The organism is Wenxinia marina DSM 24838 (assembly GCF_000379485.1).
Classification (GTDB): domain Bacteria; phylum Pseudomonadota; class Alphaproteobacteria; order Rhodobacterales; family Rhodobacteraceae; genus Wenxinia; species Wenxinia marina.
Genome location: NZ_KB902313.1, coordinates 108,729 through 166,399 on the forward strand (window position 1 = coordinate 108,729; position 57,671 = coordinate 166,399).

Annotated in this window: 43 protein-coding genes and 1 tRNA gene (2 of these 44 cut by a window edge); 21 read left to right on the forward strand and 23 right to left on the reverse strand. The window is 72.5% G+C overall.

What is annotated here, in order from left to right; genetic code table 11:
• The 3 genes in view from A37W_RS0117775 to A37W_RS0117785 are tightly spaced (each overlapping or abutting the next) and all read left to right on the forward strand, a layout consistent with a single transcriptional unit that may run on beyond the window.
• A protein-coding gene (locus A37W_RS0117775) for an acyltransferase family protein (protein WP_018304401.1) crosses the window boundary here: on the forward strand, window positions 1-1,707 show its 3' portion. The gene continues 399 nt to the left of window position 1, outside the view; 1,707 of the gene's 2,106 nt are visible here — the last part of the coding sequence; the start codon falls outside the window, past its left edge; its stop codon occupies window positions 1,705-1,707.
• Window positions 1,704-3,254, forward strand: a complete 1,551-nt coding sequence (locus tag A37W_RS0117780; RefSeq protein ID WP_018304402.1) for a GMC oxidoreductase — start codon at window positions 1,704-1,706, stop codon at window positions 3,252-3,254. The genes A37W_RS0117775 and A37W_RS0117780 overlap by 4 nt, the downstream gene beginning before the upstream one ends.
• Complete coding sequence (locus tag A37W_RS0117785) at window positions 3,251-4,003, forward strand: SDR family NAD(P)-dependent oxidoreductase (RefSeq protein ID WP_018304403.1); 753 nt, start codon at window positions 3,251-3,253, stop codon at window positions 4,001-4,003. The genes A37W_RS0117780 and A37W_RS0117785 overlap by 4 nt, the downstream gene beginning before the upstream one ends.
• Window positions 4,004-4,076: 73 nt before the next feature.
• On the opposite strand, the gene A37W_RS0117790 is transcribed toward A37W_RS0117785, so the two are convergent.
• On the reverse strand, window positions 4,077-4,829 hold the full coding sequence (locus A37W_RS0117790; RefSeq protein ID WP_018304404.1) for a WecB/TagA/CpsF family glycosyltransferase: 753 nt from the start codon (window positions 4,827-4,829) through the stop codon (window positions 4,077-4,079).
• 148 nt (window positions 4,830-4,977) lie between these two features.
• Between A37W_RS0117790 and A37W_RS0117795 the strand changes: the two genes are divergently transcribed.
• The 6 genes from A37W_RS0117795 (at window position 4,978) to A37W_RS22380 (ending at window position 12,417) form a co-directional block, all read left to right on the forward strand.
• Window positions 4,978-6,114, forward strand: coding sequence for a Gfo/Idh/MocA family protein (locus tag A37W_RS0117795; RefSeq protein WP_026198584.1), 1,137 nt, complete (start codon window positions 4,978-4,980; stop codon window positions 6,112-6,114).
• Complete coding sequence (locus A37W_RS24060; protein WP_018304406.1) at window positions 6,102-7,034, forward strand: NAD-dependent epimerase/dehydratase family protein; 933 nt, start codon at window positions 6,102-6,104, stop codon at window positions 7,032-7,034. Before A37W_RS0117795 ends, A37W_RS24060 begins: the two co-directional genes overlap by 13 nt.
• Window positions 7,034-8,287, forward strand: a complete 1,254-nt coding sequence (locus A37W_RS0117805; RefSeq protein ID WP_018304407.1) for a glycosyltransferase family 4 protein — start codon at window positions 7,034-7,036, stop codon at window positions 8,285-8,287. The genes A37W_RS24060 and A37W_RS0117805 overlap by 1 nt, the downstream gene beginning before the upstream one ends.
• Complete coding sequence (locus tag A37W_RS0117810; RefSeq protein ID WP_018304408.1) at window positions 8,284-9,327, forward strand: glycosyltransferase family 2 protein; 1,044 nt, start codon at window positions 8,284-8,286, stop codon at window positions 9,325-9,327. Before A37W_RS0117805 ends, A37W_RS0117810 begins: the two co-directional genes overlap by 4 nt.
• A gap of 2 nt (window positions 9,328-9,329) precedes the next feature.
• Window positions 9,330-11,414 (forward strand): NAD-dependent epimerase/dehydratase family protein, encoded by a 2,085-nt coding sequence (locus A37W_RS0117815; protein ID WP_018304409.1) that lies wholly within the window; start codon window positions 9,330-9,332, stop codon window positions 11,412-11,414.
• Window positions 11,415-11,499: 85 nt separating this feature from the next.
• The gene (locus A37W_RS22380; protein WP_156169111.1) at window positions 11,500-12,417 is read left to right on the forward strand and encodes a CpsD/CapB family tyrosine-protein kinase; all 918 of its coding nucleotides are present in this window, start codon (window positions 11,500-11,502) and stop codon (window positions 12,415-12,417) included.
• Between the two features lie 4 nt (window positions 12,418-12,421).
• Here A37W_RS22380 and A37W_RS22385 read toward each other — a convergent pair whose 3' ends face one another.
• The 7 genes from A37W_RS22385 to A37W_RS0117855 all read right to left on the reverse strand — a co-directional run bounded on the left by A37W_RS22385 (window position 12,422) and on the right by A37W_RS0117855 (window position 28,926).
• Window positions 12,422-13,741 carry a GumC domain-containing protein gene (locus A37W_RS22385; RefSeq protein WP_018304411.1) on the reverse strand — a complete coding sequence of 440 codons (1,320 nt, stop codon included), beginning with the start codon at window positions 13,739-13,741 and terminating at the stop codon, window positions 12,422-12,424.
• Between the two features lie 210 nt (window positions 13,742-13,951).
• Entirely contained in the window at window positions 13,952-14,590 is a 639-nt protein-coding gene (locus A37W_RS0117830; protein WP_018304412.1) for a 4'-phosphopantetheinyl transferase family protein, read from the reverse strand.
• Window positions 14,587-19,317, reverse strand: coding sequence for a MupA/Atu3671 family FMN-dependent luciferase-like monooxygenase (locus tag A37W_RS0117835; RefSeq protein WP_018304413.1), 4,731 nt, complete (start codon window positions 19,315-19,317; stop codon window positions 14,587-14,589). Before A37W_RS0117835 ends, A37W_RS0117830 begins: the two co-directional genes overlap by 4 nt.
• Before the next feature lie 4 nt (window positions 19,318-19,321).
• The gene (locus A37W_RS0117840; RefSeq protein ID WP_018304414.1) at window positions 19,322-20,302 is read right to left on the reverse strand and encodes a glycosyltransferase; all 981 of its coding nucleotides are present in this window, start codon (window positions 20,300-20,302) and stop codon (window positions 19,322-19,324) included.
• Between the two features lie 2 nt (window positions 20,303-20,304).
• Window positions 20,305-26,637 carry a type I polyketide synthase gene (locus tag A37W_RS0117845; protein ID WP_018304415.1) on the reverse strand — a complete coding sequence of 2,111 codons (6,333 nt, stop codon included), beginning with the start codon at window positions 26,635-26,637 and terminating at the stop codon, window positions 20,305-20,307.
• A 109-nt stretch (window positions 26,638-26,746) separates the two neighbouring features.
• Window positions 26,747-28,108 (reverse strand): oligosaccharide flippase family protein, encoded by a 1,362-nt coding sequence (locus tag A37W_RS0117850; RefSeq protein WP_026198586.1) that lies wholly within the window; start codon window positions 28,106-28,108, stop codon window positions 26,747-26,749.
• Window positions 28,105-28,926: a glycosyltransferase gene (locus A37W_RS0117855; protein WP_018304417.1), complete on the reverse strand. Its 822-nt coding sequence runs from the start codon at window positions 28,924-28,926 to the stop codon at window positions 28,105-28,107. Before A37W_RS0117855 ends, A37W_RS0117850 begins: the two co-directional genes overlap by 4 nt.
• 116 nt (window positions 28,927-29,042) lie before the next feature.
• Between A37W_RS0117855 and epsE the strand changes: the two genes are divergently transcribed.
• The gene (gene epsE, locus A37W_RS0117860) at window positions 29,043-30,242 is read left to right on the forward strand and encodes an exopolysaccharide biosynthesis GT4 family glycosyltransferase EpsE (protein WP_018304418.1); all 1,200 of its coding nucleotides are present in this window, start codon (window positions 29,043-29,045) and stop codon (window positions 30,240-30,242) included.
• Between the two features lie 143 nt (window positions 30,243-30,385).
• Here epsE and A37W_RS23595 read toward each other — a convergent pair whose 3' ends face one another.
• Entirely contained in the window at window positions 30,386-33,205 is a 2,820-nt protein-coding gene (locus A37W_RS23595) for a hypothetical protein (protein ID WP_018304419.1), read from the reverse strand.
• Between the two features lie 291 nt (window positions 33,206-33,496).
• Complete coding sequence (locus A37W_RS0117870; protein ID WP_018304420.1) at window positions 33,497-34,879, reverse strand: hypothetical protein; 1,383 nt, start codon at window positions 34,877-34,879, stop codon at window positions 33,497-33,499.
• A gap of 182 nt (window positions 34,880-35,061) precedes the next feature.
• On the opposite strand from A37W_RS0117870, the gene A37W_RS0117875 reads away from it, so the two are divergent.
• On the forward strand, window positions 35,062-36,294 hold the full coding sequence (locus tag A37W_RS0117875) for a glycosyltransferase family 4 protein (protein WP_018304421.1): 1,233 nt from the start codon (window positions 35,062-35,064) through the stop codon (window positions 36,292-36,294).
• Here the strand turns inward: A37W_RS0117875 and A37W_RS0117880 are convergent.
• Complete coding sequence (locus A37W_RS0117880; protein ID WP_047772166.1) at window positions 36,248-36,901, reverse strand: sugar transferase; 654 nt, start codon at window positions 36,899-36,901, stop codon at window positions 36,248-36,250. The genes A37W_RS0117875 and A37W_RS0117880 overlap by 47 nt on opposite strands.
• A gap of 947 nt (window positions 36,902-37,848) precedes the next feature.
• Here A37W_RS0117880 and leuC point away from each other — a divergent pair.
• Window positions 37,849-39,264, forward strand: a complete 1,416-nt coding sequence (gene leuC / locus A37W_RS0117885; RefSeq protein ID WP_018304423.1) for a 3-isopropylmalate dehydratase large subunit — start codon at window positions 37,849-37,851, stop codon at window positions 39,262-39,264.
• On the opposite strand, the gene A37W_RS0117890 is transcribed toward leuC, so the two are convergent.
• Complete coding sequence (locus A37W_RS0117890; RefSeq protein ID WP_018304424.1) at window positions 39,261-40,547, reverse strand: glycosyltransferase; 1,287 nt, start codon at window positions 40,545-40,547, stop codon at window positions 39,261-39,263. The genes leuC and A37W_RS0117890 overlap by 4 nt on opposite strands.
• 182 nt (window positions 40,548-40,729) lie before the next feature.
• Here A37W_RS0117890 and A37W_RS22395 point away from each other — a divergent pair, with 182 nt between their 5' ends.
• The 3 genes from A37W_RS22395 (at window position 40,730) to A37W_RS0117910 (ending at window position 43,224) form a co-directional block, all read left to right on the forward strand.
• A complete protein-coding gene (locus A37W_RS22395) occupies window positions 40,730-41,440 on the forward strand; it encodes a polysaccharide deacetylase family protein (RefSeq protein WP_018304425.1) in 711 nt (236 codons plus the stop codon).
• A gap of 12 nt (window positions 41,441-41,452) precedes the next feature.
• Complete coding sequence (gene leuD, locus A37W_RS0117905) at window positions 41,453-42,058, forward strand: 3-isopropylmalate dehydratase small subunit (protein ID WP_018304426.1); 606 nt, start codon at window positions 41,453-41,455, stop codon at window positions 42,056-42,058.
• A 332-nt stretch (window positions 42,059-42,390) separates the two neighbouring features.
• Entirely contained in the window at window positions 42,391-43,224 is an 834-nt protein-coding gene (locus A37W_RS0117910) for a hypothetical protein (protein ID WP_018304427.1), read from the forward strand.
• On the opposite strand, the gene A37W_RS24065 is transcribed toward A37W_RS0117910, so the two are convergent.
• Entirely contained in the window at window positions 43,215-43,520 is a 306-nt protein-coding gene (locus tag A37W_RS24065; protein ID WP_156169115.1) for a hypothetical protein, read from the reverse strand. The two genes, A37W_RS0117910 and A37W_RS24065, sit on opposite strands and share 10 nt — an antisense overlap.
• Between A37W_RS24065 and A37W_RS0117915 the strand changes: the two genes are divergently transcribed.
• The 4 genes from A37W_RS0117915 (at window position 43,413) to A37W_RS0117930 (ending at window position 46,900) form a co-directional block, all read left to right on the forward strand.
• Window positions 43,413-44,300 carry an endonuclease/exonuclease/phosphatase family protein gene (locus tag A37W_RS0117915; protein ID WP_373286031.1) on the forward strand — a complete coding sequence of 296 codons (888 nt, stop codon included), beginning with the start codon at window positions 43,413-43,415 and terminating at the stop codon, window positions 44,298-44,300. The genes A37W_RS24065 and A37W_RS0117915 overlap by 108 nt on opposite strands.
• 237 nt (window positions 44,301-44,537) lie before the next feature.
• A complete protein-coding gene (gene leuB, locus A37W_RS0117920) occupies window positions 44,538-45,644 on the forward strand; it encodes a 3-isopropylmalate dehydrogenase (protein ID WP_018304429.1) in 1,107 nt (368 codons plus the stop codon).
• A 146-nt stretch (window positions 45,645-45,790) separates the two neighbouring features.
• Window positions 45,791-46,777 (forward strand): DMT family transporter, encoded by a 987-nt coding sequence (locus tag A37W_RS0117925; protein WP_018304430.1) that lies wholly within the window; start codon window positions 45,791-45,793, stop codon window positions 46,775-46,777.
• Window positions 46,778-46,823: 46 nt separating this feature from the next.
• Window positions 46,824-46,900: transfer RNA gene (locus A37W_RS0117930), tRNA-Pro, on the forward strand.
• 23 nt (window positions 46,901-46,923) lie between these two features.
• On the opposite strand, the gene A37W_RS22400 is transcribed toward A37W_RS0117930, so the two are convergent.
• The 9 genes from A37W_RS22400 to ccoN all read right to left on the reverse strand — a co-directional run bounded on the left by A37W_RS22400 (window position 46,924) and on the right by ccoN (window position 55,763).
• Window positions 46,924-47,529, reverse strand: a complete 606-nt coding sequence (locus tag A37W_RS22400) for an MliC family protein (protein WP_018304431.1) — start codon at window positions 47,527-47,529, stop codon at window positions 46,924-46,926.
• Between the two features lie 65 nt (window positions 47,530-47,594).
• Complete coding sequence (gene ccoS / locus A37W_RS0117940; RefSeq protein ID WP_018304432.1) at window positions 47,595-47,753, reverse strand: cbb3-type cytochrome oxidase assembly protein CcoS; 159 nt, start codon at window positions 47,751-47,753, stop codon at window positions 47,595-47,597.
• A complete protein-coding gene (locus tag A37W_RS0117945; RefSeq protein WP_018304433.1) occupies window positions 47,750-49,933 on the reverse strand; it encodes a heavy metal translocating P-type ATPase in 2,184 nt (727 codons plus the stop codon). Before A37W_RS0117945 ends, ccoS begins: the two co-directional genes overlap by 4 nt.
• Window positions 49,930-50,400, reverse strand: a complete 471-nt coding sequence (locus A37W_RS0117950; protein WP_018304434.1) for a FixH family protein — start codon at window positions 50,398-50,400, stop codon at window positions 49,930-49,932. Before A37W_RS0117950 ends, A37W_RS0117945 begins: the two co-directional genes overlap by 4 nt.
• On the reverse strand, window positions 50,397-51,938 hold the full coding sequence (locus A37W_RS0117955) for an RdxA/RdxB/FixG family protein (RefSeq protein WP_018304435.1): 1,542 nt from the start codon (window positions 51,936-51,938) through the stop codon (window positions 50,397-50,399). Before A37W_RS0117955 ends, A37W_RS0117950 begins: the two co-directional genes overlap by 4 nt.
• 336 nt (window positions 51,939-52,274) lie before the next feature.
• Window positions 52,275-53,168 (reverse strand): cytochrome-c oxidase, cbb3-type subunit III, encoded by an 894-nt coding sequence (gene ccoP, locus A37W_RS0117960; protein ID WP_018304436.1) that lies wholly within the window; start codon window positions 53,166-53,168, stop codon window positions 52,275-52,277.
• Window positions 53,165-53,359, reverse strand: coding sequence for a CcoQ/FixQ family Cbb3-type cytochrome c oxidase assembly chaperone (locus tag A37W_RS0117965; protein WP_018304437.1), 195 nt, complete (start codon window positions 53,357-53,359; stop codon window positions 53,165-53,167). The genes ccoP and A37W_RS0117965 overlap by 4 nt, the downstream gene beginning before the upstream one ends.
• Before the next feature lie 10 nt (window positions 53,360-53,369).
• Entirely contained in the window at window positions 53,370-54,137 is a 768-nt protein-coding gene (ccoO, locus tag A37W_RS0117970) for a cytochrome-c oxidase, cbb3-type subunit II (protein WP_047772169.1), read from the reverse strand.
• A 33-nt stretch (window positions 54,138-54,170) separates the two neighbouring features.
• Window positions 54,171-55,763: a cytochrome-c oxidase, cbb3-type subunit I gene (gene ccoN / locus A37W_RS0117975; RefSeq protein WP_018304439.1), complete on the reverse strand. Its 1,593-nt coding sequence runs from the start codon at window positions 55,761-55,763 to the stop codon at window positions 54,171-54,173.
• A 190-nt stretch (window positions 55,764-55,953) separates the two neighbouring features.
• Here ccoN and A37W_RS0117980 point away from each other — a divergent pair, with 190 nt between their 5' ends.
• Window positions 55,954-56,796, forward strand: coding sequence for a universal stress protein (locus A37W_RS0117980; protein WP_018304440.1), 843 nt, complete (start codon window positions 55,954-55,956; stop codon window positions 56,794-56,796).
• Between the two features lie 15 nt (window positions 56,797-56,811).
• Here the strand turns inward: A37W_RS0117980 and fnrL are convergent, their stop codons facing one another.
• A complete protein-coding gene (fnrL, locus tag A37W_RS0117985) occupies window positions 56,812-57,552 on the reverse strand; it encodes a transcriptional regulator FnrL (RefSeq protein WP_018304441.1) in 741 nt (246 codons plus the stop codon).
• Between the two features lie 61 nt (window positions 57,553-57,613).
• Between fnrL and hemN the strand changes: the two genes are divergently transcribed.
• On the forward strand, window positions 57,614-57,671 hold the start of the coding sequence (gene hemN, locus A37W_RS0117990) for an oxygen-independent coproporphyrinogen III oxidase (RefSeq protein WP_018304442.1). Its footprint extends 1,298 nt past the window's final position; the window shows 58 of its 1,356 coding nt (coding positions 1-58); its start codon is at window positions 57,614-57,616; the stop codon falls past the right edge of the window.

Here is a 57,671-nt window from a genome sequence, read left to right on the forward strand (position 1 = left end):
TGGCGAAGCGCCGGCTACTTCGACACCGGCTCGGAGTCGAAGGTCCTTCTGCACACCTGGTCGCTGTCGGTGGAGGAGCAGTTCTACCTGGTCCTGCCCGTCACCCTGCTCGCGCTCTGGTGGCTCGGCACTCGATTTCCGCGCGGAAATCGTGCACGGACATCGCGCGATGTCCGTGGCCCCGTCCTCGCGACCCTCGCCCTCCTCTGGACCGCATCCCTCCTCGCCTGCATCGCCCTCACCCCGTCGGAGCCGGTCGCCACGTTCTTCCTCTTCCCGTTCCGCGCGTGGGAGCTGCTGACCGGCGTCCTTCTCGCCATCCACATCCACACCCGCGGCGCCCCGCGCCTGCACCCCGCCCTCCCCTGGGCCGGACTCGCCCTGATCCTCGCCGGCGTCCTGCTGATCCGCGCCGACGGCTTCCCCGGCTGGCAGGCGCTGCTGCCGACGATCGGCACCGCGCTGGTCCTCGCGGCCACCGGCCCGCACCCCGTGCTGCGGGCGCTCGCCCACCCCGTGCCGGTCTTCGTCGGGCTGATCTCCTACTCGCTGTACCTCTGGCACTGGCCGGTCCTGATCCTGTCCCGCTACTGGCGCGACGGCTATTCCGGCCCGGCCGAGGCCGCCGCGTGGCTCGCCCTCGCGATCCTCCTCGCGATCCTGTCCTGGGCCTTCGTCGAGCGCCCCGTGCGACGCGCCCGGGCACTCGGCACGCCCGCGCTCCTGTCCGGCGCCGTCCTCGCGGGCGGCGCGGCGCTTGGCCTCGGCGGACTCGCCTACGTCACCGACGGCCTGCCGGTGCGATTCGGCCCGGACGTCCGGCCCCACATCCTCGCCAGCCAGGACTTCCTGCAGGACTGGTCCCGCTGCACGGTCTCGGACGAGGGGCCCCTCGCCGGGATCGAGACCTGCGCCCTCGGCCCGCAGGGGCCGCCGGAGGTCGTCGTCTGGGGCGACAGCCACCTGCGCGCGCTGATGGACGGCCTCGCCCTCGCCGCGGTCGAGGAGGAGACGCCGGGCCTGCTGATCTGGCACGCCGGCTGCCCGCCGCTGTTCGGCCTCACCAAGACCGAGAGCGCGGCCACCCCGGCCGAGGACGCCGCCTGCGCCACGGCCAACGCCCGGATGCTGGACGGGCTGGGCACCCTCGCCCCCGGCCGGCTCCTCCTCGTCGGGCGGTGGTCGTACTACGCCGAAGGCGCGGGCGTGGGCCGAGACGCGCACAACACCATCGATCTCGGCGCCCGAGGCATCCCGCCGGGTGAGAGCCCCGACCAGGCCGCGCTGTTCGGCGTCGCGCTCGGCGACACGGTCGCGACGCTGCGCGAGATGGGCTGGGACGTCTGGCTGTTCCGGCAGGTGCCCGAGATCGCGGACTACGACAGCCGCGACGTCGCCCGCCGCCTCGCCCACGGCCGGATGAGCGCGGCCGAGGCCTCCGCCCTCACCTTCGCCAATCCCGAGCGGCTGGCGAGCCGTGTCGCCCGGGCCGAGGCGGCGATCATGCCGCTCGTCACGTCGGGCGCGGTGACGCTCATCGATCCGTGGCCCGACCTCTGCCCCGAGCGCTGCGGCGCCCTGCAGGCGGGCGAGGGCCTCTATTTCGACAACAACCACCTCACCAACGCCGGCGCCCTGCGCCTGCGCGACCTGTTCCGCCCGTTCCTCGACGGCGGCGCCGGCAACGGCACCGGGGCGTCGGAGTGACCGAGGCGCTGGACGCCGACTGGGACGTCATCGTCATCGGCACCGGCATCGGCGGCGGCACAGCCGGCCGCGCGCTGGCCGAGGCGGGGCGGCGCGTGCTGTTCCTCGAGGCCGGGCGCGCGGGCCACCGCCGCGAGGAGACGCGGATCGACGCCGCGGCGATCGATCCGGTCGCCCGCGCGGTCCGCGGCCTCTGGCCCGATCCCCTGTCGGTCACGCTGGACGGCGAGACGGCGGACGCCTTCGCCCCGCTCGGCGCCGGCATCGGCGGCAGCTCGGTCTTCTACGCCGCGACGCTGGAAGCGCCCGAGCCGCACGACGTCGAGGACCGCCCCGGCCGGCCGCATCCGACCGGCGGCTGGCCGATCTCCTGGGCCGACCTCGCGCCCGACCTCGCCCGGGCCCGCGCCCTCTACCACGTCCACGGCACGGCCGATCCGCTGTCGGAGCACGCGCCGGACCTGCCCGCGCCGCCGCCCCTCGCCCCCGGCGAGCGGGCGCTCGCCGACCGCCTGACCGCCGCCGGCCTGCACCCCTACCGGCTGCACGCCGCGCTGCGCTACCTGTCCGGCTGTACCGAGTGCCTTGGCCGCAAGTGCCCGCGCGACTGCAAGATGGACGGCCGCTCCGCCGGGGTGGAGCCGGCGCTCGCCACCGGCCGCGCGGCAATCGTGACCGGCGCCGAGGTGACGCGCCTGATCGCGGACGGCGACCGGGTGACGGGCGTGGAGCTGCGGCATGGGGGAGCCTCCCGCACGCTTGCCGCGCCGCAGATCGTCCTCGCCGCCGGGGCGTTGAACTCGCCCCGCCTGATGCTGGCCTCGGCGCAGGAGGGCTGGCCGGACGGCCTCGGCAACCGGCACGGCCATGTCGGGCGCGGCCTGATGTTCCACCTGAACGAGACCTTCGCCCTGTGGCCCGGCCGCGCCGCCGCCTTCGACGGCCCGTCCAAGGCGATCGGCTTCCGCGACCTCTACTTCGCCGAAGGACAGCGCCTGGGCATGGTGCAGGCGATGGGCATCGACGTCGGCTACGGAGAGATCCTGCACGTCCTGCGCCAGCGCCTCGCCCGCTCGCCGCTGCGCCGCCTTCCCGCCGCCGGGGAACTCGCGCGCCTGCCCGCCGCCGCAGCCGCCCGGGCGATGGGCACCGCCAAGGTCTTCGTCGGTCTGCTGGAGGATCTGCCCGACCCCGGCAACCGCGTCCGGTCCGACCCTGCCCGCCCCGACCGGATTGCCATCGAGTACCGCGTGACGGATGAGCTCAAGGCGCGCCGGACCCTGTTCCGCCGCCTGATCCGCCAGCGCCTGAAGGGCGAGCGCATCGCCTTCCTCTCGCACCGGCCCGAGCCGAACCTCGGCCATCCCTGCGGGACGCTGCGCATGGCCCACCGCGCCGAAGAGGGCGTGACGGACGGCGCCGGCCGGGTCCACGGCCTGCGCAACCTCGCCGTCGCGGACGCCTCGCTGTTCCCGACCTCCATGGGGGTGAACCCCAGCCTCACCATCGCCGTGCTCGCCCTGCGCGTCGCCAGGGGGATCACATGACGGACCTGACCGACGGGATCGCCATCGTCACCGGCGCCGGCCGCGGCCTCGGCCGGGCGCTGGCGCTGGAGCTGGCCCGCCGCGGCGTCCGCGTCGGTGCGCTCGGCCGCGATCCTGCCGCGCTGGACGCCCTCGCCGGAGAGTCCGAAGGCATCCTGCCCCTGATCGCCGACGTCGCCGACCCCGCCGCCGTCGCCGCCGCGTTCGCACAAGCGCGCGCCCACGGCCCCGTCCGCATCCTCGTCAACAACGCCGCGGCCTATCCGCGGCGCGACATCCTCGACGAGAGCGCCGACAGCTTCATGGCGACCGTCGCCACCAACCTCGGCGGCACCGTCGCCTGCACCCGCGAGGCGCTGGCGGACATGACGGACGCCGGTGTGGGCCGCATTCTCAACGTCGCGACCTTCGCCGACGTCGCGCCGCTGCCTGCCAGCGCCGCCTACGCGGTGTCGAAGGGCGCCGCGCGCATCTTCACGCGTGCCCTCGTCGCCGACCTCGGCGACCGCTTTCCCGGGATCGTGGTCAGCGACTGGATGCCGGGCATGCTCGCCACCTCGATGGGCATCGCGGACGGCCTCGACCCCGCTATCGCCGCCCGCTGGGGCGCGGCGCTGGCACTCTGGCACGACCGCTCGTTGAACGGCACGGTGTGGGAGATGGACCGAGAGCTGCCCCCGCCCCGCTCGCTGAAGCGCCGGCTCGCCGACCGCGTGACCCTGCGCCGGGTGGAGGCGCGCCGCCTGTAGGAAGAGGCGCATCCCGCCCGGACCGACCGTCGGGCGCCGGCGCATCGGACTCTAGGCGCGGGTCTTGCCGCCCCTACGACACCCGCCGCCACAACGCCCGCGCCGCAAGCCCCGGCAGCGCCAGCGCCGAGGCGGCGTAGCGGCCGGCCAGCCGCGCCGGATTCGTCGACATCCGCCACAGCCACTCCATCGCCAGCGCCCGCACCCACGCCGGCGCCCGCCGCTGCGCCCCGGCGAGGAAGTCGAGCCCCGCTCCGATCGAGGCGAAGCCCATCTCGGGCGCCAGATGCCGACCGAGGGCTGCCAGCCTCTCCTGCCGCGGCGCGCCCAGCGCAAGGAGCGCCAGCCGCGCCCCCGACTCCCGCGCCTCCGCCAGCACCCGCTCGGCCGCGGGGCCGTCCGGCTCGAACCCCATCGGCGGTGAAATCCGGACCGCGATCTCCAGCCCCGGCGCCTGGCGCACCAGCGCCTCGCCCGCCCGCGCCAGCGCGTCGGGCGTCGTTCCGATCAGCGCCACCGGCGCCCCGGCCGCGGCCGCCTCGCGCACCAGCGGCACCACGAGATCCGCCCCGGTGACGAGGCCGACGGGCCGCCCGGCCATCCGCGACAGCCACACAACGGGATTGCCGTCGGCGGTAACGAAATCCTGCGCCGCATAGGCCTGGCGGAAGGCGGCATCGCGCCGCAGCTTCACGAGGTGGTCGAGGTTCAGGGTCGCGATCGCGAATCCCTGCCGCGCACGCAGACGGCGGGCCACCGCCGCCATGAGCGACGCCCGGTCCCTGACGTTCACGACGACGTTGCCGTCGCCCACCGAGAAATCCACCTGGCCATCCCCCCGGACATGCCTCGTCCGATGGAAGCCCCCGCCCCTGCCTTGCCGCAAGGGGGTAGCTGGCGCTAGGGCCCTAGTGGGGACAAACTGTTGCCACGCTCCCATGGTGAACGGGCGCAGCAAGGCAAGGACAGGGCAGATGTCGGCAGGAGCCAGTCCGGAAACGGGGCAGGTGGCGCTCGTGGGTTGCGGCTTCGTGGCCGATCTCTACATGCGCGCGCTGCGCCTCTATTCCGGTGTCCGCGTGGTCGGCGCTTGGGACCGCGACCCGCAGCGCCTTGCTGCGTTCTGCGGCCACTGGGGGGTGCCGGCTTTGGAGGGCCTCGACGCGACGCTCGCCGCGCTGCCCGCCCATGGCCTCGTCCTCAACCTCACCAACCCCTCCGACCACGCGGCCGTCACCCGCGCGGCCCTCGCCGCCGGCCGCCACGTCTTTTCCGAGAAGCCGATGGTGACGGATCTCGGGGACGCGACGGCGCTCGCCGCCGAGGCGAAGGCCGCCGGGCTGCAGCTCGCCTCCGCGCCGTCCTCGGTCCTGTCCGAGGCGGCGCAGACCCTGTTCCACGCCCTGCGCTCCGGCGCCGCCGGCACACCGCGCCTCATCTACGCCGAGCTCGACGACGGCTTCATCCCGCAGGCCCCGGTGGAGCACTGGCGCAGCGACAGCGGCGCTCCCTGGCCGTGGGACGACGAGTTCCGCACCGGCTGCACGCTGGAGCATGCCGGCTACTGGCTGTCCTGGCTGATCGCCCATTTCGGCCCCGTCACGCGCGTCGTCACCGCGGCCGAGGCGACCGCGCCGGACAAGCGCGGCCGCCGCTACGACACGCCCGACGCCAGCGTCGCCACGCTGACCTTCGCGGACGGGCCGATGACGCGGCTCACCTGCTCCATCGTCGCGCCGCACGACCACCGCCTGCGCGTGATCGGCGACACCGGCGTGGTCGAGGTGCCCCGCGCCTGGGACAACGCCGCCCCGGTCCGGGTCCGCCGCCGCCTGCGGATCCGCCGGCGCCTGCTGGAAAGCCCGGTCCCCCGCCGCCACCGCCTGCGCGGCGCGACCCATCCCAAGGTCGGCCGCTGGGGCGCCGCCTCGATGAACTTCGCCCTCGGCCCGGTCGAGATGCTGGAGGCGATCGCGGGGGGCCGGTCCAGCCGCCTCGCCGGGGACTACGCCCTGCATCTGACCGAGGTGACACTCGCCTGCCAGACGACCGGCATCCACGAGATGACGACCAGTTGCGCCAGAATGGAGCCGATGCCGTGGGCGGCCTGACCATCCTCGTCACCGGCGGCAGCGGCTATCTCGGCCGCGCGGTCATCGCCGAGGGCCGCCAGCGCGGCCACCGGATGCGCGCGCTGGTCCGCAAGGGCGACGTGCCGCCCGGCGCGCTGGCGATCCGCGGCGACCTGTTCGACCGCGCCGCCCTCGCCCGCGCCTGCACCGGCGCCGAGGTCGTGATCCACTGCGCCTCCCCGCTGGCCGGGGCCGAGGCAGAGCTGCTGCGGTCCACCGTCGACGGCACGCGGCAGCTGATGCGCGCCGCCCGGCAGGCCGGCGTCGGCCGGGTCGTCCTCGCCGGCTCTCTCGCGATCTACGGGGCCGGCGGGCTGGCGCCGGGCTCGGCCGTGACCGAGGAGACCCCCATCGAGGACCGTCCGCAGGGACGCGACGCCTACACCCGCGCCAAGCTCGCGCAGGAAGAGACGGCGCGGGACGGGCGCGGGAAGATGGGACTGTGGCTGCTGCGAATGGGCGCGGTCTGGGGACCGGGGCGACTGTGGAACGCACATCTCGGCACCCGGCTCGGCCCGCTGCTCCTGCGCCTCGGCGGCACCGAGGGCGAACTGCCGCTGCTGCACCGGGACCACGCCGCCGCCGCGCTGATCGCCGCCGCCCAGACCCGGCCCGAGGGCGCCGAGGTGCTGAACCTCACCGACGACGACCGCCCGTCCGCCGCCGCCTACCTGGCCGCGCTCGCCGGTCATGGAGGCCCGCGCCTGACCCTGCCTCTGCCGTGGCGCCTCCTCGACGCCGCCGCGGCGCTGCCCCTGCCACGCATGCCCGGCCTGCTGCGGCGGCCGACACTGCGTGCCCGGATGATGCCGCTGCGCTACCCCAACGACCGCGCCCGCGACCGCCTGCGCTGGCGCCCCGACACGCCGTTCGCCACGCTGATGGAGGCGGTGGAGTAGTGAGCCTGTCGGGCCCCATCCTGTACCTCACCGGCGAGTTTCCCCGCGCCTCGGACACCTTCATCCAGCGCGAGATCGCGGGCCTGCGCGCCCACGGCTTCGACGTCCGTCCCGCCTCGATCCGCCGGACCGGGCCCGAGCACATCGTCGGCCCCGAGCAGGCCGCCTTCCAGGCCGAGACGTTCCACGTCCTCGCCGCGACCCGCAACCTCACGGTGCTGGTCCGCGCCAAGCTGCACGCGCTGCGGCGGCCGGGCCGGTTCCTGTCCACCCTCGCCCTTGCCTGGCGGACCGCACCCAGGGGGGTGAAGGGCCGGCTCTTCGGCCTCATCTACTTCGCCGAGGCGCTGGTCCTCGCCCGCCACCTTCAGGGCATCGGCGCCGCGCACCTGCACAACCATATCGCCAAGTCCTCCGGCACCGTCGCGATGCTGGCCTCCGCGCTGTCGGACGTGCCCTACAGCTTCACCCTCCACGGCCCCGACGAGTTCTTCGCGCCCGAGCAGTGGCGCCTCGACGCCAAGATCGCCCGCGCGACCTTCGTCGCCTGCATCTCGCGCTTCGCCCGCAGCCAGGCGATGCTGTGGTCGGACCCGGGCCACTGGGACAGGCTGCACGTCGTCCATTGCGGCGTCGATCCCGCCCGCTACACGATTGGCGGGGCCGGACCGGGGACGCGCCTCGTCTTCGTCGGCCGCCTCTCGGTGGTGAAGGGCGTGCCCGTCCTGCTGCAGGCCCTCGCCGCCGCGCGCCGCACCCGTCCGGAGCTGACGCTGACGCTGGTCGGCGACGGCCCCGACCGCCGCGCGCTGGAGGTCGAGGCGCAGGCGCTGGACCTCGGCGGCGCGGTCCGGTTCCTCGGCTACCGCGGTCAGGACGACGTCGCGGCGGAGCTTGCCGCGCACGACATGATGGTACTTCCCTCCTTCGCCGAGGGCGTGCCCGTGGTGCTGATGGAGGCGCTCGCCGCCGGCCTGCCTGCCATCGCCACCCGCGTCGGCGGCGTGGGGGAGCTGATCGTCGAGGGCGAGACCGGCCTCACCGTCCCGCCCGGCGACGTCTCCGCACTGAGCGACGCGATCCTGCGCCTCGCCGGCGACCCCGATCTCCGCCGCCGCCTCGGCGTCGCCGGCCGCGCGCTGGTCGCCGACGAGTTCGACGCGGACGAGGAGGCGGCCCGCCTCGGCGTCCTCTTCATGTCCTACGCCACCGGCGCTCCGCGCCCCGCCATCCGCCCCGGAGACCCATCTTGACGGACGTCCTCGCGTCGTTCCTTGACTCGACCACGGGCCGCGCCACCGGCCCCGACGCCCCTGCCGGGGCCACCCCGACCGTCGCCGCCGTGGTGATCGGCCGCAACGAGGGGGCGCGCCTGGTGGCCTGCCTCGACAGCCTCGCGCCGCAGGCGCCCCGGCTGGTCTACGTCGATTCCGGTTCGACCGACGACAGCGTCGCCGCCGCCCGCGCGAGGGGCGCACAGGCGGTCGAGCTCGACACCGCCGTTCCGTTCACCGCCGCCCGCGCCCGCAACGCGGGGGCGGACGCCCTGCGCGCGGACGGGCTGCCGGACTTCATCCAGTTCGTCGACGGCGACTGCGCGGTCGAACCGGGCTGGATCGACGCCGCCGCCGCCGCGCTCGCCGCCGATCCGGGTCTCGGCCTCGTCACCGGCTGGCGGTCCGAGATGCACCCCGAGGCCAGCGTCTTCAATCGCATGGCCGAGGCGGAGTGGCACCGCCCCGCCGGCCCGATCCGCACATGCGGCGGCGACATGATGGTCCGCACGACCGCGTTCGAGCAGGTCGGCGGCTTCGACCCCACAGTGATCGCCGCCGAGGACGACGAGTTCTGCCTGCGCCTCGGCAAGGCCGGCTGGCGGCTGGAGCGTATCCCGGTGCCGATGACCCGGCACGACATGGCGATGACCTCGCCCGTCGCCTTCTGGCGCCGCGCGGTGCGCAGCGGCCACGGCTTCGCGCAGATGGGCGACATGCATCCGCCGCACCTGCGGCGCGAGCGGCTGCGGTCGTGGTTCCACGGCGGCCTCCTGCCGCTGGCCTTCTTCGGCGGCATCGTCGGCCTCGGCGGGCTGGAGTTCGTCGTTCTGGGCGCGTGGCTTCTGCTGACCCTGCGCACCGCCCGCAACCTCGCCCGGACCGGCCTCGGCGTCGCCGAATCGCTGCATCAGGCGGCGTGGCTGTCGTTTTCCAAGCTGCCGAACCTGATCGGACTGCTGACCTACCAACTGCGCCGGGCCCGGGGCGGCGCGATGCGAATCATCGAATACAAGTGAGCATGACCGAGACACGCACCGCCCTGATCGGCGCCGGCTACATCGCCGACTGGCACGCCGCCGCCATCGCCGCCACGCCAAGCGTGCGCATCACCGCCGTCTGCGACCCGAACCTCGCCGCCGCGCAGGCGCTCGCCGCCCGGCACGGCGCCCGCGCCTTCGCCTCTCACCACGAGATAATCGCGGCCGGCGTCGCCGACGCCGCGCACGTTCTGACCCCGCCCGCGAGCCATCAGGCCATCGCCCTCGACTGCCTGAGGGGCGGCCTGCACGTCCTCGTCGAGAAGCCCGTCGCCCTCGACGCCGCCGGCACGCGCGAGATCGCGGACGCGGCCACCGCCGCCGGCCTCGAATTCGCGGCCAGCCACAACTTCCTCGGCCTGCCGCGGTACGAGCGGCTGAAGGCGCTGGTCGCGGACGGCGCGCTGGGGCGCGTCTCGGACGTGCGGATCGACTGGGCGCTGCCGTTCGCGCCGCTGCGCTCCGGCCCCTACGGCATCTGGCCCCTGCGGGAGCCGAAGAACCTGCTGCTGGAGCTGGGCGCCCATCCCGTCAGCTTCGCCGTCGACCTGTTCGGCCCGCTGGACATCCGCGCCCTCGACCTCGGCCAGCCGGTCTCGCTGCCCGGCGGCGGCACGCGGCACCAGAGCTGGCGCCTGCTCGCCCGCGCCGGAGACGTGGACGTGACCGTCGCGATCTCCACCGTCGAGACGGTGGACCGCCGGACCGTCACGCTCCGCGGCTCCACCGCCAGCGCCGAGTTGGACTACGCCGCCGACACGCTGACGGTCGCCCGCGACAACAGCGCCGACCTCATCGTCAATCCGCTGCTGGGGGCGTTGGGCCAGTCATGGGCCTACCTGCGCGAGGGCGTCCGCAACGCCGCAATTCAGACGGCCTCGCTCGACCGGCGCGGTCCCTACGCGCAGAGCTTCCGCGGCCTCGCCCGCGCCTTCTATTCCGGCATCGCCGAGGGGCGGACAGACCCGCGCTTCACCCCCGACCAGGCGGTGCGGGTGATGGAGGCGCTGGACGCCGCCATCGCCCTGATACCGCCGCAGGAGGCGCCGGCGATCGCGACCGGCACGCCGTCGCCCACCGCCCTCGTCATCGGCGGAACCGGCTACATCGGCCGCGCCTTGACCCGCGCACTCGTGGCCCGGGGCGAGGACGTGCGCGTCGCCAGCCGCGGCCGCAGCGGCCCGTTCGGCGACATCGCGAACCATGTCGAGACGGTCTCGGTCGATCTGACCGACCCCGAGGCCCTCGGCGCCGCGATGGACGGCATCCACACGATCTACAACCTCGCCCGCGCGCTGGAGGACACGTGGGAGGCGGCTCTCGCGAACGACGTCGGCACCGCGATCCGCATCGCCGAGGCGGCGGACGCGGTGGACGTCTCGCGCCTCGTCTTCACCGGCACCATCGCCTCGTTCGACATGTCGGACCCCGCGGCGACGATCCGCGAGGACACCGACTTCGGCGAGATGGAGCGGCGCAACATGTACGCCCGCTCCAAGGCGGAAGCGGAGCGAAGGCTGCTCCAGATGCACCATGACACCGGACTGCCGGTCGTCATCGCCCGGCCCGGCATCGTCGTCGGCGGCGACGGACCGCTGCAGCACTGGGGCATCGGCCGCTGGCACGGCCCCGGCGCGGTGCGCCTGTGGGGCGACGGTCGCCGGCCGCTGCCCTTCGTGCTGATCGACGACGTGGTGGACGGACTGATCCGTCTCGGCCACACGCCCGGCGTCGAGGGGCGACGGTTCAACCTCGTCGGGCCGCCGATCCTGTCGGCGCGGGACTATTTCGACGGCATCCACGCCCGCACGGGCGCCCGCACCCGCGTCGCCTCGGGCAACCTGACCGCGATGTGGCTGGGCGGCGAGACGAAATGGGCGCTGAAGCGCCACGCCCTCGGCCAGCGGGACGCGCCCCGCGCCTCCCGTGCCGACTGGCAGAGCCGCGGGCACCTCTCCCGCTTCGACGCCTCCGCCACCGAGGCCGCGCTGGACTGGCACCCCGAGACGGATCCAGGCCGCTTCCTCGACCGGGCCATCGACGGCCGGCGCCTGTACGGGCTGTGAGAGATTCTGTCCGGAACACCGCGACAATGGCGCATTTCCGCCCGGATCGTCATGTTGAACGAGGGCGATGGCAGGGCAGGCGAAGATGAGCGACCGACGCACAGAGCGGCAAAGACGGCCCCGGCTGAGTGCCGAGGAACGGGCTCGGCTGCTGGAGGAGATCGCCCAAGTCGAGGCCGCCGCGCAGGCGCGCCAGACGGCCCGCCGGCCCCCGCCCGACCTCGCGGCCGAACGCGAACTGCGCACCGCCCTGACCGAACGGATCGACGCGCCGCTGCCGCGCGTGATCGACCTCTGGTCCGACCTTCAGCCGATGAGCGTCGACCCCCGCGTGCTGGAGCGGAACCTCGTCATCACGGCGGCCCGCACCGACCCCGCGCACGCCGCGTTCGACGTGCTGCGCACGCGCCTCGTCCAGGCGCTCGGCGACAACGGCTGGACCCGCGTCGCGATCACCTCGCCCACGCCCGGCTGCGGCAAGAGCTTCACCGCGATCAACCTCGCGATCACCCTGTCGCGCTATCAGACGACGCGCACCGTCCTGTGCGACCTCGACCTGCGCGCGCCCGGCCTCGCCGGCTATCTCGGCGTCACCGACGCCAGGGGCACCGGCGACTACCTGCGTGGCCAGATCGCCTCGGAAGAGTGGCTGCGCACAATCGGCAAGAACCGCCTGAACATCGGCCGGCATCTCGCCATCGGTTTGAACGGCCGGCGCGAGGACTACGCGGCCGAGCTGCTGCAGTCCCCGCAGACGGCCGACATCCTGGACCGGATGGAGGCAGAGCTGTCGCCGGACGTGGTGCTGTTCGACCTGCCGCCCGCGCTGGCGCAGGACGACGTGACCGCCTTCCGCGACCGGTACGACTGCGTCCTTCTGGTGGTGGGCGGCGGCACCACCCGCGCCGCCGAGGTCCGCGAGGCGATCCGCCGGATCGGCGAGGACAAGCCGGTCGTCGGCATCGTCCTCAACAAGGCGCAGATCGACGGCGACATCGCCTGACCGGCTACTCCGCCGGTACGCCGGCCGTGCCGCGGTCGCGCCTGGTCTCATTCGCGCTGACGAGGCGCCAGAGCCCCGCAGTGAGAATCGCCGCGACCGCCATCACCAGCCCGCCCAGCGCGTAGGCCGCCCGTCGCAGGACCCGCTGCCGGGGCGAGCGGAGGTTCGGGATCACGATCACCGGCTTGGCGCCGAGCTGCTTTTCCAGCTGGGCGGCGTTGCGGATCCGCCCCCCCACCATTTCCAGCGCGAGCGCGAGAAGGACGGCAAGCCCGCCGAACGCCACCGCCCCCGCAGCGGCGAGCTTCGTGCGGCTGGTGGAGACCGGGAATTCCGGAACGACCGCCGTCTCCAGCACTTCGAACCGCTCGGACCGGTCCTGGCTCTCGATCAGCTGGTTCATCGCCGCCTCGGTCCGCCGCTGGGTGATGATGGTGAACTCGTCCCGCAGCTGAGCCAGCTCGCGCTCGAACGCGCTGATCTGTCGCTCGACCTCGGGCGCCTGAGCGATGGCCGCCTCTGATTCGGCGATCTCGCGGTCGATGAGATCGCGCTGCTGGCTCAGGAGCGTGCGCTGCCGCTCCGCCTCCTCGGCGCGGAGCCGGTCCGCGCCTTCCAGCGCGATCAGGTCGCGTTCGAGCTCGACCCGCTGCTCGGACAGCGTGGCTAGGCGGCTCCGCGTGGCGTCCATGGCCGACGGCAGCGAGGCGGCGTTCTGCTCCTTGTAGCGTGTCAGCGCCTCCTCGACGGTTTCGATCTCGGCGATGACACGCTCTTCTTCGGACAGGTAGAATTCCAGCGTCAGCGCCGCGCGCCCCTCGCTGCGGCGCTGTGCCTCGGCCAGGATCCGGTCGAGGAACTCGTTCGCGACGGCCGCCGCCTCGGTCGGGTCCGCCATCCGGGCCGAGATCGACAGGCCGGAGGGCTGAACGTCCGGACGCCACTGGGCCGCGGGGTCGACCAGCTTGGCGATCGTGACCGACTGCCGGAGGAGGGCGACCTTCTCCACCTCGCTCGTCACGTCGGGATACAGGTCGAACCGGTCGATGATCGACAGAACGCTGTCGCGGGACATCACCCGCTGCTCGATCAGGTCGAGCTGGCTGTCGGCGGTGAGGCCGCCGGCCTGAGGCGCCCCCGCCGTCGTCGTCTCGACGACCTGCGGCGCCTCGATCTGGATCACGGCCGTCGCCTCGTACAGGCGGGGCGTGTTCATCGCGTACCACACCGACAGCGGGACGCCGACGGCGCAGATCAGCACGACGAGATACCAGCGGCGCAACACCGCACGGATCACGTCCTTCAGCGAGGTGAACGATCCCATGACCAACTCCGTCAGCCGGACCCCCCGGTCCGTCATGTGAGGCCCTGTGTGCCGTGTCTAGAATGAACACGCATCACGTCACGGGGCCGAAGCCGCCACACCCAGTTCACAATCTAGAGAAACCCGGGCCCACTGGCCACGGCGGATGCTGCCGGATCGGGAAACGGTGCGTCGCCGGATCGGCAAGCAGCGCCACGATACCGCCGCAATTCAGCGGGCGACGCTGATCGCGGCGACGGTGAAGCCGGCTCGAACCGTCAGGCCACCGTGGAATGTCGCGCCGGCCGGCCAGGGCCCCACGGGCCGGGCAAGCGCCGCCTCGAACCGGCCGGCCGCCATGTCCGCCTCGACCCGCGCCGCATCGAAGCCGAAGACCTCGCCCGCCTCGGGCGCCAGCGCCTTGTAGAGCGCCTCCTTCGCGGCGAAGACGGCCGTCGCCTCGAGCCCGTCGGCCCGCTCGCCCGCCGCGAGGATCGACGGAGCGAGGTCCGGGTCCAGCGGGCTGGCGACGGCGAGGTCGATACCGATGCCACGCACGTCTGCCGCGCGCGTGACGGCGGCGAGGGCCAGACCGTCCTGGTGCGCGATGCTGCCGGTCAGGCCGGGGGGCCATTCGGGCGCGCGGTTGGACCCCATTCGGATCGCCTGCGGCGGCACGCCCAGCGCCGCCATGGCCCGGCGCGCCGCTGCCCGGCCGGCGGCGAACTCCGCCCGCCGTGCGGGGATCGCCCGCGCCACCGCCGCGGCTTCCTCCGGTAGCGGCGCATGTCCCTCCGAGAGGGCCGCACCGGCCACTGCGACGCCCGGCCCCAGCAGGGACCGCAGCGCCGCGACCACCGTGTCGATCACTCCTTCGGCGTCCGCAGCAGCCGCAGTTCGCGCCGCCGGGCCATCGCCTCGTTCCGCTCGGCCGGAGCGGGCGCGACGGTGGCGGCGAGGGCGCGGCGGACGCTGTCGGCCACCGGGTCGGCATCGTCGTTCGCCGTGGGCGTCGCTGGCGCCGGGGGCGGCGGGGCGGCGGGGACCGGAGCAGCGGCGGGGGCGGGGGCGGGCGCCGTCTCCGCCGCGGGGGCCGTCGGCCCAGCCCTGTAGCCCAGCGACTCGATCCGTGCGGCGAGCGCGCCGAGCGTCGGGAAGCGGAACAGGTCGGTGATGGACAGGGCCGTCAGGCCCGTCTCGGCCCGCAGCTCACGATGCGCCTGAACCGCGAGGAGCGAGTGCCCCCCGATCTCGAAGAAGTTCGCCCTGGCAGAGCCGGGCGCGACGTTCAGCACGCGGGTCCAGACCGCCGCCACGAGGTCCTCGGCGGCCGGCCCGCCCGCGATCGGGGCACCCGTCGTGGCAGGCATCGGGGCCGCAGGCGCGGCGGGCCGAGCGGCGGGAGCGGGCGCCGGCGTCGCCGCGCGCTCGGGCACCGGCTGCGCCGCCATAGCCTCTGGCCGCGGCAGGGCGTTGCGATCCACCTTGCGGTTCGGCGTCAGCGGGAACGCGTCCAGCGTCACGATCCGCGCCGGCACCATGTGCGGCGGCAGGGTCGCCGCCAGCCGCGCCTTCAGCACCGCCTCGTCCGCCTGGCCCGCGATGTAGCCCACCAGCCGCTCGCCGTCGTCCTTCACCACGACGGCCTGGGTCACGCCCTCCTGCGCCTCGAGCGCCGCCTCGATCTCTCCCGGCTCGATCCGGTAGCCGCGGACTTTCACCTGCCCATCCGCCCTGCCCAGGAAGTCGAGCGCACCGTCCGCCCGCCACCGCGCCAGGTCGCCGGTCCGATAGATCCGCCCGCCCTGCCTGAACGGATCGGCCCGGAAACGCTCGTCCGTGAGGTCGTCGCGCCGCCAGTAGCCGCGCGCCACCCCGGCGCCGCCAATCCACAACTCCCCGGCCACGCCCACCGGGCAGGGCTGCATTCCGTCGTCCAGGACGTAGACCTGCGTGTTGGCGATCGGCGTGCCGACGTCATTCACCGCCTGGTCCGCGCGGCCGGGCTGCGTCGTCGACCAAATCGTCGTCTCGGTGGGCCCGTACATGTTCTCGACGTCCGCGCCCGTCGCCTCGGCCAGTTCAGCCACCAGCGCGCCCGGCAGCGCCTCGCCCCCGATCATCAGGTGCCGCACGTCCGCCAGCGCGCCTCGGGTGGCGTCGTCGGCGAGGTACATCCGCGCCATCGCGGGCGTGCATTGCAGGTGCGTCACTCCGTGCCGCGCGATCAGCGCCGCGACGGAGTGATCCGCCGCCTCCTCCGCGCCCGCGTTCACCCGCGCCAGCACCTCGGCCAGCGGCCGCAGCCCGTCCAGCACCGCCTGCCGATCGATCCCGTAGTCGATGAGGCAGGCCACCTCGTCCACGCCGATGGCCTTCAGCTCCTCGACCCGCTGAACCGCATCCTCCACGGTCCCGAAGAGCCCGCTTTCGTCAAAATACCGCGCGAACGCGAAGTCGAGGATCGCGTCCATCTCCTCCGCCGACAGGTCGCCCAGGTCGATCTGCATCGGATTGTCGACGCCCTGCGGCTTCTTGAAGGCGGGGAAGGCCCAGGCGTACTGCTTGATGAGCGCCGCGGCCGAGCGGAGGTAGTCCTTCATCGGCTCCCGCGCGACCTCGCGCGCCGTCTCGCGGTCCGCCGCCAGGTAGGTGTGCAGCATCAGCGTGACCGTATGGTCCGCCGGATCGTGTCCCGACTCGCGCAGCGCGGCGTGGTAGATCCCGATCTTCTCCGCCACCTCTGCGATCGACTGGCCGAGGAGGTGGGTCAGAACGTTGCACCCGTTCGCCCCGGCCTCGCGCCAGGTCTCCGGGTTGCCGGCGGTCGTCACCCACAGCGGCAGCCGCTCCGACACCGGACGCGGCTGGGTCACCACCGCGTGCGGGGTGCCGTCGGCCCTGGGGAATTCCACCGCCTCGCCCGCCCACAGGCGGCGCAGGTCGCGGATCGCGTCGAACATTGCGGTCTTGTTCTTCGGCGGCGCGTTCTCGGGCCGCAGCACGAAATCGTCCGGCTGCCAGCCGCTCGCGATGGCGAGGCCGGCGCGGCCGTTCGTGAGGTTGTCGATCACCGCCCACTCCTCGGCGATGCGCGCGGTGTGGTGCAGCGGCGCGACGCAGCTGCCGGCCCGAACGGCGATGTTGTGCGTCACGGCGGCGACCGCGGCGCCGGTGACCGAGGGGTTCGGGTAGGGACCGCCGAATGCGTGGAAATGCCGCTCGGGCGTCCAGACGGCGCAGAAGCCGTTGGCGTCGGCGAACTTCGCCCCCTCCAGCAGCAGGCCGTACTTGTCGCGGCCGACGCCGTCGTCGTTGCCCCAATAGAACAGGCTGAAGTCGATCGCATTGGCAGCGGGTGCCGCGCCCTTCAGCGCACGGCTGTCCTCGCCCGCGACGACGACGTGGAAGCCGCGGGACAGGGTCCAGAACAGCTCCAGCACCGAAATGTCGAAGGACAGCGACGTCACCGCCAGCCAGACGTCGCCGTCCGGCGCGATCCGTCCGTCCATGCCGGCGAAGAAGTTCGAGACGTTGCGGTGCTCGACCATCACGCCCTTCGGCCGGCCGGTCGAGCCCGAGGTGTAGATCAGGTAGGCGAGGTCGTCGCCGCTGGTGCCGTCCTCCGGCGCCTCGGCCGGCGCCTCCGCCAGCCGCGGGTCGGCGTCGATCCCCAGCCGGGCGGCGTCGCCCGGCAGGGCCGCCGCGCCCGCCCGCGTCGTCACCACGACCGGCGCGCCGCTGTCCTCCAGGTACAGCGCGATCCGCTCCGCCGGGTAGGCGGGGTCCAGCGGCACGTAGGCGCCCCCCGCCTTCCAGATCGCGAGCGCGGCGACGACCATCTCGGCCGAGCGCGGCACGTGCAGGCCGACCAGCGTCCCGGCCGTCACGCCCATCCCGCGCAGCACCTGCGCCGCACGATTAGCCGCGCCCTCGACCTCGGCATAGGTCAGCGTCCGGCCCTCGAACGACAGCGCCGGCGCGTCAGGCGTCTTCGCCGCCTGCGCGGCGATCTGGCGGTGGATCGGCGTCTCGGCGTCGAACTCCGCCTCGGTCGCGTTCCAGCCGTGCAGGACCAGCGCCCGTTCCGCCGGCGGCAGGACCGGCAGGCGGTTCACCGGGCAGTCGGCGGCGATGTCGGGTGCCTGCGCCAGCAGGTGCGCGACCCTGTCGGCCACCAGCGACGCCTCGGCCGGCGCGATGAGGCGCGTGTCGGCGTGCAGGCGCAGGCCGTCGTTCGTGATCGTCAGCGTGAGGGCCGCGCCTGCGACCGGTTCGTCCAGCGACAGGGCCGCCATCGTCATCTCGCGCCGCGGCAGGTCCGGCAGGCGAGCGGGCAGGTCCACCGGAACGGCCGGCGTCACGCTGAGCCGCGCCACCTCGGCCGTGAGCGCGCGCCGGGCCGCGGCCCAGCCCCCGGCCGGATCGAAGCGAAGCGGCACCCAGCCGAGCGTCGCCCCCGGCACGGCGACCCCGTGCGACAGGGCGAGATCGACCGCCGCACCGCCGCACATCGCGGAGACGACCGCAGGAAAGGCCGCCAGCACCGTCTCGGCGTCGCGTCCGGGCGGCAGGGCCACCGCCTGGCTCCACGCCGCGCCGCCGGGGCCGGTGCCCGCGCCCCAGCGCGCCGGGCGCCAGTCGGCGAACCGTTCGGTCCATTGCCTGCGGCCCTTCATCGCCGCCGCCAGCTCCGCCTCGGCGTCCTTTGGCACCGCCTCCAGCACCGAGCCCACGGGCGGCAGCGTCACCGCCTCGCCCAGCGGGCCGGTCAGCCCCTCAAGCCGCACGGCACCATCCGCGGTCGCGACCGTCAGCGCGCCGTCCCCGCGCGCCAGCACCTCGCCCGGTGCGCCCGCGCCCTCGGCCGCGGCGCCGCGCCGGACCAGCAGCGTCCGGCCGCCCCAGATCACCCGCGGCAGCGCGACCGGGTTGAGGTAGTCGCCGTGGTCGAGCGCGCGGACGAGGCGCAGCACGGCGTCGGTCCCGGCGGCGAAGTCCGGCGCGGCGGCACCCGGGACGACGTCGGCGCCCCGGTGCAGCGTCCGCTGCGACAGGTCCTGCGCGGTGCGTGGCAGGTCGCCCGACGCCAGCGCCTCCATCACCTGCGGAAAGCTCTCCAGCGCCGCGGCGAAACACTTCATGTTGAGCGTCAGCGCTGTCTCGTCCGGCGCCACCGCGATCTCGCGCGACACGAGGATGTCGCCCTCGTCGATGCCGCCCTCGATCATCTGCCAGGCGATGCCGTGCCGCGTCTCGCCCTCGAGCAGCGCCCAAACCGGCGCGTTCAGCCCGGCGTGCCGCGGCAGCGGGCCATCGTGGAAGTTCACCGCCCCGCGGCCCGGCAGCGCCAGCACGTCGTCCGGCACGAGGTCGAGGTTCGCGATGCTGAGAATCCAGTCCGCCTCGGCCCCGCCGAGCCGGCCCGCGAGGCCCTCCCCGACCGCCTCCACCCGCAACTCCCGCCGCTCCGCCCAGGCGCGGACGTCGGGCGAGCGGGTGACGACGGCCGTGATCGCGTGGCCTTCCGCCAGCAGCATCTTGCCGCACTCGACGGTGAGGGTGTCGCTGCCGATCAGCAGGGCGGAAAAGGACATGGCGTCAGGCTCCGGTCAGGCGGGCGATGCGCGGGATGGCGGCGGGGGCGGCGCGGCGGCGGCCGGCCCAGGCATGTAGCATCAGGGTGCGAAGAAAGTGTGGAGGGTCGGCCGGCCGGCGCCCGGTCAGGAGGCACCGCAGCCGGTGCAGCGCCCCGCCCGCGACGTGCGCGGCGGTGGCTGCGGCTTCGTAGGCCGCGCCGTGATTCTTGCGGAAATAATGCCGGCGGCTGTCGAACCAGTACTCCGGCACCCGCCGCCATGCCTTCATGCCGGTGGAGACCGAGCCGATATGCTCGACGCGGCTCGCGGGCACGTAATGGGTCTGCCACCCGGCGCGGGCGGCGCGCAGGCACAGGTCCGTCTCCTCGAAATAGAGGAAGAACGCCTCGTCGAAGAGGCCGATCTCGTCCAGCACCGCGCGCCGCATCATCAGGCTGGCGCCCGCCAGCCAGTCCACCCGACGGGCGGTGTCCGGCACCGGCAGGTGAACCTGCCGTCCGCGCAGGAGGCGGGACACCGGTCCCAGCCGCACGGCGCCCTCGAACTCGCTCGCGATCGAGGGGAAGCGGAAGGCGGTGACGTGGGTGTGCCCGCCCGGGTCGATGATGGCGCTGCCGGCGAAGCCCGCCTCGGGGTGGGCGTCGAGATGGTCGATCAGAGCCCGGATCGCGTCCGGCGCCGGGAAGGCGTCAGAATTGAGCACGTAGACGAGGTCGAAGTCCCCGCCCGCCAGCGCCGCCGCAATGCCGGCGTTGTTGCCCGCGCCGAACCCGCCGTTGCGGCCCGACTGGACGACGCGCACGCCCGTCTGCCTGGCCATCGCCTCGCGCAGCCTCGCCTCGGACCCGTCGCCCGAATCGTTGTCGACGATCACGATCTCGCCGGCGATCCCGGTCATCGCCGCGCGCGCGGCCGCCACAGCCTTCAGCGTCATGTCGGGCGTGCGCCAGTTGAGGATGACGGTCAGCAGGCGGTGGCCCATGGTCACTCCGCCGCCTTCAGCCGTGGCCAGTCCTCGTCGCGCCGCCGCTCGGCCGCGTCGATGATCCGCCGCATCCGCGCGGCGAGGACGCGGACGTTCGGCTCCAGCACCATCGAATCGTGGTCGCCCGGCACCTCGAACACCTCGAGCTGCGGCGCCCAGCCCGACCAGTCGTTGTCCGGCAGGACGTAGGCCCGCTCGCTGCTGACCCAGCGGCCCGGCGCCACCTCCCACCTGCCCTTGAGCGGCGGACGGAACAGCGTCAGCGGCCCGTCCCAGGGCTTGAGGTCGTAGACCGCGATGGCGCGGTAGAACGCCGCCTCGATCGCGGTGTCGTGGAATTGCGCCTCGGTCGCCGTCACGTCGATCGGCCGCCGCTTGGCCCGCTCCCACGCGACCCGCCGGCCGGCCCATTTCACCGGGTAGAGCGGTCCCTCGCGGCGCATCTCCTGCCACTGGATCGCCGCCCGGTCGCGCCGCGTCAGCGGCCGCCGCCGCGGCAGCGGCGTGTCCAGCATGACCAGCGCGTCCACGCTCTCGCCCTCGGCGGTCAGCTGCTGCGCGATCTCGTAGGCGGTGATCCCGCCGCCGGAGAAGCCGCCCAGCATGTAGGGCCCGCGCGGCGCGACCTGCCGGATCTCGGCGATCATGTCCCGCGCCGCCTCGCGCAGCGTCTCGTGCGGGGCGGCGTCGCCGTAGAGGCCGCGGGCCTGCAGGCCGTAGAACGGCCGCTCGGTGCCGAGGAGGTGGGCGAGGTGCCGCAGGTTCAGCACGTTGCCGAACATGCCGGCGACGAGGAAGAACGGCGTTTTCGGCCCGCCCTCGCCCTGGTGCATCGGCACGAGGTGGGTGAAGCGGCGCTTCGGTTCGGCGGGCGTGTTCGCCGCATCGTCGGAGGCGCCTCCGGCATCGGCGATCAGCGCCGCGCACTTGCGGATCGTCGGCGCCTCGAACAGCGCCGAGATCGGGAAGTCGGTGCCCCAGACCTTCTTGATGTTGGCGAACAGGCGAACGGCGATCAGGGAGTGCCCGCCGAGGTCGAAGAAGCTGTCCTCGGCGCCCACCTTCTCAACGCCCAGCAGCTCGGACCACATCGCCGCCAGCCGCCGCTCGATCTCGCCCTCGGGCTCGGCGTAGTCGCTGTCCAGCTGCGGCCGCGCGAAGGTCTGGCCCGCGCTCTCCTCGCGCTGATCCCCGACGTCGGCCTGCGCGATCAGCGCGTTCAGGTCGAGCGAGGAGATCAGGACCTGCGGCCGCCCCGCCGCCAGCGCGCGGAAGAACGCGCGCGCGCCGTCCGCCGGTGGGATGCCCTGGCTGATGGAATGCTTCAGCCGCTCCTCCGCCGGCGACAGCGGCCGCGGCCCCGCGATGGTCGCCTTCGGCGGCGGCGCGGCGAAGCGGATGTCGCCGGTCAGCTTGTGGATCGTGAAGCCGCGCACCTCGACGCAGACCGTCCCGTCCGGCGCGCACAGCGTCACGTCGAACCGCGCCGTCCCGCCGTCGGCGCGGTTGTCGGCGGCGCTGCGGACCCAGCTGACCACCTCGGCCGGCAGCGGGCCGTGGACGCGGACCGCGCCGTAGGCGACGGGCACCCAGAGGTGCGTGGGCTGGTAGCCCTCGATCAGCTCCATCGCCCAGCCGGTGGCGAGGTCCATGAGACCCGGATGCAGGTGATACCCCTCGTCCGCCGGCGGCAGCGCCAGCTGCGCCAGCCCCTCGCCCTCGCCGAAGCGAGTCGCTTTCAGCACCCGCCAGCGGCGGCCGAACTTCAGGTGGGCTTCCTGCGGCGAGGCGAGCGTGCCGTCCCCGTCCGCGCTGGTCAGCCGCCCGCAGCGCTTCGCGACGGCGGCGAGGTCCACGATCTCCGGCCGCAGCATCGGCAGAAGGCGCAGTGCGCCTTCGGCGTTCTCGATCCAGCCAGCCCCGTCGGCCGCGCTCTCCACCTTCAGCCGGTAGCCCGCCTCCGACCGCGGCAGCGTGATCCGCACCGCGGTCTCGCCGGCATCGTCCACCCGCAGCGGCCGCAGGAACGTCAGATCCCGGATCTCGAACGCCGCGCCCTCGCCCTGCAGCGCCAGCGCCTCGGCCGCCAGCTCCAGGTAACCGGTGCCCGGCAGCAGCGCGTCGCCCGCCTTCGTCCGGTGCTCGTCCAGTACCCAGCGCGCGGCGGTGCGCCAGCGCGCGCTGAAGACCCGGTTGCCGCCCTCGTCGAAGCTCATCGCGTCGATCAGCGGCGCGTCCACCGGCTGCGGCGGCGCCGGCTTGCGGCCCGTCCGCGCCGCCATCGCCTCGGCCGCCATGCCGACGTCCGCCCAGACGCCCCAGTCGATGGCGAGGACCTTGGTCCGGCCACCGGCCCGCGCCCTCGCGACCGCATTCAGGTACTCGTTTGCAGCCACGTAGTCGACCTGCCCCGCGGGGGCTGTCGCTGTGGAAGACGACGAGAACAGCACCATGAAGGAGAGAGCCCCGTCCGGGAACAGCTCGGTCAGGACCTGCGTGCCGTGAACCTTGGGCGTGAACACGTCCTCGATCGCCATCGGCGACTTGCCGAGGATCGGCGCGTCGTCCACCACGCCCGCGCCGTGCACCACGCCGTCGATCCGGCCCCACCTCTGGCGCACGGCCTCCACCGCCTCGCGCATCTCCTCGACGTTGGACACGTCCGCGGCCAGCGCCAGCACCTCGCCGCCGGCGGCCTCCAGCCGGCGCACCGCCTCGACCCTCTGGCGCATCCGGTCGGCCTCACCGGCGCGGCGGATCAGGTCGTCCCACGCCTCGCGCGGCGGCAGCGCCTGCCGGCCCACCAGAGCGATCCTCGCGCCCCGCTCGCGCACAAGCGCCTCGGCCACTGTCAACCCGATCCCGCCGAAGCCGCCGGTCAGCAGCACCACCGCGCCTTGCGGCACCTCCGCCGCCTCCGCCGCCGGCAGATCCGCCCGCCGCCAGACCTGCGCGTACCGGACGCCGCCGCGGAAAGCCGCGACGCCGTTTGCCGGCTCGGACAGCATCTCGGCCAGCACCGCGTCGGCACGCGCGCCCTCGACCGAGAGGTCCAGCACCCGGCACGTCACGCCCGGGAATTCCCGCGGGATCACCCGCGATGGGCCCATCACGGTCGCCTTCTCGGGATAGCGCAGCGCCTCGTCCCGGACCTTCGCCGCCTCGGACGTGACGATTGTCAGGTCCAGCGCCCCGCCGCCCTCGCCCGCCCAGGCCTGCGCGAGGAAGAACAGCGACCAGAAGCCATGCTCCTGCACCCGGTGGAAGAAGCTGGAGCCGGGGCGCGCCGTCTCGTCCGCCGTCACCAGCCACAGGTGCGCGCAGCGGTCGGGCATGAGGTCGCGCGCCGCGAGGTCGCGGATCAGCGCCTCGTAGCCTTCCAGCCCCCGCTCCGGCGCCAGCGTGTAGGCATCCTCGCCGACCTTCGCGAAGGTGTCGCCCGGCCGGACCTCGACCACGCGCCGCCCGGCCTTGCGCAGCCGCGCCACGGCCTCCGCGCCGACGCCCACCGCGTCGGTGAAGACCAGCCACCGGCCCGCCGGCGCGTCCAGGAGGTCGCCGCCGAGGTCCACGGCACAATCCGCGTATTCCGGCTTCCACGCCGGGACCCAGCCCCAGCGGTCGCGGTCCTCGACCCGCATCGGCCAGTCCTTCGCGGCCGCGGTCACCGCCTTGCCCGGCTCGATGAAGTAGGACGCCCGCTGGAACGGATAGGTCGGCAGCGGCACCCGCAGCCGCCGCGCCCCGCCCCACAGCTGGTCCCAGTCGAACCGCCCGCCGGTGGCCCAGACGCGGCCCAGCTGCGCGACGAAATAGGCGTCGTCCGCGACCGCGTCCTCGGGATGGCGTAGCGAGCCGATGACCTGGTTCGCCGTCACGCGGCCATGCTGGCCCGCGAGCGAGCCCAGCGCCTTGCCCGGCCCGCACTCGATGTAGATGCGCTCCGCCTCCGCCGACAGCGTTGTGAGCCCGGCCTCGAACAGCACCGTGCCGCGCAGGTGCCGCACCCAGTAGTCGGCGTCCGTCGCCTGCGCCTCGGTCAGCCAGTCGCCCGTCAGGTTCGACACGATGGGGATCTGCGGCGCCTTCAGGTCCAGCCCGCGCAGGTAGTCGCCGAAGGGGGCGAGGATCGGCTCCAGCATCCGGCTGTGCGCCGCGATGTCGATGGCGATGCGGCGGCAGTCAACGTCTTCGGCCTTCAGCCGAGCCTCCAGCGCGTCCAGCGCATCCTGCGGCCCCGTCGCCACCGTCAGGGACGGCGCGTTCACCGAGGCGAGGTCGAGGTCGTCCCCCAGCCGCGCCCGCAGCTCCGCCTCGGGCAGCGCGACCGACAGCATCCCGCCCGCCGGCACGGTGTCGAAGAGCTGCCCGCGCAGCGTGACGAGGCCGATCCCGACCTCGAAGGTCATCACCCCCGCCACCACCGCGGCGGCGTTCTCGCCCATCGAGTGCCCGATCAGCGCGGCCGGCGTCACGCCCCACGCCATCCACAGCCGCGCCAGCGCGACCTCGGTGACCAGGATCAGCGGCAGTTGCACCGACGGTTTCAGGAGCCGCGGATCGTCGGCGCCGAACAGCACCTCCCGCGGGTCCCACTCCACCAGCGTCGCCAGATGGTCGAGGCCGCGGTCCGCCCACTCGCGATAGACCGGCTCGGTCTCGTAGAGGTCGCGGCCCATGCCGGCGTACTGCGCGCCGCCGCCGGGGAACATGAAGACCGGCTGCGGGTCGTCGCCCACCACCGTGTGCGTGAACACCCGCCGCGGATCGCCCTCACGGAGCCGCCCCGCCGCCTGCGCATGGCTCTCCGCCACCAGGACCCGCCGCCGCTCGAACGCGCGCCGCCCCTCCTTCAGCGTGAAGGCGACGTCCGCCAGCGCCTGCTCCGGCGTGGCCTCCAGATGCGCCGCCAGCCGCTCGCTGGCCGCGTCCAGCGCCGCTTTCGACCGGGCCGAGACCGTCAGCAGCTGGAACGGCCAGTCGCTCTCGTCCCCCGCCGGCACCTCCGGCGCCTCTTCGAGCACGACGTGCGCGTTGGTCCCGCCGACGCCGAGCGAATTCACCCCCGCCCGCCGCGGATGCCCCCGCCGCTCCCATTCCGTCAGCGTGTCGTTCACCCGGAACGGCGAGCCCTCGAACCCGATCGCCGGGTTCGGCGCCTCGTAGCCCAGCGACGGCGGCATCTGCCGGTGATGCAGCGCCAGCGACGCCTTGATGAGCGAGGCCACGCCCGCCGCTGTGTCCAGGTGCCCGATGTTCGTCTTGACCGAGCCGATGCGGCAATGGTCCACCGCGTCCGACGTCTGCCGGAACGCCTCGGTCAGCGCGGCCACCTCGATCGGGTCGCCGAGGTAGGTGCCGGTGCCGTGGCACTCGACATAGTCGATGCTGTCCGCCGTCACGCCCGCCACCGCGTGCGCCTCGGCCACCGCCGCCGCCTGCCCGTCGACCGACGGTGCCAGGTAGCCGGCCTTCGCCGCGCCGTCATTGTTGATCGCCGAGCCGCGCACGACGGCCCAGATGGTGTCCCCGTCCCGCACCGCGTCGTCCAGCCGCTTCAGCACGACCGCCCCGGCGCCCGAGCCGAAGACGGTGCCCTGCGCCCGGTGATCGAAGGCGTGGCACTGGCCGTCGGGTGACAGGATCTCGCCCTCCTTGTAGAGGTAGCCCCGCCCCTGCGGCAGCTCGATCGTCACCCCGCCCGCCAGCGCCATGTCGCACTCGCCCGACAGCAGCGCCTGTACGGCATAATGCACCGCCACCAGCGAGGTGGAGCAGGCGGTCTGCACGTTCACGCTCGGCCCGTGCAGGTCGAAGACGTGGGAGACGCGGGTGGTCAGGAAGTCCTTGTCGTTCCCGGTATGCCGCAGCAGGAACATCCCCGTCTCGTCCACGAGGCCGGGGTTCGAGCAGACGTTGAAGTAGAAGTAGCTGCCCATGCCGCAGCCGCCGTAGACGCCAACGCGACCGTCCACGCTCTCGGGCGGATGGCCCGCATGCTCCATCGCCTCCCAGCAGACTTCCAGGAACTGCCGGTGCTGCGGGTCCATGATCGCGGCGTCCTTCGGCGACAGGCCGAAGAACTCCGCGTCGAATCGCTCGAACCCGTCGAGGGGGGCGGCATAGGGCACGTAGTCGTCCCGCCCCGAGACCTGCGGCGGCTCGCCCGCGGCCGCGAGGTCGTCCTCCGAAAGGCGGCGGATCGCGCAGACGCCGTCCGCCAGCAGGCGCCAATAGGCATCCACCCCGTCCGCGCCCGGCAGGTGCGCCGCCATCCCCACGATGGCGATATCCGTCGTCAGATCCCGCGCCGTCGGCTCGGTCCCGTTCATTGCAGATCGCCTCGCCTCGAAGGGCGCCCCCGTCTCAGGGCTTGGTGGAACAATGCGGCACAAGTTTGGCACGTGGCCCGAATCGGAACGCAATCCGGCGCGTCGCCTCTCACAGACCGGCGAGCGCGACGACCGCGTCGACGTTGTAGGCGATGGCGAGGCCGCCGGAAAGCAGTCCCAGCGCGAGGAACCCCAGATCGAGACCGGGATCCCACGCCCCGTGCGGGCGGTTCAGCCAGGCCAGCACGGGGTAGGCCAGCAAGTTCGCGGCCCCCAGCCCCAGGATCGCCCCCATCAGCCCCATCATCTCCAGACCGATCACGAGCCCCGCCACCACCAGCGCCGCCCGGACGAGCGTCAGCACGAAGAACCGCCGCGAATCGCCCGCCGCCAGCGCCGCCTGGTCGCAGGTCAGGATCACCAGCGCCGGCATCTGGACGGCGGCGAACAGAACCACGACCCCACCCGCCGCGAGGTAGCGCGAGTCGTACATCAGGTCGACGAACCAGACCCCGCCGAACGCCAGCACGATGACCCCGGCCGCCAGCACGCCGCCCACCGCGGCGCGCATCCTGCGCACCCGCAGGAAGTTCTCGCGGCTCTCCCCCGGCGGACTCTCGCGATACACCGGGATCAGCAGGCGCCGCATCAGCGCCCCGCCCAGGAGCAGCGGCACCGAGGCGAGGAAGAAGCCGATGTTGTACAGGCCGAACGAGCCCAGATCGAGGTACTTGCCGATGATGACCTTGTCGGACTGGCCGATCAGGAACCCGCAGACCGTCGACAGGAAGATCCACTTGCCGAAATGGATCAGCTCTCCCGCCGCCGCCCTTTCCCACCGCAGGCGGTTGCCCGGGCCCGGCAGGAACACCGTCACCATCACCAGCATCGCGACCGACGCGACGAGGTTCGACAGGACCAGCGCCCAGACCGAGCGCAGCGCGTAGGCGAGGGCGATGGCCGTCAGCACGCCGACGATCTGGCACCCCATCTCGATCAGCGTCAGCCGCCCGGCCCGCAGGTGCCGGTTCTGCGTCTCGACCTTCGTCGGCTTGTAGGAGTCGATCACCAGCGCCACCGCCGCCAGCGGCAGGAACCACCGCAGCCGCGGCTCGTCGTAGAACCACGCCACCGGCCAGGTCAGCAGGCACGCCACGACGAACAGCGCCCAGCCCCGCACGATCTGGATCGTCCACGCGGTGTCGAGGAAGTCGCGGTCGTCGCCGCGCTTGCTCGACATGATCGAGGGGCCGACGCCGACGTCCGAGAACATCGCGAGGCCCATGATGAAGACGCTGACGATGGCCATCAGGCCGAACGCCTCGGGGAACAGCAGGCGCGTCAGGATCAGGTTCGACGCCAGCCGGATCGCCTGGCTCGTGACGAATCCGCCGGCGGTGAAGGCGGACGACCGCGCCACCCTCTGCATCAGGCCGGTGCCGCCGAAGTACCGGACGAAGCCCGCGCTCATCGCCCGCGACTCCACGTCGCCGGTGCCGGCAGGGTCCGCGCCAGCAGGCCGATCCCGGCATAGACGCCGAACGACAGCGGATCGCGCCCGAACAGCCGCAGCGCACCGCGCGCGCCGAGCCGCCCCTTGTCCTCGTTCTCCATCAGCTCGGGCCAGCGCGCCGCGATCTCGCGCACGCCCGCGTCCTGCCGCCGCCGGACGCGCAGCAGCCGCCCCGCCCCTTCGGCGATCGGCCAGTCGTAGTGCGCCGCGACCAGCGTCCGCTCGTGCGGCGCGAAGTGCAGCCGGACGAAGGCGTCGTCGGCGATGATCTCGGGGAACGCGCCCCAGCGCGCCCGCCCGGCCGCGTTCACCGCAAACAGGCCGCAGCCCGGCACACCGGCCGACATGAACGGCACCCGTCCCCAGGTCCGGGCGTAGGCGCGCGCCACGGGCCCCTGTCCGGTGATCCGTACCCGCCCGCTGGCATAGCGCGCTCCCGTCCCCGCGAGGTGAGCCGCGAGCTGCGGAAGCAGCGACGGCGAAACCGTGACGTCCGCATCGAGGTAAACCCGGATCCCTGCGTCCGTCGCCGCGTCCGCCGCATTCAGGGCGCCGGGCTTGCCGCCCTGAGGCAGGTCCAGCACCGTCAGCCGCCAGCCCCGCGCCTCCACTGCTTCGCGCCCGGCCTCGGCCCTGTCGACCGTGTCGTCGGCGCAGCCGTTCGCCGCCACCACGACATGGACCGGATCGGACAGCGGTTCCGACCGGGCGAGCGCCGACAGGCACGCCCCGATCCGGTCCGCCTCGTTCGATGCGGGCACGATCACCGCGATCATCGGGGCGCCCCCTCGGCGTTGCACGCGTGCCATTCCCGATGGGCCGCCGCCGGCCCCCGCTTTGACGCGGCGGGCGGATCGGTCCTACGGTCCCGCGGCACCAACGGGACCCGCCCATGCGCCTCGGCTACCTCGTGCCCCAGTTTCCGGGGCAGACCCACATCTTCTTCTGGCGCGAGATCCGCGAGCTGCGCCGGCGCGGCGTCCATGTCGACCTGCTGTCCACCCGCCCCCCGCCGCGCGGCCTCATCGCCCACGACTGGTCGGACGAGGCGATGGCCGAGACGACCTACCTCGGTCGCGCCGACCCGGTCGCCGCCCTCGCCGCCCTGTCCCGCCAGGATCTGCGCGAGCTGGTCGCAGCCACCCGCGCCGAGGGACGCCCCTTCCTGCGCGACGTCGCCCTGTCGCTGCCCGCGGCGCAGCGGCTGCTGCGCCATGCGCGCGAACGCCGGCTCGACCATGTCCACGTCCATTCCTGCGGCCGTGCCGGACTGATCGCCGCCCTCGCCCGCGAGATGGGCGGGCCGCCCTTCTCGCTGACCCTGCACGGACCCCTGTCCGACTACGGCACCGGCCAGCCGCTGAAATGGCGCCGCGCCGCCTTCGCCACGGTCATCACCGACCGGCTGATGGACGAGGTCCGCCGGACGATTCCCGTCCTGCCCCCCCGGCTGGAGGTGCAGCCGATGGGCGTCGACACCGACCGGCTCCGCCGCCCGGCCCCCTACGTCCCCCATGACGAAAGCCGGCCCCTGCGGATCTTCTCCTGCGGGCGGCTGAACCGGGTGAAGGGGCATCAGGACCTGATGCAGGCCGTCCGCCTGCTCCGCGACGGCGGCCGCGACGCGACGCTCGCCATCGCCGGCGAGGACGATGCCGGCGGCACGGGCTACCGCGCCACGCTGGAGGCGCGGATCGCTGAGCTCGGTCTCGGCGACGCCGTCACGCTCCTCGGCGCCATCGACGAAGGGGCGGTGGTGCGGCACCTGCTCGAGGCCGACGTCTTCGTCCTCGCCAGCTGGCACGAACCGCTCGGCGTCGCGCTGATGGAAGCGATGAGCTGCGCGGTCCCCACCATCGGCACCGACGCCGGCGGCGTGGGAGAGCTGATCGTGGACGGCCGCGACGGCCTTCTGGTGCCGCCGAAGTCGCCGGACGCGCTGGCCACCGCCATCGCCCGCGTCGCGGACGACCCCGCGCTCGCCGCCCGCCTCTCCGCCGGCGGCCGCGCCCGCGTCGAGACGGCGTTCCACTCCGGCCGCGGCGCCGAGACGCTGATACGGCTGATCGAGGAGACCCGCAGGGCCGGCTGACGCGCCCCGCCCGCTCCTTCGCATGTCCCCAAATACGCAGGTCCGCCGCCGGCCACCCGCGCTCCGCCCGGGACGTGGCGCGAACGGTGCAGTGCGGACATCGCGAGACGTCGGGTCGCGATGTCCGCGGGTGACGCGTCCGCTCACGCCCCGTCCCCCTCTTCCATCAGCGGCAGCTCGGTCCCGTCGGCGAACGCCGCCACGCCCACCGACGCGACCCGGACCACGCCCCAGGGCGCCGTCAGGACCAGCGCCTCGCCATCCCAGCTCTGCACCACCTCCGCAGCCGTTCCCGGCAGCTCCACCCGGTCGGCGCCCGGCCCGCCATGCACCCGGTCCCCCGGCCCCGCGACGATCACGTCGTCGCCCGGCCCCGCCAGGATCAGGTCACCCAGCTCAGTCCCCTCGATCCGCTCGTCCCCGCCGTCGCCGCGGATCCACGCGCCCTGCCGGAACGCCCCGCCGCGCGGATCGCCGAAGCCCTCTCCGTTGCGCAATGCCAGCGCCGCCCAGCGCGGATTGGCGTCGTCGAGGTGGCGCAGCGCGCCCCAGCTGCCCCATTTCGACGGGGCCGCGACGTCAACGAACGCCTGGAACGGGCCGTCGCCGATCGCGTCCCACGCGGCGAGCTCGGTCTCGTAGAGCTCCGCCATGGCGGCCGAGTAGTTGAAGCGGATGAAGAACGCGGTCAGCCCCTCGTCCTCCACCGCGGTCTCGAGACCGACCACGTGCGTTCCGCCCTCGTACATCACGAGGTCCAGGCCATGCGCCTGCGCGACCTGTGCGTGATAGGGCCACAGCTCGTCGGTCAGGACCGCCAGCGAGCCTTCGGCCAGCGCCGTCTCCGCCCATTCCGCCGCGTTGCCCTGCCGCATCGCCGCTCGCGTCTCGTCCGCGCGCTCGCCGCCCAGCTCCAGCCCGAAATAGCCGGACACCGCATAGGCGTCGAAACTCCCGGCCGGGGGCGCGCGCCCCTCCGCCACGGCGAGCGGCGCGCCCAGGAGGCCCTCCTCCAGCCCCGGCCAGCCGGTATGCACGGCGACGACCCGCTGGATCCGGTCCTCCTGCCCCGCGAAGACCTCGCCCCAGATGTCCGCCACCTCGGACGCGCGCAGGCCGGCATACTGCATCCACGCGTCGTCGCCCGCGTCCTCGCCCCAGCGCTCCACCGCCCGGTCCCTTGCCCAGGCGGCCTGCGGAAAGATCCAGTTCCAGACCTCGTTCGACCATTCGGCCGTCGCCACGAGGTCCGGCCGCAGCCCCTCGCGCACCGCGGTGGCGAAGGCGGCGACGTAGGCGTCGTCCGCCATGTGCGGCAGCGTGAACCACGGATCGGCGCCGATCTCGTTCGCAAGGCGCAGCATCACCGGCAGCGGCACGCCCCGCCACGCCCACGAGAAGTCGCTCTCCCGCGGCCGGTCGTCCCAGGTCGCCTGGGGCGAGCCGTTGGTCCTCATCCAGTCCATGAACCGGACCTGCCGGGCGTCGGCGATCCGGGCGATCCAGCGCGGGTTGAAGACCTCGCCGAGGTCCAGCAGCTCGGCCTCGTTCTCGCGGTAGATCCGGATGTCGCGGATCGGGTCCTCGGGGTCGAGCGCGGTGATCCGCACCACGACCGGCCCCTCGCCCGGCACATAGGAAAAGGCGACCTGATGGTCCCCCGGCACCTTGTCGAAGGCGAGGCCGCCGACCTCGATCACCCCCTCGCCCGTCCAGTCCATGCGATAGCGCCCGATCAGCGAGACCGCCCCCGCCGGAAGGTCGGTCAGCACGAAGGTCTCGAGCGCCGTCACCCCACCCGGGATGGAGACCGGCCAGCCCTCGGGCGACAGGTGGCCCCCGGCCTGCAGGTCCTCGAACGACACCGCGCCCCAACCTTCATCCGTGTGGCCCAGCCACGGCCGCGCCGTCTTCATCAGGTCCACGAACGGCACCTGCGTCGCCCAGTCGGCGATCCCGGCGAGGCCGAAGCCGATGGCCGGATCCGCCAGCCCCGTCGCGGGCGGCTCCGGCACGTCGGGCGCCGCGGCCGCCTCGACGACCTCCGCTTCGGGCTCCGGCGCGCGGGCCTCCTCCGGCGGCGGCTCGGGCGCGGTCAGGCGCAGCCAGACCTCCGTCGCGATCTCGGGATAGCGCGCGCGGACCACCTCGTTCAGTCCCGGCGGCGGCGAGGCGGCGGCCGGCGGCGGGGTGTCGGTGACGGCCGCCCAGGTGACGAGCGACGCCAGGAAATACAGCGTCGGCGTGCCGTGCGGCGCGTCGTCCGAGAACAGCGCCTCGGGCGGCAACTCGGCCAGCGGCCCCTGCAGCAGCCCGGCCAGCACACGCGCCGTCGGGATCACCCGCACCTCGCGGCCGACCGCGCCGGTCAGGCCGGTCGCATACAGCCGGTTCCAGTCGTGGAACGGCCCCGCGTTGAACTCCAGCCACTCCGCCCAACCCTCCGCGTCCGGCGGAAAGCCCCACGGCCCCATGTCCGCCCAGCCCTCGTAGACGAAGAGCGGCGCGTCCGGCGCCTCCTCCGCGGCCCAGCCGAGCGCGGCGGCCCCCAGCTCCAGCGGCGTCTCGCCGCCCGGGTTGTCGCCGTCCAGGGGCCGGTTCGCCGGCTGGTACTGGATGAAGTTCGGCGGCGTCAGGACCACCCCGTCCCAGCCGACCTCGCCGAACGGCAGGCGGTTCGACCGCCACACCCGCTCCACCCGGCCGAAGGTCCATTGCGGCTCGGGCGGGACGTCGGCGAAGTCGTGCAGGAAGCCCCACTGCCCCTCGGCCCCGAACCGCTCGCCCTCGGCCCGCGCGAGGAAGGCGAGCCAGTGCGGCACCGTCGTCTCGTCGCTGTCGGTCAGATGATGCACGAGGCTGTTGCCGAAGAAGAACAGCCGCAGGTCCTGCGCCGACGCGCTCCCCGCCAGCGACAGCGACAGCGCCGCCAGCCCGCCGAATACCAGATCACGCAACCGCATGTGCCGCCCCCTCGTCCGTCCCGGCCAGGCCGGGCCGGTCGATCCGTCCCCACACCTGCGCCACCTGCCGCGCAGCGGCGTCCCATGTGAAGTCTCCAGCGGCCCGGGACCGCCCCACCGCGCCCATCCGCCGCACCCGTACCATTCGCCCGGGGCGGTCTGGCCGGCCCGCCGCAGGCCCCCGCATGTCTCGCGGTGAGGCAGCCGGACCGCTCGACAGGCCGGCGGGCCGCGCCTCGGCCCTTCCGACTCTTGCCGAACCGGCAATCACGTTGATGCGCGCCGGCGCGGTCACAGCACGGTCCGCACCGGCGACAGCACGGACCGCCGCGCAGGCTGCCACCGTTCGGCGAAGCCGAGGACCGCGCCCGCCATCATCCAGGTGAGCGGCGTGATCGTGGCGTTCGGGATCAGGTCGGCGAGGTTGATCCCGAGGAGCAGGACGAGAGGCGCCGTGAACGGCGGCAGCTGGTCCGGATCGGCGCCCCAGCTGCGCCGCGCGAGCGTCAGGATCGGCAGCGCCAGGAGCCCGAACTCCGCCAGGAAGCCGATCCAGCCGTGGATCCCGATGAGAATTACCCAGCGCCCGTCCGTCACCGTCAGGATCGCCCCGGTCCGGCTGTCGTGTTCGTGGTTCCGGCCCCAGCTGCCCCAGCCGAAGAGCGGTTTCATCTCGGCCCGCTCCAGCAGGATCCGCTCCTGCGCGAAGCGGAACTCCAGCGACGCGGCCCGGTCGTCGTCCACCGCGCGCGCGGCCGCGAGGAGTCGGTCTTCCGGCACCAGCTGAGTGCCCTTCAGGACCGGATACGCGATGGCGAGGCAGGCGAGCAGGGCGGCCAGCCGGATCTGGATCTTCGCGCCGGCCACGGCGACCAGCGGCACCAGCGCCACCGCGTAGAGCAGGGAGGCCAGCGACTTGCACAGCACCAGGACCGCGAAGAGGTACAGGGCAGCGCCCCACAGGGCGACCGACCGGCGCGACGTCTCGGCCCGGGCCAGCGCCACCGCCGCGACGACCGAGGTCATCGCGAAGAACGCCGCCCAGAGGCCATGGTACAGGAAGACGAGCGGCCGGAACCCGTCGCCTCGCATCATCTGCTCGAAGACGTGCTGGAAATAGCCGTAGACCCAGATGTTGATCTGCGGGCTCAGCCGGATCTCGACCAGCATCGGCAGGGAATAGACGAGCCCGCCGACGAAGAAGGCCATCAGGATGTCGCGCTGGCTGTCCGCCTCGGCGAGGAGCGCGCGGCCCAGGAGGAACGGCATGATCAGGATCGACTGCTGCACGATCATCGCCAGCATGTCCCGCAGGCCCAGGCCCGGCAGGTGGAACGTCCCCCACCCGACCGGCTCGCTGTTGGTCAGCGCGGTGACCACCGGCGACAGCACGAAGACCGCGACGAGGACGCGGCCGACCCGACCCTCGGGCACCAGGGAGGTGCGCTGGGGCGCATGGATCAGCGCCAGCACCAGCGCCGCGAGGCTGGGAATCGTCTCCTTGGTGAGCGGCGGAAGCAGCGGAAGGTCGATCCCCGCCGGTTGCGGAGGCAGCAGCAGGTAGCCGACCACGAGGCTGGTGATGAGCGCCCGCCCCGGTGTCATCCGGGCGAAAAAGACCGCGGACACGGCGGGCCACGCGATCAGCGCGAGATATGCTAGGCTGTTCGGCATGTGCCCATCCCGCGACGTCCGGACGCGCGCCCCGACAAGGTCCAGAATTGGCCGCGTTCCGCGGACGATCCTGTGCTAACGATGCGTTGCGGCAGAATGATGTCTGGACACAGGACGGGGCGCAAGGCGGCGATGCGGCCGCGAGACCGCCCGGGGATCACGGAACGGCGAGCGGAGATCGAATGGCGAATGCAGGCGAGCGCCACAGGCTGAAGGTCGCGTACCTGTGCGACTTCTCTCCGCTCGACGGCAACCTCTACTCGGGGGGCAACGCCCGGCTGTTCCGGGCGCTGCAGGACCACGTCGGCGACGTCACCATCCTGCCGAACCACTGGGGTCTGGCCGAGCCCCTGCGCCGCGCGATCCTCGCCCTTCCCGAGGCGCTGACGATCCGCCTGCGCTGGCGGGCGCATCTGGTCCTGTCGCCGCTGATCGCGAGGGTGGTGAACCGCGCCTTGCGCCGCGGCGACTACGATGTCCTGTTCTGCGCCTATTCCTTCCAGTCGCTGGCCGCGGTCAGGCCGCCGGACGACGTGCTGACCGTCTACACCTCGGACGCGACGCCCACGATCTACAAGAACTCGGCCATCGGCCGCAGCTTCGGGTCGTTCTTCGGGCCGTCGCGGCTGCTCGACCCGGCGATCGAGCGGGCCGAGGGGCGCATCTTCTCGCGCGTGGACCTTCTGGTCTGGCCGTCCAACTGGCTGCGCAGCCGGGTCGCGGCCCGCTACGACGTCGATCCGTCGCGGTCGGTGAAGGTGCCCTGGGGCGCGAACATCGACGATCCCGAGCCGGCGTCCGAGCCGCCGCGCCTGTCCCCGGACGCGCCGGTGCGTCTGCTGATGGTCGGCCGCGACTGGCGCGCCAAGGGCGGCCCCACCACGCTCGCCACGCTGCGCGAGCTTCAGGCGCGGGGCGTCGACGCCACGCTCGACATCGTCGGCTGCGACCCGGACGAGGCGCGGGGCGTGCCGGGGGTGACGATCCACGCCAGCCTCGACAAGTCCGACCCGGACCAGCTCGCCCGGTTCCAGGATCTCTACCGCACGTCGCATTTCTTCGTCATGCCGTCCTTCGAATCGTTCGGCTTCGCCTATTGCGAAGCTTCCGCCTTCGGCCTGCCGTCGCTGTGCCTGTCCGTCGGCGGCATCCCGGTCCTCGACGGGCGCAACGGGCACGCCCTCGACATCGGCGCGGAGGCGACGGACTTCGCCGACCGGATCGCGGACTACCTCGCCGATCCCGCGGCCTACGACGCCCTCCGCGTCAGTACGCGCGCCGAATACGACGAGCGGCTGAACTGGGATGCCTGGGGCCGGAAGGTGCGGGAGCTCATCGCCGGAGCGATGGACACCCGCGCCCGGACCGTCAGTGCCCCGTCGCCTGAAGAACGACACGGACCGTCCGCAGCATGACCCGGAGGTCGGTCTCGAACGACAGCGCGGCAAAGTAGGCGCGGTCGTACTCGGCCCGTTCGTGGAAACTGGTCTCGTTGCGTTCGGACACCTGCCAGAAGCCGGTGACGCCGGGCCGCATCCGGTAGTATTCGGTCCCCGGATAGATCGCGCGCTGGCTCACCATCATCGGGCGCGGCCCGACGAGGGACATGTCGCCCTTCAGCACGTTCCACAGCTGCGGCAACTCGTCGAGAGAGGTTGAGCGGATGGTCCGGCCGAGAGCCGTCACCCTGGGATCGTTCCGCAGCTTCTGATGACGGTCCCACTCCGCCCGCGCGGCCGGATCGGCCGCGAGGTGGGTTTCCATCACGCGGTCGGCGTCCGCCACCATGCTGCGCAGCTTCCACATGGTGAACACGCGACCGTCCCGGCCGAGACGGGCCTGCCGGTAGAACGGCGAGTGCCCGTCGCGGGCGATCAGCAGCGCGAGCAGAGCCACCAGCGTCAGCACCGGAAGCGAGACGACGAGGACGAGCACGATGTCCAGGACGCGCTTGGCGCCTGCACGGTACAGTCCATCGGATTTGCCCGCCGCTGCGGCAGGCAGCGAGTCGGGTATCGGCATGCCGGCATCGCCGGCACGGAATTGGTAGGTCACAACGCCACCCCCCCAAGGGTTCACGCCCGGTTACACGCACGTCATCGACTGGCCGCACGGCGGAAATTCCGCGCCGCACGTCGCTCCGTACGCCTTCAAGTCCGAGTGTGCGCCGGCCCCGATGACCGTTCCGCAGGAACGCTCCGTCGCCACCTTTCAGTCCGATCCGTCAGGCCGCCCACCCAAGGCGTCCTTCGGGACTGCTCGGCGGCATCTGCCACCATGCGAGGCGACATAAGCACCCGGTAAGACTTAGGGTCAATCATGGCGCAGGGCCTTTCGGGACAGGTCCGAAGGGGCGGGGCCGCCAACTCAACCCAGGGTAAGGCGGCCGCGCCGAGCCGAGGCCACGCGCGGGCCGAAGGATCGCCGCCTGGTGAGAGCGGGTTTTGTCCTTGATTTTCGAACAAGTCGCCGAAAATCGGCCGACAGTACCTCTCTAGAAGGCCAATCCGCCGTTAACTATGGCGATTTCGGCGCAGTGAGCCGTGGACAGCCCTCGATTGTGACGCTCCTGTGGCAGGGGTCCGGCACGAACGGGGCGGTTGTGGGCCGGCGAAGTGACGTGACGCCATTTCATCCTGGGGTTGTTGTTCGAGAAGGCCGATAATCCTCGGCGACGGGACGGATTGTCGCCCGGGCGGTACCGATGCGTACGGTTTGATTCGAATTGATGGGGCCGGGACTGCCCCCGGAGACACGTACCGCGGCGCTTGCGTCCCCGAGGCCCGCGGGTGTATCTGCCGCGCATGCACGCGGTTTTCGACATGGACGACCGGGCCCGGCTGCCGTGGCGCTTCCACGGGGCGCGCTGCGCCGTGCGTGCGCGGGCCTGATCCCGCAGGCGCCCTCCGCGGGGGGCGCGCGATCCGTCCCGCGACACGCACATCTCACACGCCCGAGGGAGAGGACCCATGTCCCCCAAGACGCTCTACGACAAGATCTGGGACGCCCATGTCGTTCACGAGGCCGAGGACGGCACCTGCCTGCTCTACATCGACCGCCACCTGGTGCACGAGGTCACCAGCCCGCAGGCCTTCGAAGGCCTGCGCATGGCCGGCCGCGGCGTCCGCGCGCCCGAGAAGACCATTGCGGTGCCGGACCACAACGTGCCCACCACGCTCGATCGCGCCAAGGGGATCGAGAACGAGGAGAGCCGCATCCAGGTCGAGGCGCTGGACCGCAACGCCCGCGAGTTCGGCCTCAACTACTATCCGGTCTCTGACGTCCGCCAGGGCATTGTCCACATCATCGGGCCCGAGAACGGCTGGACCCTGCCCGGCATGACCATCGTCTGCGGCGACAGCCACACCGCCACCCACGGCGCCTTCGGCGCGCTCGCCCACGGCATCGGCACGTCGGAGGTCGAGCACGTGCTGGCGACCCAGACGCTGATCCAGAAGAAATCGAAGAACATGAAGGTCGAGATCACCGGGCAGCTGCGCCCCGGCGTCACGGCCAAGGACATCACCCTGTCTGTCATCGGCCGCACCGGCACCGCCGGCGGCACCGGCTACGTCATCGAATATTGCGGCGAGGCGATCCGCGCCCTGTCGGTCGAGGGCCGGATGACCGTCTGCAACATGGCGATCGAGGGCGGCGCCCGCGCCGGCCTGATCGCCCCGGACGAAAAGACCTACGCCTACCTGAAGGGTCGCGAGCACGCCCCCAAGGGCGCGGACTGGGACAAGGCGATGGCCTGGTGGGCGACGCTGTTCTCGGACGAGGACGCGCACTGGGACAAGGTCGTGACCATTGCGGGCGAGGACATCGCCCCCGTCGTCACCTGGGGCACCTCGCCCGAGGACGTCCTGCCGATCACCGGCACCGTCCCCGCGCCCGAGGACTTCACCGGCGGCAAGGTCGGCGCCGCGAAGCGCTCGCTCGACTACATGGGGCTGACCCCGGGCCAGAAGCTGTCGGACATCGAGATCGACACCGTCTTCATCGGCTCCTGCACCAACGGCCGGATCGAGGATCTGCGCGCCGCGGCCGAGATCCTCAAGGGCAAGAAGATCGCCGTGAAGCGGGCGATGGTCGTCCCCGGCTCGGGCCTCGTGCGCAAGCAGGCGGAGGAGGAGGGACTGGCGCAGATCTTCCAGGACGCCGGCTTCGAATGGCGCCTCGCCGGCTGCTCCATGTGCCTCGCCATGAACCCCGACCAGCTGTCCCCGGGCGAGCGCTGCGCCGCGACCTCGAACCGCAACTTCGAGGGCCGGCAGGGCCGCGGCGGGCGCACCCACCTGATGTCGCCCGCGATGGCGGCGGCGGCGGCGATCACCGGCCGCCTGACCGACGTGCGGGAGCTGACGGCCGGGGTGGACGCCTAGTCGTAGACCCGCACCCCGGACGGGGGACGCCCGTGCAGGACCGCATCGTAGACGCCGATCGTGTGCGCCGCCTTCGCCTCCCAGGGGAAGGCGGCCTCGGCCCAGGCCTGCCCCCGGGCGGCGCGCGCCCGCGCGTCTGCGGGATCGTCCAGGCAGCCTTCGAGGGCCGCCCGCGTCGATTCGGTCAGGTCATCCAGCGGAGCCAGCGGCACCGCGATCCCCCGCTCCGCCCCGACGAGGTCGCCCGGCGCGCCGTAGTCCGTGACGACGCACAGCGTCCCGCAGGCCATCGCCTCGATCACCACGCCGGCGCCCAGCTCGCGGATCGACGGAAAGACGAAGGCGTCCGCCCGGCGCATCGCCTCGGCCACCTCGGCCTGTGTCTTCGCGCCTTCGAAGACCACGCTCTGCCCTGCACCCGCTTCGGCCACCATGGCCTCGAGCCGCGGCCGCTCGGGCCCGTCGCCGAGGATCCGCAGGCGGTGCCGCCGCAGGCGCGGCGAGGCGCAGAAGGCCCGCACCGCGACCTCCGGCACCTTGTAGGGCACCAGCCGGCCGGCGAAGAGGAACTCGAACGCACCGTCGCCCGAGAACGGCGCCGCCCGGTCGCCCGGATGGAACAGCCCCGGATCGAACCCGATCTCGGGGAAGGACACGATCCGCTCCTCCGGCACCCGGCCGAGATCGCCCCGCGTATGGCCGAACGCCGCCAGCACCGCGTCCGCCTGCGCCCAGGTTCGCCGCGCATAAGGCAGCGAGGCGGCCAGACCGCGCAGCCGGCGCAGGCCCTCGCGCTCGCGCGTCTGCTCGGCGCGATAGGCGGCGGGCCAGTCGAGATTGCCGTTCAGCGGCCCGATCACGAACGGCACGCCGCCGCGCCCGGCGATCCAGCTGGGCAGCGTCGGCGTCATCGGCGTGATCCGGTGCACGATGTCGAAGAGACCGCCCGACAGCTCGTCCCGGAACATGCGCCAGGCCTGCCGCTCGAATTCCAGATAGGGCAGGTAGGCCATCATCTGGCTGGTGGACCAGGCGACCTCGTCGCCGCCGCGCAGCCAGGTGGCGATCCGGTGGAGGGGCGCCGCCACGTACTCGGTATCGAGATACCGCACGTCCAGCGCGTCCCCCGCCGCCTCGATCTCCGGCCGGTTGCGCACCTGCGTGACGATCACGGCGTCGCAGACCTGCGCCAATGCGCGGGCGTACTTGTAGCCGACGATCGGCAGCGACGGCCACGCGGGATTGCACTGTTCGGCAAGGATCAGGACTCGGGGTCGGTTCACGTCGGTCTTCTCTCGCGGCGGTGCCCCCCGGCCCGGGCGCACCCTAGGCAGACGGCCGGGGGCTGTCCATCCGGCCCGCGCGCGGCGGCTTGCCGCCTGCGGCGCCCGCCCCACAGCGTCTCTCGACAGGCTTCGCGCCCTGGCCGATATCGGCAACCGGTTGGTCGGGTCGAGGCGTCCGCATGATCCAGCGCGAGATCACGCTCTGCCTGCACGGCATCGGTCTGCCGCCGCCCCACGTGGACCATGTGGAGAACCACTACTGGTGCGACGAGGACGTGTTCCACACAATTCTCGACGGCGTCGCCATCGCCCAGTCCACCGGGACCGTCCGCGTCCGGCTCACCTTCGACGACGGCAACCTCAGCGACCTGACCCGCGCCGCCCCCGCGTTGCAGGAGCGGGGATTGTCGGCGGTCTTCTTCGTCTGCACGGGCCGCCTCCGGCGGGGCGGGCCCTATCTCGGCGAAGCCGATCTCGCCGCGCTCGAAGCGATGGGGATGGAGATCGGCTGTCACGGCCGCGACCACGTACGCCTGCGCGACGTCTCCGACCGCGTCCTGAGGGAAGAGACCGCCGGCGCGAAGGTCGCGCTGGAGCATGCGCTGGGCCATCCGGTCGCCGAATACGTTCTGCCCTTCGGCAACTACGACCACCGCGTCCTGCACGCGCTCGGCGGCTTTTGCCGGATCCACACGACGGACGCGCGCGCCGGCCGGCCCGGTGAGCGCGTCGTCAACCGATACTGCTACTCCCGCGCGTGGGACACCGACGCGCTGACCCGCATCCTCTCGGAGCATCCCCGCCGCCTGCGCAGCGCCCGCACCTGGGCCCGCCTCGCGCTCAAACGCAACCGACCCGGCCGCCGCGCGTCGCGGCGCAGCCAGACCTGAAGGAGCCGACCCTTGGACAAGTTCACCACCCTCAGCGGCATCGCCGCGCCGATGCCCCTCGTGAACATCGACACCGACATGATCATCCCCAAGCAGTTCCTGAAGACGATCAAGCGCGAGGGGCTCGGCGTGAACCTGTTCGACGAGATGCGCTATCGCGACGACGGATCCGAGGTCCCCGACTTCGTCCTGAACCAGCCGGCCTACCGCGATGCGCAGATCCTCGTCGCCGGCGACAACTTCGGCTGCGGCTCCTCGCGCGAGCACGCGCCCTGGGCCCTTCTCGATTTCGGCATCCGCTGCGTGATCTCCACCAGCTTCGCCGACATCTTCTACAACAACTGCTTCAAGAACGGCATCCTGCCGATCGTCCTGCCCGAGGCCGACCGCGACGCCTGCATGGAGGACGCCGAGCGGGGGGCCAACGCCCGCATCGAGGTGGACCTCGAGGCGCAGCAGATCACCCTGTCGGACGGCCGGACGATCCCCTTCGAGGTCGATCCCTGGCGCAAGCACTGTCTGCTCAACGGGCTCGACGACATCGGTCTGACGCTCGAGAAGGCCTCCGCCATCGACGCCTTCGAATCGAGGGCCGCGTCCGATCGGCCCTGGGTCTGACGGCCCACGGCGCCGCCAGAGCGCCGCTCGCCTGCCGGCCGCCACCAGATGTGGGGGCCGGCGTCTCCGGCCCCGCGACATCCAGCCAAAGCGGCCGTTCCGGATTTGGCAATTACGTCAAACCCTTACCCGACCCTTGTTGCGCCTTCGCACCATCCCTGCCGCAATTTCGCCACATACTTTACCAGACTCCGGTGGCCAGTTGCCGGGGCCGGGGTGCGGAGGGCAGGATCATGTCGAACGAGAGGCAGGCCGCCCTTGCGGGTGGCGACGTTTCGGAAACAAGGGGCCGGCAGCGCATCGGTCCCGACCGGACCGAAGGCAGGCAGAGCATGATTTCCCGTCTCCCCGGCGCGGTCGTCCGCGCGATGATCGTCGTCTTGCTGATCTCGACGCCGTCCCTCCTGCTGGCCGACACCAGCCCGGACACGCGCCTCGTCACGGCCCTGATCGCGTTCGTCGCAGCCGTGTTCACGGCCATCGAGTACAACGCCGCGGCGCCCAGCCTGATCGCCTTCCGCGATGCCCCGCCCTTCAACCGGATGCGGATCGGGTCGCTGTTCGCCACGGTCTTCGCGCTTACCGTCATAATGCGGGGGCAGAGCGATCCGTCCACGATCACCCGGCTGTTCGAGGCCATCGGCGGCGACCTCGCCCGCGCGATGGACTTCCCCTATTCGCCGGTCCGCCTCGTCGTCCTGATGATGCCGCAGGGGACGGACCCCGCGGTCCTCGCCACCGTGCGCATCGCGGCGGGCCTCAGCTATTTCGTCTCGATCCTGACCCTCGGCGCCTTCGTGCTTCTGCTTCGGTTGCGCGGCTGGCCGGGGCGGGCGGGGCACTTCAACGTGTGGGTGAACCTGCCGGTGTTCGATCCCACCGCCGGAGACGACGTCGTGGACCGTCTGCGGCACAACGCCCAGGTTAACCTGATAGTAGGATTTCTCCTGCCATTCATGATCCCGGCCATCGTCGAGATGGCGACGATTCTGGTGGATCCGCAACGGCTCGCGGATCCGCACACGCTGATCTGGACGATGACCGCATGGGCCTTTCTGCCGGCTTCCTTGCTGATGCGCGGGATCGCGCTGAACCGCGTGGCCGACATGATCCACGCGCAGCGGCGACGGGCGCACGCCGACGAGGGCGATCTGGCTCACGCCTGAAGGGGCTGGCCGTAGGCCTTCTGCTTCTCCTCGCGGCTCTCGCCGCCGGTCGTTCCGCCTCGGCCGAGCTGCTTCGTGCCGCCGTCTTCGCGGCACCGCTCAACCGGGACGGTCCCGGCCTCCTGCTCCGCGACCTCGTGGACGGCGACGATCCGCAACTGAACGCCATCCTCGGCGTCATCGCCGAGGTGCGGCCGGACCTCCTGCTGCTGACGGACATCGATTTCGATGCCGGACACGCGGCGATTACGGCCCTGCAAGGCGCCCTGGCCGAGCGCGGGGTGGATCTGCCCCATGCCTTCGCCCTGCCGCCCAATTCCGGGGTCCCGACCGGCCGCGATCTCGACGGCAACGGGCGGCTGGGGGAGGCGCGCGACGCACAGGGGTACGGCCGGTTCGCCGGCGACGGGGGTCTCGCGCTCCTGTCCCGATGGCCGTTCGCGACAGGCGCGCGCGACTTCACGTCGCTCCTGTGGGCCGATCTGCCGGGCGCGACCCTCCCCGGCGGCGAGGCGAACGCCGACATTCAGCGGCTCAGCTCGACGGCGCACTGGCAGGTGCCGCTCACCTTGCCGGACGGGCCGGCCACCATTCTCGCCTGGTCCGCCACGCCGCCCGTCTTCGACGGACCGGAAGATCGCAACGGCCTGCGCGGCGCCGACGAGGCGCGCCTGTGGACGGTCCTGATGGACGGCGGCCTCGGCCCGCCGCCCGAAGGGCGGCTGATCGTCATGGGCAACGCCAATCTCGACCCCGCCGACGGCGACGGGCGGCGCGAGGCGATCGCCGCCGTCCTCGCCCACCCGCGCCTGCAGGACCCGCGGCCCGCGAGCGCGGGGGGCGCCGCCGCGGCGGACGCGGACCATGCGGGCGACCCCGCCCTCGACACCGCCGACTGGCGGCCGCCGGTGGGCAACCTGCGGGTCGCCTACCTCCTGCCGTCGGCCGGCTGGCCGGTGGAGGGGGCGGGCGTCTTCTGGCCCGCACCGGACGATCCGCAAGCCGCTCTTCTGGGCGAAGACGGCCTCGCCGCCGGACCCCACCGCCTCGCCTGGGTCGACCTCGCCCTGGACTGAGGAAGACCGGCCGCGCCACGCTGTCCGGCCGCGCGACGATCTCGGCGAAGTTTCATCTACGCCAGACCCGATTTCCGTGAGATTGTCCGCGCCTGCAGCTTCGCCCCGCCGCGGCACCCTGGCCGCCGCAGATGACCCTCTCGTAAAGGCGCGGTCGCCCGGCGCCCCACCCGCGCTTGACCCGGCGCGACCCCGCGTCTACGCCGCCTCCGACCCGTGAAGAGGAGCCGTGCGCCGATGTCCAACCCTTCCCTCCTGATCCTCGCCGGAGACGGCATCGGTCCCGAAGTCATGGCCGAGGTGAAGCGGATCATCGACTGGTTCGGCGCCAACCGCGGCCTCACCTTCGACGTCTCGGAGAACCTCGTCGGCGGCTGCGCCTACGACGCCCACGGCACCCCGCTCACCGACGCCACGATGGCGAAAGCGCAGGAGGTGGACGCGGTCCTGCTCGGCGCCGTGGGCGGGCCGAAGTACGACAGCCTCGACTTCGGCGTGAAGCCCGAGCGCGGCCTCCTGCGCCTGCGCAAGGAGATGGACCTCTACGCCAACCTCCGCCCGGCCCAGTGCTTCGACGCGCTCGCCGACTTCTCGTCGCTCAAGAAGGACGTCGTCGCCGGCCTCGACATCATGATCGTGCGCGAGCTGACCTCCGGCGTCTACTTCGGCGAGCCGCGCGGCATCGTGAAGGAGGGCAACGAGCGCGTCGGCATCAACACCCAGCGCTACACCGAGAGCGAGATCGCCCGGGTCGCCCGCTCGGCGTTCGAGCTGGCGCGGCGGCGGAACAACAAGGTCTGCTCGATGGAGAAGGCCAACGTCATGGAATCCGGCGTCCTCTGGCGCGAGGTCGTGACCGAGGTGCACCAGGCCGAGTACCAGGACGTCCAGCTCAGCCACATGTACGCCGACGCCGGCGCGATGCAGCTGACCCGCGCGCCCAAGCAGTTCGACGTCATCGTCACCGACAACCTGTTCGGCGACCTGCTCTCCGACCTCGCCGCGATGCTCACCGGCTCGCTCGGCATGCTGCCGTCCGCGTCCCTCGGCGCGCCGATGGCGAACGGCCGGCCCAAGGCGCTGTACGAACCTGTCCACGGCTCCGCCCCCGACATCGCCGGGCAGGGCAAGGCGAACCCGATCGCCTGCATCCTCTCCTTCGCGATGGCGCTGCGCTACTCCTTCGACAAGGGGGACGAGGCGGCACGGCTGGAGAGGGCGGTCGAGGACGTCCTCGCCGACGGCCTGCGCACCGCCGACCTGATGGGCCCCGAGGGCGGCAGCCCGGTCTCGACCACCGGCATGGGCGACGCGATCCTGGCGAAGCTGGACGCCGGCCTCTGAGTCGCACCGAAATCCGCCCGGATTTCGAGCCGGACGCCGCGCCGGCGTCCGGGAGGATCTCCGTGCCGGAGATCGGCACCCCCGCTTGACCTCGCCCGCGCGGCGGGTCTAGCGGTAGCCGGGTACAGGACAACGCCGGACGTCTCATGGGACCCAACGCCAGGGGCGCACTGGTCGCGCTCGCCGCCTTCGGGCTCTATGCCACCCACGACGCGGTCGTGAAAATCCTCGGCGGCATCTACTCGCCCGTGCAGACGATCTTCTTCTCGACCATGTTCAGCTTCCCGCTGGCCATGATCATGATCATGCGCGACCGCGCACCCGGCACCTTGCGGCCCGTTCACCCCGGCTGGATCGCCGTCCGCACCGTCGCGGGCGTCGTCACCGCACTCACCGCGTTCTACGCCTTCTCGGTGCTGCCGCTGGCGCAGGTCTACACGATCATCTTCGCGACCCCCCTCATCATCACCATCCTGTCGATCCCGATCCTGGGCGAGCGGGTGCGCCTGCGCCGATGGGCCGCCGTCATCGTCGGCCTGATGGGCGTCCTCGTCGTCCTGCGTCCCGGCTCGACCGAGCTGGAGCTGGGGCACGCGGCCGCCCTCGTCGCCGCGGTCGGCGGTTCGCTCGCCGCGATCATCGTGCGCAAGGTCGGCGCGGACGAGCGGCCGGTCGTCCTGATGCTGTATCCGATGGTCGCGAACTTCGTCGTCATGGGGGCCGCCCTCGGCTTCGTCTACGAGCCGATGCCGGTGCAGCACGTCGGCGCGCTGGCGCTGATGGCCGGCCTCGGCTGGATCGGCGGCCTGTGCATCATCGCCGCCTACAAGACCGGCGAGGCGGTGGTCGTGGCGCCGATGCAGTATTCCCAGATCATCTGGGCGACGATCTACGGCTACCTTCTGTTCTCCGAAGGGGTGGAGACGAACACCCTCGTCGGCGCCGCGATCATCATCGCCTCGGGCATCTACATCGTCGCCCGCGAGAGCCGGGCCGGCGGCGATTCGAACCGCCCCGTCCTGCGCTCCAAGGCGCGGGTCGAGACGGGGAATTTCCCGAAGCCGCCGCGCCTGCCCGAGGGACGTGCGCGGCTCTCCCTGCGCGGTCTCGCGGGGCGGTCGGCGATGCGCTGAGGGCCTTGCAATCGCCGGGGGCTGTTGCTAGGTCCGCGCCACCGGTCGGAGTGTAGCGCAGCCTGGTAGCGCACCTGCTTCGGGAGCAGGGGGTCGGAGGTTCGAATCCTCTCACTCCGACCAGTGAGCTCCCCCCTGTTTCGCGATCAGAACCCGGCGATCCGCTGCGCCAGCCGGCAGTCGAGATACGGCCCCTGCCCGCCCAGCTCCATCGACGCCGTCGCTTCCTCGCCCCGGATCCACAGGTACGTGCCGAAGCTCGCCTCGTACCGCGCGCCCGAGCCTGCCGGCACCAGCGAGCCGGTATCCAACCGGTCGCCGTATTCCAGCCGGACGGACGGCAATGGCGTGTCGAAGAAGTAGGCGGTGATTTCGGCCGCGCCGTCGCAGGCGTAGGTCGCGATCGTCTCGGGCACGTCCAGCAGGTACTGCGTCACCAACTCGTTCTCGCGCCGCAGCGCGGACGCCTCGATGCAGGCGCCGGGCGCGGGCGCCGTGCGGCAGGTCCGCAGGCCCCGTTCCCATCCCGACTGGAGCGTGCGCAGCTCCGCCTCGGCCGCCTCCGCCCCGGCGCCGAGGCCGCGCGTCACGTCGAGCGCCGCGTCGAAGCGTGCCGCGACGCGGTCCGTCAGCGCCTGCAGGTCCGGGTCGCCGCAGATCGCCTCGGCCACGACGCCGATCGGCGCGGCGCACTCCTCGGCGGCCAGTGCGGCAGGGACAAGGGTCGACAGGGCGGCAAGCAGGGTCTTCATGGCGTCTCCGAAAGTCGGAGCGGATGAAGCGCCGGAAAGCCTCACGCTGTCAACAGCTTGGCCGCTCAGGGCGCCGGTCGGTCGTCCCAGTCGTCCTGCAGGATGCGACTCGCGTCGCCTTCGGGGTCATCGAACTGCCGCGCCTTCAGCGTCCACAGGAACCCGGCGAGGCCGAGCAGGCCCAGCCCCAGCGACACCGGGATCAGCACGATCAGCACGTTCATGGCCGCAGCCTCAGCGCGTTCAGGGTAACGGTGATGGAGGACAGGGACATCGCCGCCGCCGCGATCAGGGGCGTCACCACGCCCATCAGCGCCAGCGGGATCGCCACGACGTTGTAGGCGCCCGAGATCCAGAAGTTCTCGAGGATCCGCCGCCGCGCCACCCGCGCGAGGCCCAGCGCCTCGCCCACCGGGGCCAGCCCCTCGCCAAGCAGCACGATGTCCGATGCCACACGCGCCGCGTCGAGCGCCGAGGCGGGCGAGATCGACACCGTCGCCGCCGCCAGCGCCGCGGTGTCGTTCAGCCCGTCGCCGACCATCAGGACGCGGCGGCCCTCCGCCACCAGCGCCTCCACGATGGCCGCCTTCTCCTCCGGCCGCAGCCCGGCCCGCCAGTCGGCGAGGCCGAGGCTGTCCGCAAAGTCGCGGACGGCCGGGGCGACGTCCCCGGAGAGCAGCATGACGGACCTCCTCGTCTCCGTCAGCCGCTGCACCAGGTCCGCCGCACCCGGCCTCGGACGGTCGGCGAACGCGATCTCCACCGGCGCGGACGTCCCGATCCGCAGCCAGGTGGAGGTGCGCGCGCCCGCCGACGCGCCGACCCAGTCGGCCCGCCCCAGGCGGACCGGAACCCCATCGAACAGGCCATCGACGCCGTGGCCCGCCACTTCCTTCACGCCGGTCAGCAGCGCAGGCACTACGCCCCGCTCCTCCGCCGCGGTCGCCACCGCCCGCGCCAGCGGGTGCGCCGACCCGGCGGCGAGAGCCGCCGCCACCGGCAGTGCGCCCTCCGGCAGTTCGTCCAGGTTCACCGGCCGCGGCGTGCCCAGCGTCAGCGTGCCGGTCTTGTCGAACACCACCGTGTCGACCTCGGCCAGCCGCTCCAGCGCCGTGCCGTCCTTGATGAGGAGGCCGCGCCGGAACAGCCGCCCGCTCGCCGCCGTGACCACCGCCGGCACCGCGAGGCCGAGGGCGCAGGGGCAGGTGATGATGAGCACCGCCGACGCGATGTTCAGCGCCGTGCGCAACTCGCCCGTGACCCAGAACCAGCCGACGAGCGCCGCGGCGGCCAGCGTATGCACCAGCGGCGCATAGGCCCGCGCCGCCCGGTCCGCGAGCGAGGCGTAGCGCGAGCGCGCCGACTCGGCCACCGCCACCAGGTCCGCCATCCGCGCCAGCGACGAGTCCCGCCCCGCCGCCGTCACCCGCACCGTCAGCGCGCCGGTGAGGTTCACCTCTCCCGCGCTCACCGCGCCGCCGGCGGCGATCCGCGCCGGCAGGCTCTCGCCCGTGAGCAGCGAGCGGTCCAGCTCGCTCGCCCCGTCCTCGACCGTGCCGTCCACCGGCATCCGCGCGCCCGGCAGCACCCGCACGCGGTCGCCGGGCCGGAGGTCCGCCACCGCCACCGTCTCGGTCCCCGCGCCGGCCAGCCGCAGCGCCCGCCGCACTTCCAGCGCCGCCAGCTCCTGCGCCGCCGATCGCGCCACGGCCCGGGTCCGGTGGTCCAGGTAGCGGCCGCCGAGCAGGAAGAACGTCAGCATCACCGCCGCGTCGAAATAGGCGTGCTCGCCCGACATCGCGGTCTCGGACAGCGACATCCCGCAGGCGAGGATCAGCGCCAGAGAGATCGGCACGTCCATGCCCAGCCGCCCGGCGCGCAGCGAGGCCCAGGCGGAACGGAAGAACGGCTGCCCTGCGAACGCCACCGTCGGCAGCGCGATCGCCGCCGACACCCAGTGGAACACGTCCCGCGTCGCGTCCTCGGCGCCCGACCAGACCGCGACCGACAGCAGCATCACGTTCATCATCGCGAAGAACGCGACGCCGAGCCGCATCAGCAGGTCCCGCGACGCCCGGTCCGCCTCGGTCGCCGACAGGGCGATCATGTCCAGCGGCATCGCCTCGTATCCGAGGCCCTTCAGAGCCTCCGTCAGGCTCTCGGGCGTCTCTCTGCCGTGATGGCGCACGCGCACCCGGCGGAGCGTCAGGTTCACCCGCGCGTCCGCGACGCCGTCGCGGCGCATCAGCCCGCGCTCGATGGTCGAGATGCAGGCGGCGCAATGGACGCCCGGCACCGCCAGCTGGATCTCGTCGGCCGCCGCGGCGGGGCGCCCCCGCTCGGCCGCCAGCGGGCCGGCGACGCAGGCGGGGCAGGCCGGTCCGGAGATGTCGGCGAGGCTCATTCCGTCACCCGCACGATCACGCGCTGATGGAACGGCGTGCCGTCCTGCGCCACCGCCTCGAGCCGCAGGTTCCAGTTGCCGCCCGAGACGGCCACCGGCGCCACGTAGGCCGACCCGTCGAAGACGAACGCCGGCACCTGGTCGTCGCGGACGCTCGTCGCGCGTCCGAACGTGCCCGTGACCTCCGCCGCCTCCACCGGCGCGCCCGCCGCGTCGGTGATCGACAGGCGCAGCACGCCGCCCCGAACCTCGGCCGCGACCGTCCAGCCCAGCGCCTCCTGCGCCGCCCGCTCGCGGTCGAAGGTCTGCGAGGCAACGTAGGAGTTGGCGACCTCCAGCCCCGGGAAGGTCCGCACCGCCTGCACCGCCAGCACCACGTTCACCGCGATGATGACGACGAAGAACGAGGCGAAGATGGCGAAGAACTTGGGACCCGTGATTGGCCCGCGGAACGGATTCAGCGTCATTGCGCGCTCCTGCCGTTGAAGTGGGTGGCCTCGGAGGCCTTGTTGCGGCTCGCCAGGTCGACGGCCCAGAGGCGGATGTCGGTCCGCGCGTCGTCGGCCTCCTGGCTGCCCGGCGCGGCGGTGACGTAGACCCGCACCTGCGCCATCTGGTCGGCCGGCACGGTGACCAGCTCGCCTGGCGCGCCCTCGATCTGCAGCGTCAGGGGGCTGCCGGCGGACAGGCCGAGGCCGAAGATCCGCTCCTCCCCCGTCATGTTGCGCAGGCGCACGTCGTAGGTGTTGCGCACCGACCCGTCCGACAGCGTGACGAAGATCGGGTTGCGGACCGGCGCGACGGTCAGGTCGATGTCGGTGCGGATGAACAGAGCGATCAGCAGGCCAAGGCCCACCAGCGACCAGAGCGAGGTGTAGACGATGGTCCGCGGCCGCAGGATGTGGCGCCAGACCTCCTTCGCCTTGCCGCCCGCGCGCTCCACCTCCTCGTCCTTGAGGGTGAAGTAGTCGATCAGGCCGCGGGGCTTGCCGATCTTGCCCATCACGTCGTCGCAGGCGTCGATGCACAGGCCGCAGGTGATGCACTCCATCTGCTGGCCGTTGCGGATGTCGATCCCCATCGGACAGACGTTCACGCAGGCCATGCAGTCGATGCAGTCCCCCGGAGGCTGGTCCGGCGCGGCGACGCTCAGCGGCCGCGCCGCCATCTCGGCGCCGGGGCGCGGGGTCGGGGAATACTGCCGGCCCGCCACGGGCCCGGCCGCCTGGAACTCCTGCACCGCCTCGGCGCGCCGGCGCTTGCCCTTCGTCCGCGGCTCGCCCCGCCAGGCGCGGTAGCCGACGGTGATGGTGTCCTCGTCCATCATCGCCGCCTGGATGCGCGGCCAGGGGCAGGCGTAGATGCACACCTGCTCGCGCGCGATGCCGCCCATGAAGAAGGTGGTGAAGGTCAGGACCGCGATCGTCGTGTAGGCGATGAGCGGCGCCTGCCCGGTGACGAGGCCCCGCGCCAGCGTCGGCGCGTCGGCGAAGTAGAACACCCACGCCCCGCCGGTCGCGACCGCGATCAGCAGCCAGACCGCCCACTTGGTCAGGCGCAGGCGCCATTTGGTGGCGTCCCACCTGCGGTTCCACAGGCGGATGCGGGCGTTCCGGTCGCCCTCGATCCAGCGTTCGGTGAGGATGAAGAGGTCGGTCCAGACTGTCTGCGGGCAGGCATAGCCGCACCAGACCCGGCCGAGCGCCGAGGTGAAGAGGAACAGGCCGAGGCCGGCCATGATGAGCAGGCCCGCGATGAAGTAGAACTCGTGCGGCCAGATCTCGATCCAGAAGAAGAAGAACCGCCGCCCCGCAAGGTCGACCAGCACCGCCTGGTCCGGCAGGTCGGGGCCGCGGTCCCACCTGATCCACGGCGTCAGGTAGTAGATGCCGAGCGTCAGGACCATGATCCGCCACTTCAGCGTGCGGAACCAGCCGCTGACGCGGCGCGGAAAGACCGGCTCGCGCGCGGCGTACAGGCGGTCGGAGGAGTCGGAGGAGCTCATTTTTCAATCCGGGACGGTTGGGGACGAGGCCTGTCTGGAGGAGCGGGGGAGGCGTCGCCTTGACCTGGATCAAGGGGTCGCGATGGCGTGATCGGCATCGGAGGAGCCCCGCCCGGAATCAAGGCGCGAACGCGCCGCCGGGCAGCGCCCGACCGCCCCCCGGGCGGGCGCTTCAGCAACGCCGGCCCGCGGGGGCATCGTCCGGCGGCGGAGAGATAAATCGCGGATCCGGACCGTCGGAGCGCCCACCCACGGTCCGGCGCTGCCCTCTGTTGCGCTGTCGGAAAAGAGGAGGGCGCCCCACCCAGGGGGCACCCTCTCGCCGTTGTTCCCCGATTACTCACCCCCGCCCAGCTGGTGCACGTACGCCGCCACCGCGTTGATCTCGGCCTGCGACAGGCCGGTGCCGACGCGATACTCCTCCGACCAGGCGGGCATCACGCCGAAGCGGGCGTTGCGGACCGTTTCGGTCACCGCCGCCTCGGAGCCGCCGTACAGCCAGATCGCGTCGTTCAGCTGCGGCGCGCCCATCTCGGGCATGCCTTCCCCGCTGTCACCGTGGCAGGCGGCGCAATTGTCGAGGAACACCGTCTCCCCGGCCGCAGCCAGCGCCTGGTCGACCTCCTGCCCGCTCAGCCCGCGGACATGCGCCACCACCGACGCGATCTCCTCGCGGGAGAGGATGTCGCCGAAGGCCGGCATCTCCACCCACCGCGCGTCCGGCGACTGCTCGTTCCGGATGCCGTGCGTGACGGTATAGACGATGTCGTCCATCGACCCGCCCCACAGCCAATCGTCGTCGAGAAGGTTGGGGAACCCCGCCGCCTGCACCCCGGCCGCGCCGGCGCCGTGGCACTGCGAGCAGTTGGCGCGGAAGATCGCCGCACCCGCGTTCACCGCGAAGGACTGCAGCGTCTCGTCCCCGGCGATGGCCGACGGCTCCGCCGCCGCCAGCTGCGCCACCAGCTCGGCGTTGCGCGCGTCCACCGCGGCGATCTCCGCCGCGACGTCGGCGCGGGTGGAGAAGCCCAGCACCCCCGCCGTCGCCCGGTTCACCAGCGGCCAGGCCGGGTAGGCGATGGTGTAGATCACCCCCCAGAGGATCGTCGCGTAGAACACCCAGACCCACCAGCGCGGCAGCGGGTTGTTCAGCTCCTCGATACCGTCCCAGGAATGGCCGGTCGTCTCGGTCTCGGTCGTGTGATGCCGGTTCGTCGTCTCGCTGCTCATGCCTCTGTCTCCGCATTGGCGGGCGCATCCGCCGCCGGGGCGTCCTCGTGCCGGAAGGGAACCTCGCTCGCGTCCCCGTGCAGACCCCGCGACCCGGGCCGCCAGGCCCAGGCGAAGGTGCCCACGAAGAACAGGAACAGGGCGAGAAGGACCCAGCTGTCGGCGATCTCGCGCAGGATGTGATAGTCCATCGGTTCCTCCTCAGCGGCTCGCGTCGGGGGTGAAGGTCGAAAAGTCGACCAGCGTCCCCAGCATCTGCAGGTAGATCACCAGGGCATCCATCTCGCTGACGCCGGGCAGCCCGTCGGGGTTGGACACCGGCGCGCCGGGATAGCGCTCCACCAGGCCGTCCCAGTCGCCCATCGGGTCGGCCTGGACACGGAAGTCGGCCTCGGCCGAGGCGAGCATCTCCTCGGTGTAGGGGACGCCGACCATCGCATGCGTCTCCATCAGCTCGGCGATGTGCTCGCCGTCGATCAGGACGTCGGTGAGGAAGCCGTAGGGCGGCATCACCGATTCAGGCACCACCGATTGCGGGTCGGTCAGGTGCGCGACGTGCCAGTCGTCCGAATAGCGGCCGCCGACGCGGGCGAGGTCGGGCCCCGTCCGCTTGGAGCCCCACTGGAACGGGTGGTCGTACATCGACTCCGCCGCGAGGCTGTAGTGCCCGTACCGCTCCACCTCGTCCCGCATCGGGCGGATCATCTGACTGTGGCAGACGTAGCAGCCCTCGCGGACGTAGATGTCCCGCCCCGCCAGCTCGAGCGGGGAGTAGGGGCGCATCCCCTCGACGTCCTCGATCGTGTTCTCGAGGTAGAAGAGCGGGGCGATCTCCACCGCGCCGCCCACCGTCACCACGGCGAAGCTGAGCACCAGCAGCAGGGTCGCGTTGCGCTCGATCGGGCCGTGCCGGTCCAGCAGGCTGCGCTTCTTCGGCCTCTCCCCGACGCCCGTCGCGGACGCCGGCATCGGCGGTTTCTGTTCGGTCGCCATCGACCCCTCCTATTCCGCAGGCGTGGCGGCGGCCGAGGCGCTGGGCGCCCTCCGGACCGTCATCCACAGGTTGTAGACCATGATCAGCGCGCCGCCGAGGTACATCGCTCCGCCCAGCGCCCGGACCACGTACATCGGGAACTTGGCGTCGACGGTGTCGGCGAACGAGTTCACCAGGAAGCCCTGCGCGTCGACCTCGCGCCACATCAGGCCTTCCATGATCCCGGTGACCCACATGGCCGCCGCGTAGAGGACGATCCCGATCGTCGCGAGCCAGAAGTGCCAGTTCACCAGGGCGTAGGAATACAGCCGTTCGCGCTGCCACAGCCGCGGCGTCAGGAAGTACAGCACCGCGAAGGTGATCATCCCGTTCCAGCCGAGCGCGCCGGAGTGGACGTGCCCGATGGTCCAGTCGGTGTAGTGCGACAGGGAGTTGACCGCCCGGATCGACATCATCGGCCCCTCGAACGTGCTCATCCCGTAGAAGCCGAGGGAGATCACGAACATCCGGATGATCGGGTCGGTGCGGATCTTGTCCCACGCGCCCTGCAGGGTCATCAGGCCGTTGATCATGCCGCCCCAGCTGGGCATCCACAGGATCACCGAGAACACCATGCCCAGCGTCGAGGCCCAATCCGGCAGCGCGGTGTAGTGCAGGTGGTGCGGACCGGCCCAGATGTACAGGAAGATCAGCGCCCAGAAGTGCACGATCGACAGCTTGTAGCTGTAGATCGGCCGCCCGGCCTGCTTGGGCACGAAGTAGTACATCATGCCCAGGAACCCGGCCGTCAGGAAGAAGCCGACGGCGTTGTGGCCGTACCACCACTGGGTCATCGCGTCCTGCACGCCAGCGAACACCTGCACCGACTTGGCGCCGAAGATCGACACCGGGATGCTGAGGTTGTTCACCACGTGCAGCATCGCGACGGTCACGATGAAGGACAGGTAGAACCAGTTCGCCACGTAGATGTGCGGCTCCTTCCGGCGGATGATCGTGCCGAGGTAGATGGCGAGGTAGACGACCCAGACGATCGTCAGCCAGATGTCCACGTACCACTCGGGCTCGGCGTATTCCTTGGACTGGGTCGCCCCCAGCAGGTAGCCGGTCGCCGCCAGCACGATGAACAGCTGGTAGCCCCAGAACACGAACCACGCCGCGTTGCCGCCCCAGAGGCGCGCCGCGCTGGTGCGCTGCACCACGTAGAAGGACGACGCGATCAGCGCGTTGCCCCCGAAGGCGAAGATCACCGCCGACGTGTGCAGCGGCCGCAGCCGTCCGAAGTTGCCGATCCCCTGCAGCACCTCGAAGTTCAGCTGCGGGAAGGCCAGCTGCAGCGCGATCACCACGCCGACGAGAAAGCCGGCGATGCCCCAGAAGGCGGTGGCGATGACGCCGGCCCGGATCGGGCCGTCCATGTATTCGCCGCTGACCGGCACCGGCGGCTCGTCGGTCCGCCGCACCGTCCAGATGAACAGGCCGGCCGCGACGACCATGACGATGAGCATGTGCACCTGGAAAGCCAGGTCCCGTGCCCAGTTCGCGGCAAGTGCGGCCAGCAGCGCGATGACGCCGAAAGTCGCGATCTTGATCCAATCCCACATGGGTTCGTGTTCCCCTCGTTCGTCCGCCCCGCACACGCCGTTCGGGCGCGACTCGTGGGCGGGCTTTGACGGGGCCGTTCTGCCGGCGGCGGGTGAAGGCTTCCTTGATCCAGGTCAAAGGTCGCGGCGCGGCGGCCTGCTACGACGATCGGGGGCCATCCGGTCCCGCGAGCCCGAGAAGGAGCAACCCATGTCCTGCAAGACCGTCAGCATCATCGTCGCCGACGACCGGATCGACGGCGCCGCCCTGTCCGCCGCCGCCGACCTGGCGCTCGCGACGGGTGCGCATCTGGAGGTCGCCTGCGTCGGCATCGACCACGCCGTGGCCGACTCGCTGGTTGTCGGCGGCGTCGCGATGGTCGTCGACGTCACCGCGGCCGAGGCCCGCGAGCGTGCGACCGAGCTCGCCGCCTGGGTCGAGACGCGGCTGCCTGCCGGCCTCGCCGGTTACGCCGTGGAGCCGGCGGTCGCGCCGCCGGCCGGGATCGACGGGCTGATCGCCCGATCGTCCCGCTACTCCGACCTCATCGTCGCCGCCCGGCCCTACGGGCCCACCGCGCGGCCGACCCACGTCACGATCCTCGAAGCCGCGCTCTTTCGCGCCGGCGCGCCCATCCTCGTCGTGCCGGACGGTGGCCTGCCCAAGCCGCTGGTCGGCAGCGACATCGTCCTGGCCTGGAACGAGAGCGACGAGGCCCTCGCCGCCGCCCGCGCGGCGCTGCCGTGGCTGCAGGCCGCGCGCTGCGTGCACATCGTCATGGTGGACCCGCCCGCCCATTCGCCGGAGCGGTCGGACCCGGGCGGCCAGCTGTGCCTCATGCTGGCACGGCACGGCGTCACCGCCGAGGTGTCGATCCTCGCCCGCACCATGCCCTCCGTCTCCGACGTGATCCGCCGCTTCGCGCAGGACAAGGGTGCGGCGGCGGTGGTGATGGGCGGCTACGGCCACTCCCGCCTGCGCGAGCACATGTTCGGCGGCGTCACCCGCGACCTGCTGCGGGCGCCGGACCTGCCGCTGATCCTGTCGCGCTAGGCCGACGCGATGCCCTCAGGCGATCATCCCGCCATCCACGTCGTCGCCGGCCTCGGCGATCAGCGCGTGGATGTCCGGCACGACGATCCGGCGCTGCCCCTCGAGACGGATCACGCCGTCCCGCTTCAGCGCCGAGATCTGCCGGCTGACCGTCTCGAGCGTGAGGCCGAGGTAGTCGGCCATCGCCTCGCGGGTCAGCGGCAGCGTCACCGTCACCTCGCCGGTGACCGGCAGCATGCCGATCGCCGCCTCGCGCCGTGCGATGATCGTCAGCAGGCTCGCGATCTTCTCGCGGGCCGTCTTGCGGCCGAGGACCAGCATCCACTCCCGCGCGGCGTCCAGCTCGTCCAGCGTCATGTCGAGCAGCCGCTCGCCGATGTGCGGCGTCGTCGCCATCAGCCGCTCGAACGGGCCGCGGCGAAAGCAGCAGAGCGTGACCTCGCTGACCGCGGTGATGTCGTAGGGCGAGGTCGACCGTCCGGGCCGGCCGACGAAATCCGACGGCAGCAGAAGGCCGACCATCTGCGTCCGCCCGTCCTCCAGCGTGTTGGACAGCGTCGCGACCCCGCGCACCACCGACCCCACGAAACCCATCTCGTCGCCGGCCCAGGTGATCGTCTGACCGACCTCGTAGGTCCGGTAGTATTTCATCGCGTCCAGCTGGACGAGCTCGTCCGAATCGCAGCGCGCGCAGACGGCGCGGTGCCGGATCGGGCACTCGCTGCACTTCTGGTCGGCGAGGAGAGGGACGTCCATGCTGTCCTCCAGCGCGGTCGTGGGCGGACCCACCGTAACTCATATCTGCCGGAGACTTGCAATGCCGACCACTGAGGAGCTGCGGGCGCTCGGCCTGTTCGACGCGCGGGTTCCGCGCT

What these genes read in the sequence shown, in the direction of transcription:
- A37W_RS0117785 (WP_018304403.1), top strand. Translation starts at nt 3,251, where the DNA reads ATGACGGACCTGACCGACGGGATCGCCATCGTCACCGGCGCCGGCCGC.
- A37W_RS0117795 (WP_026198584.1), top strand. Translation starts at nt 4,978, where the DNA reads ATGTCGGCAGGAGCCAGTCCGGAAACGGGGCAGGTGGCGCTCGTGGGT.
- A37W_RS0117815 (WP_018304409.1), top strand. Translation starts at nt 9,330, where the DNA reads ATGACCGAGACACGCACCGCCCTGATCGGCGCCGGCTACATCGCCGAC.
- A37W_RS22380 (WP_156169111.1), top strand. Translation starts at nt 11,500, where the DNA reads ATGAGCGACCGACGCACAGAGCGGCAAAGACGGCCCCGGCTGAGTGCC.
- A37W_RS22385 (WP_018304411.1), bottom strand. Translation starts at nt 13,741, where the DNA reads ATGGGATCGTTCACCTCGCTGAAGGACGTGATCCGTGCGGTGTTGCGC.
- A37W_RS0117835 (WP_018304413.1), bottom strand. Translation starts at nt 19,317, where the DNA reads ATGTCCTTTTCCGCCCTGCTGATCGGCAGCGACACCCTCACCGTCGAG.
- A37W_RS0117840 (WP_018304414.1), bottom strand. Translation starts at nt 20,302, where the DNA reads ATGGGCCACCGCCTGCTGACCGTCATCCTCAACTGGCGCACGCCCGAC.
- A37W_RS0117845 (WP_018304415.1), bottom strand. Translation starts at nt 26,637, where the DNA reads ATGAACGGGACCGAGCCGACGGCGCGGGATCTGACGACGGATATCGCC.
- A37W_RS0117850 (WP_026198586.1), bottom strand. Translation starts at nt 28,108, where the DNA reads ATGAGCGCGGGCTTCGTCCGGTACTTCGGCGGCACCGGCCTGATGCAG.
- A37W_RS0117855 (WP_018304417.1), bottom strand. Translation starts at nt 28,926, where the DNA reads ATGATCGCGGTGATCGTGCCCGCATCGAACGAGGCGGACCGGATCGGG.
- epsE (WP_018304418.1), top strand. Translation starts at nt 29,043, where the DNA reads ATGCGCCTCGGCTACCTCGTGCCCCAGTTTCCGGGGCAGACCCACATC.
- A37W_RS23595 (WP_018304419.1), bottom strand. Translation starts at nt 33,205, where the DNA reads ATGCGGTTGCGTGATCTGGTATTCGGCGGGCTGGCGGCGCTGTCGCTG.
- A37W_RS0117870 (WP_018304420.1), bottom strand. Translation starts at nt 34,879, where the DNA reads ATGCCGAACAGCCTAGCATATCTCGCGCTGATCGCGTGGCCCGCCGTG.
- A37W_RS0117875 (WP_018304421.1), top strand. Translation starts at nt 35,062, where the DNA reads ATGGCGAATGCAGGCGAGCGCCACAGGCTGAAGGTCGCGTACCTGTGC.
- A37W_RS0117880 (WP_047772166.1), bottom strand. Translation starts at nt 36,901, where the DNA reads ATGCCGATACCCGACTCGCTGCCTGCCGCAGCGGCGGGCAAATCCGAT.
- leuC (WP_018304423.1), top strand. Translation starts at nt 37,849, where the DNA reads ATGTCCCCCAAGACGCTCTACGACAAGATCTGGGACGCCCATGTCGTT.
- A37W_RS22395 (WP_018304425.1), top strand. Translation starts at nt 40,730, where the DNA reads ATGATCCAGCGCGAGATCACGCTCTGCCTGCACGGCATCGGTCTGCCG.
- A37W_RS0117910 (WP_018304427.1), top strand. Translation starts at nt 42,391, where the DNA reads ATGATTTCCCGTCTCCCCGGCGCGGTCGTCCGCGCGATGATCGTCGTC.
- A37W_RS24065 (WP_156169115.1), bottom strand. Translation starts at nt 43,520, where the DNA reads ATGGGGCAGATCCACCCCGCGCTCGGCCAGGGCGCCTTGCAGGGCCGT.
- leuB (WP_018304429.1), top strand. Translation starts at nt 44,538, where the DNA reads ATGTCCAACCCTTCCCTCCTGATCCTCGCCGGAGACGGCATCGGTCCC.
- A37W_RS0117925 (WP_018304430.1), top strand. Translation starts at nt 45,791, where the DNA reads ATGGGACCCAACGCCAGGGGCGCACTGGTCGCGCTCGCCGCCTTCGGG.
- A37W_RS22400 (WP_018304431.1), bottom strand. Translation starts at nt 47,529, where the DNA reads ATGAAGACCCTGCTTGCCGCCCTGTCGACCCTTGTCCCTGCCGCACTG.
- ccoS (WP_018304432.1), bottom strand. Translation starts at nt 47,753, where the DNA reads ATGAACGTGCTGATCGTGCTGATCCCGGTGTCGCTGGGGCTGGGCCTG.
- A37W_RS0117945 (WP_018304433.1), bottom strand. Translation starts at nt 49,933, where the DNA reads ATGAGCCTCGCCGACATCTCCGGACCGGCCTGCCCCGCCTGCGTCGCC.
- A37W_RS0117950 (WP_018304434.1), bottom strand. Translation starts at nt 50,400, where the DNA reads ATGACGCTGAATCCGTTCCGCGGGCCAATCACGGGTCCCAAGTTCTTC.
- A37W_RS0117955 (WP_018304435.1), bottom strand. Translation starts at nt 51,938, where the DNA reads ATGAGCTCCTCCGACTCCTCCGACCGCCTGTACGCCGCGCGCGAGCCG.
- ccoP (WP_018304436.1), bottom strand. Translation starts at nt 53,168, where the DNA reads ATGAGCAGCGAGACGACGAACCGGCATCACACGACCGAGACCGAGACG.
- A37W_RS0117965 (WP_018304437.1), bottom strand. Translation starts at nt 53,359, where the DNA reads ATGGACTATCACATCCTGCGCGAGATCGCCGACAGCTGGGTCCTTCTC.
- ccoO (WP_047772169.1), bottom strand. Translation starts at nt 54,137, where the DNA reads ATGCCGGCGTCCGCGACGGGCGTCGGGGAGAGGCCGAAGAAGCGCAGC.
- ccoN (WP_018304439.1), bottom strand. Translation starts at nt 55,763, where the DNA reads ATGTGGGATTGGATCAAGATCGCGACTTTCGGCGTCATCGCGCTGCTG.
- A37W_RS0117980 (WP_018304440.1), top strand. Translation starts at nt 55,954, where the DNA reads ATGTCCTGCAAGACCGTCAGCATCATCGTCGCCGACGACCGGATCGAC.
- fnrL (WP_018304441.1), bottom strand. Translation starts at nt 57,552, where the DNA reads ATGGACGTCCCTCTCCTCGCCGACCAGAAGTGCAGCGAGTGCCCGATC.